This window comes from Rhodococcus sp. IEGM 27 (assembly GCF_033142305.1).
Lineage (GTDB): Bacteria > Actinomycetota > Actinomycetes > Mycobacteriales > Mycobacteriaceae > Rhodococcus_F > Rhodococcus_F oxybenzonivorans.
The window spans coordinates 287,764-344,324 of record NZ_JAWLSG010000003.1 but is presented as its reverse complement, the minus strand read 5'-3'; the positions used below and the strand labels follow the sequence as shown (position 1 = coordinate 344,324).

Genomic DNA, 56,561 nt, shown 5'->3' with positions numbered 1-56,561 from the left:
ACACCGTCCCGACCACGGGTAAGGGTCGGTTCCGCGCGCTGCTCGGGTGAACGCACGGAACCTCGATCGCCCGACCGCCGGCAATCGAATCGACCGTGCACCCCGATTGCCCCATCCTCGCCGCAGTCAAAACAACGTCTGCCGAGAGCGGGACACCACGCCCCGAGGCCGGCTTGACACGCCGTTTCGGCCCCGACCTGCGCGAAACCGTAGGCAAAGACCCGCCGTTCGCGTACTACAGGACGAAAAGTGTCCTCACCTGCGATTTTCGGGTCGATGCTGCGTAAATGTTTTTTTGCGCAGCGTCGATACCCGGCCGCTCGTGCGCCGTGTACCCCTCCCGGCTCAGTACATCCGATCCGACATGCCTGGATCTCCGGCGCCTACCCCGGCAACGCCCGGGGCGACCTCCTTGCCGAGCGGGCGAACAACACGACAGCGGTTCCACGCGCATCAAATCGATTGAGCCGGAGACGGACGCGGCGACTCGATGAACACGATGCACAGCCGGGTGAAAGCTTCGTCGTAACATCAGTGTTACTGAGCGAGAACAATATCCGTTTCGATCCGTTCGCGGACATACCGATACGACGTGTCCTCTCGGAATCAGATCCAGCCGATGTGGACCGAGTCGAAGTGGAACCCGAACAGGTCGCTGTACCTGTCGAACCCCTTGTTCTCGGGGTAGTTAGACATCCGGGTGCGGGATGCGGCCCTGTTGCGTCCACCGGCGCAGCGTGCGATCCGATGGTCGGGTGCGGCCGGCATCGATCGCCGCCTGCCGCAAACCCTCGTTGCCCAGTTCCTTTGCGCAGCTGTCTGACGGAGACCTAGTTGGTCAGCCCGCCCAGTCCCCCGCTCTTGACCCTGCTTCGACTTCTCGACACCGCTGGTCGCGCCGTGGGCGACCGAGACTTTGAGGCCGTCGAGGCCGGCCGCCTGCTGCGCCGGTTTCTTCGTGCGCGGCCTCGGCCGATGCAGAGCCATCAGAAAACCCCCCGCCCCTACGTGGTCGGCTTCGTGGTCGGCGTCGTGTTCGTGGTCGTTGTCGGTGAAGGCGGCCTTGATCGCGAGGTTCACGTGCACGTCCTCCGCCGACGTGAAGTCGGACAGGAGCGTGTCGGTGGTTATCCGATCGTGGACCTTCTCGACATGACGCGTTACCTGGTACCGACTCCGCCGCCGGCACCACCGGTTCCGTCACCTTGGTCTCCGGGTCCGCCGGCACACAGGTGCGGATGGTGACCCCGTAGTGGCGGCCGACCTCGACGATCTCGGTGTTGCGGAACGTGATTCGGGCCATGTGGAAGGTGGTGACGGTCTTCTCGTTGTCGGTCAGCGCAGATGCCGGGACCCCGCCGATCCGGCGCAAGGTGGTGTCCAGGCACGCGACGATCGTTGGTAACGTCTTGTCCCAGAACGGGATCACCACCCGATACCGCGACCACGCCAGCCAGGCGCGCCAGAGCGAGGTGCGCCGGCCCCGGATCGTCGGGCCCTCGACCCAGTCCCATTGCAACCACAGCCCGGGCTCGGTACTGCGCCTTGGCCTATTTGTCGGTCCGCACCTCCCCTACGATTGTCGATGATCAGCATGCCTTCGCCCTGTGGAACATCGCGGGCCTTGATCACGGTGGGGTCGAGGCGCAGCTGCACCGCGGAGGTTTCCTGCTCGACGGTCACCTGGGTTCGATGGTGGCTTGGTCGTTGGCTCCGGAGATGGTGAGCCGACGGGTCTGCGGCTTGCCGGCCTCCGACGATGGAACGGTGAGCGTGACGGCCACGCTGACGGTTTCGCCGGGCGGAACCTCGATGATCGCGGCGGAGGATTCGAATCCGACCGCTTCGATCAGTCGGTCAGGCGGCCCAGCACGGACGAGAGGATCGTGTGCGCGTCGGCGATGACCGCCTCGATGGGCTGAGGTTTCTCCGACAACACCCACTGCTGCGCGATCATCAGCACGGCACCGACGAGCCCGGTGGCGAGGGTGTGCAGATGCGGATCCGGCGCCCGATCGATCGCCGGATTGATGACGAAGAGAACGGCGTCGACGAACTCGAGGGTGACCCGGCGATAGGCGCGGTCCACTTCCGGCCCGACACCCAGAACCTCCTGGAACGCGATCCGCGAAATTCGGGGATCCTCGGCGACGGACTCGAAGAATGCGGTGAGGGCGCCTCGCACTCGGGTGTCGAGGTCGGCGGCGTCACGGCCGGCGCCGGCGAGCACATCCTCCCGCAACCGATCCGTCACCGTGCCATACGCCGCGAGCAACAGCGCCTCGCTGTCGGTGAAGGATTCATAGAAGTAGCGTTTGGTGAGCCCGGCGACCGCACAGATCTTCCCGACCGTCGCCGAGCGGTATCCGGTAGTGCCGAACACCTCGACCGCAGCGTCGATCAAGCGCAGGCGGCGCTCTTCCTGACGTTGCTGGGGTCCCGCACCGCGGTAGGTGCGACCCGGTTCCTCGAGCCTGGGCGAACTCACGACCCAATATTGACACTGACCGGTTCCAGATACAAACTGACACCGGACGGTGCCAGATAACTACGCCAGGAGATCGCCATGCCCACGCTCAGGAACAAGGTCGCGCTCATCACGGGCGCCGCACGGGGCATCGGGGCAGACACCGCCCGTGCGCTCGCCGCAAAGGGCGCCAAGCTCGTCTTGATCGACCTGGATGCTGCGCCCCTGCAGGCTCTGGTCACCGAACTCGGCGACGACGTTGCCCTCGCCGCCGTCGCCGACGTGTGCGACCTGCCCGCGATGCAGAGAGCCGTCGACGCCGGGGTCGCGAAGTTCGGTGGCATCGACCTGGTGCTCGCGAACGCAGGAATCGCCAGCTACGGCTCGGTGTCGCAGGTAGACCCGGCCACCTTCAAGCGCGTTCTCGACATCAACATTCTCGGCGCCTTCCACACGGTCCGGGCCGCGCTTCCGTCCGTCATCGAACGCAAGGGCTACATACTCGTCGTCTCCTCGCTCGCCGCATTCACCGCCGCACCCGGCCTTGCCGCGTACTGCGCCAGCAAGGCTGGGGTCGAGCATTTCGCCAGCGCCCTCCACCTCGAGCTCGCTCACCTCGGTGTCGCGGTCGGATCGGCGCACATGTCGTGGATCGACACTCCACTCGTGCAGGACGCGAAGGCGGATCTGTCGGCTTTCAATCAGCTCCTCGCCGTTCTGCCCGGCCCCCTCGGGAAGACGACGTCGGTGCAGGCGTGCGTCGACGCCTTCGTGCATGCACTGTCTCGCCGCAAGCGCCGCGTGTACGTACCCCGCTGGGTCGGGCCGGTGGGCTGGTTCAAAGCGGTGGTCACCTCCAGGATCGGCGATCGCGCGGTTATGCCCCACATCCCGCGGATTCTTCCGTTGATGGACGAAGAGGTGGCCGCCCTCGGCCGGTCCACCTCCGCGCGCAACGTTGCGCTCGACGACGTGGCGGTCGACCCGTCATGACGTCCACCGATACCGCCGCCGGCCGATCCGACACCGAGCGCGCAGTCGAGCATCTCGATGTGATCGTGATCGGCGCCGGCCTCTCCGGGATCGGTGCCGCGTACCACCTGCAGGACAAGTTCCCTGGCCGCACGTACGCGATCCTCGAGGGCCGCGACGCGATCGGCGGCACCTGGGACCTGTTCCGCTACCCCGGAATTCGTTCCGACTCCGACATGTACACCCTCGGCTACCGGTTCCGGCCCTGGGAGAACGACAAGTCGATCGCCGACGGCTCCTCCATCCTCGAGTACGTACGCACAACGGCCGCCGAGGCCGGCATCGATCGCCACATCCGGTTCGGACATCGGGTTGTCCGAGCCGAATGGTCGAGCGCATCTTCGACGTGGACGGTCGAGGCCGAACGCACGGACTCCGGCGAGAAGATAACGCTGACAGCGGATTTTCTCTTCTCCTGCAGCGGCTATTACCGGTACGACGAGGGCTACACCCCGGATTTCCCGGGGCTGGAACGATTCGACGGCCAGGTGGTGCATCCCCAGCAATGGCCCGAGGACCTCGACTACGCCGACAAGCGTGTCGTCGTCATCGGTAGCGGCGCGACCGCGGTGACTCTCGCGCCGTCGATGGCGGCCGAGGCCGAGCACGTCACCATGCTGCAGCGCTCGCCCACGTACATCCTCTCCATGCCGGCCGAGGATGCGCTGGCCAACCGCTTCCGCAAGCACCTTCCCGCGCGCGTCGCCTACGCCCTGACGCGGCTGAAGAACGCGTCGGTCGCGGTCGCGATCTACCAACTGTGCCAGCGTTATCCGGAGTTCATGAAGGGCCGCATCCGGCAACTGCAGACGAAGTGGCTTCCTCACGGTTACGACATCGACACCCACTTCACGCCGCGATACAACCCGTGGGATCAGCGTCTGTGCCTCGTCCCCAACGGAGACCTGTTCCGCGCCATTCGTCACGGTGAGGTGTCGATCGTCACCGATCACATCGACACCTTCACGAAGAACGGCATCGCCCTGAAGTCGGGCGAGGAACTGAAGGCCGACATCGTGGTGACCGCCACCGGGTTGAATCTGCTTGCCTTCGGCGGAATGACGCTCGCCGTCGACGGCCGCGACATCGATCTCGCGGACACGATGGCCTACAAGGGCATGATGCTCAGCGGCGTACCCAACTTCGCGTTCGTCATCGGGTACACCAACGCATCGTGGACCCTGAAGGCGGACCTCGTCTGTGAGTACGTGTGTCGTCTTCTCGAGCACATGGACGAGAAGGGGTACACGTACTGCGTGCCCGAACGTGACGCATCGGTCGACGAAGAACCGTTCCTCGACTTCGCCGCGGGGTACGTACTCCGCTCGGTGGAGTCGTTCCCGAAGCAGGGCTCGAAAGCCCCGTGGCGGCTGCGCATGAACTACTTCCGCGACCTCGTCACCTTTCGCCACGGCAAGATCGTCGACGACGCGATGACCTTCCGGGGATCACGACCGCCCCGTTCGCTCACGACAGGACACTGAAGTCGCATAAGCAGTCACGGGGCGGGAAGAATGTCCGCCGGTAGCGTCCATTCGGGTGGGATGGCCGTGGCCAGCTGACTGACGACGGGATTGTCGGTGGTGTCGAGACGCTCGATCAGCTCGCGCACCGGCACCTGGTCCGGCGCAGGCGTCTGTTCGGGACCGAACGCGCCCTGGACGTCCGATGTGTGCTGCTCCTTGCTCCCGTAGGTGTTGGCGGCCACCGAGAAGTCGGGACCGAACGAGGCCGATGCGACAATGTCCGGTCCGTAGTCGGACCAGCCCCATTTGGTGCCTACGACGGAGGGAAGCGTGCTCGTTCCCCAGTCCTGGGTCGTTCCGTCCGCCGCGACGGGGGCGGCGGTGGCCATCCAGCCGAGAATGGGACTCGACGGGTCGGTGGCCTTCTTCGCCTCCAGGAAGGTGACGGTGTCGGCCGTGCTGGTGCTCGAGTTGCCCCAGAAGGCGGCGCCTCGCGTTGCAGTGAGACCGTACTCGCGGGCCACGGCGTCGATGGAGTGCGGATATTTGGCGTACGCCTGGGAGGCGGCGCCGTCGTCGCTGTCCCGAATCATGCGCTGACCGAGCTCACGGTCCTCGGCAGAACCGTCTCCGTGTCGGAGCATGTAGTCGGCCACATACAGTTTGACGGTCGACAGGCCGGGTCGGGCCTCCGCGGAGTTGGCGGTACCCACCCGCATTCCGCTGGGTGAGTGTGCGAAGGACAGCGAGGTACGGTCGGGGACGGTGTCGACCCCATCCGGTGAGGGAGCGGCGTTCACCGAACCGGCTTGGGTGGCCACTCCACCGCCGAGGAGGAATGCCACGGCTGCACAACGCGCGCAGAGCTTCTTCGCGCATGCGGGGGTGAAATGGGGAAGATTCATAGTTGCGGGTACCCGCAGGGGGGACCGTGACACATCACCGCACAGAAACCTACGACGTGCATGGCGTCATGCCCCACTTTCTCCTCGGGACACATCACGTAACTCCACGCGGTGCGGTCCGCTGGCAGGACAGCCGATCTTGCCGAAGTCTCCGACCGTGCGGGCCGCGAACAACTCGACGCGCTTATGAGTGCGATACCTACCGTGGACTGAACGTGTCAGGTCACCGGCCGGATCCTGGTTTGGCGAGTAGACGATGCGCTGCCGCCTTGACCGCGTCCGGAGTCACCGTGTTCACCGCCGCCATCGCCTTGGACATGATCGACCCGGCCACTACTTTGCGCTCACCCTTCATCATGGCCTCGTAGCCCTGCTTGGCGACCTCGGCAGGATCACCCTTGGGACCTTGACCGAGCTTGGTGTCGTCGAGCTCGGCGCGGCTGAAGAAGTGGGTGTCCGTGGGCCCGGGCATCAGTGACGTAATGGTGACCGGGCTGTCTTTCAGTTCCCCTTGCAGCCCCTCCGCGAACGACTGCACAAACGACTTGGAGGCGTTGTAGACGGCTTGATATGGACCGGGCATCGTGGAGGCCACGGACGAGGTGATCAGTATCCGCCCCTCACCGCGGGAGACCATGTCGTCGAGCACGAGTTTGGTCAAATGCGCGGTCGACCTCACATTGAGGTCGATGATGGCGAACGTGTCGGCGAGGTCGGTGTCGACGAACGCACCGCCATGTCCCACACCCGCATTGAGTGCAGCGGCAGCGAGCGGGCGGCCGTCTGTGGTGATCGCCTCCCACACCGTCGCCACGCCCTGTTCGGTGCGCAGATCGGTGCGCACGGGAATCACACCGGCACCCGTCGACCTCAGTTCGGTGACGGCGGAGTCCAGGGCATCGGAGTCCGCCACGACGACGAGATCGTAACCGTCCTTGACGAACAATCTGGTCAGTTCGAGCCCGATTCCCCGCGACGCTCCGGTGACGAGAGCCAGTGGGCGTGCCATGGTCATAGTTCTCACCCCTCCGTGGTGTGGTTTCTCCGTCTACGGAGCCGCAGAATTGCCGAGGTCAGCATGCCGAGAATGAAGCCGAGAACTGCGGCGAGTAGTAAGGACAGCCCCAGAGCGAGGTCCAGATCCCAGCCGAAGTAGCTGATACGCGTGGTGTCACCGTTCTGCACGACGAACACGATCAGCGCAGCAAGGAGGACGAGCGCGAGAATGGTCGTAAGTACCGCGGGTACGGAAGTGCGGCGCTTGACGGTGGTGGTCTGCCCAGCCGTTCCCGTGGGAACGTACGGTTGCTCGGTCACGAAAGAACCCCTCTTCACTGGGAGAAACAGTCGGCGATCACGGTGCCGATTACCCAGGTGCCGGCATCTCACACCGGCATATTTCCCTCACACCGGCAGATCAGGGGTGCAGTCGGAGTTGTGCGGGGAACACGGGTCACCGACGATGGAACAAGACTCATCTGACGCAGGTTTCCGCACACCTCACCGAGGAGAAGGCACCATGGTCGATTCCGGACGAGCACTCGACACCGTACGCAGCGCATTCGTGGGCCCGTTCCGCATTGCCGCGTCCGTCCGCCATGCACGGGTGTTCCACCCCAAGGGGCTGGTCATCGGCGGCACAGTCGAATTCAACTCGTCCTGGTGGCCGGGACGTACCCGAATCTCGTTGCCGGTGACCGCGCGGATGTCCGGCGGAATCGGTACTCCGTCCATGATCCCCGACGTACTGGGTCTCGCTCTGCGGATCGACCTGGACGAGGGCCCCACGCCGTGGGATCTACTGTTGGCGAGCTCGGGCACCTCGTCGCTGACCCGCATGCTGCCGCTTCCTGCAACGGGATGGAACACCGCCCGGTACAGCAGTCTCATGCCGCTCTCCTCGACGGGCGGACCGCCCACCTGGGTGCTGGCCGAGCCCGTGGGTGAGCACCCACCGACGACGTCGATCAACGCACTCGCCGATGCCCTCGCGATCGCGCCGCTCGTGTTCTCCTTACAACTGGCTACTTTCACCAATTCACCCACGCCCTCAGGGCGTGTCGTACTGAGCGACGTGCGTGACCTCGCGGATGACGAACAGCCGTCTTTCGATCCGGTAGTGAACTGCCCACCCTCGATCGCGCTGCGGCCCGAGTGGCTTGCCGCAGCGCGAATCGGGGCGTATCGGGGCAGTCGCCGAGGTCGGGGAGCTACCGACGAATAGCGGTCACGGTTTGTCCGGGTCGAGCGCTTCCTTCACCTTGCCGACGAGACCCTTTTCCGTGCCCAGTGCGCTCGAGGCCGGTTAACCCAGATTCCCGCCGTACGTCGCATAGAGTTTCGGATCCGGCGCGGGCGCACCGCCCTTGCCGCCCAGCGGCTGCGGGTCCGCGAGGAACCGATTCTCGTCGTCGGTCCATCGACTCGACGCTGCCACCGCAGGTTCCTGCGTCTGGCCATTTCTCTCGCGTTCCCCGACGTCTGCGGGCGAGAACAGGAGGAGGACGCGGGAGCAGTTTTGTGCTCCACTAATCGCTGCGTCGCATCGCGCCCTCCACCTCGCGACGAGCGGGACGCTCGTTGCGTCAGATCGAACGAGCGTCCCCTTCGACTCGGCGGGGACGTATCGGCCCCACAAGCCGAAGCTCCAGGAGGCACTCGACCCTCGGGCGCTGCGCCGGGCTGAGCCCTCCGGTGGTGACCCGACCAATTCGCCGCCGGTTGCCGGGGCGGCAGGCGGTTCTCCCGTGGATCCGTCCCACTCACCGTCCGACAACACTCCGCTGCGCCACGGTGTCGCGGAGCAGACCCCAGCCCGCGGAAAGCCCTGAACCGCACCATATCCTGACACCACCGCCGTCCGGGTGCGCACCGCACCCGGGGCGACGGCCCATCGTGGGCATCCCGTCAATCTCGCGGTGGCGGCGTCACTTCCACTCCGCCGGAGTCGTGTTCGGGCCCGGCTGCAGGGTTGTCGGCGGGTACGCGGCTACGGAACGCCGCCGCCTCGCTTCGTTTGCCGCCGTCGGTGCCCTTCTCCCCGCGGTACGGTCCTGGCTTAGGACGCGGCTTCCCGCCCGGAAATGCCAACCGCAGGATCGTCCGGTGCACCATTCCCCACTGCTGCATCAACGGTCCCGAGTTGTACGGCAATTGGTACCGTTCGCAGATGTCCTTCACCTTCGGTGCGACCTCGGAATAGCGGGTGCTCGGCATATCCGGGTAGAGGTGGTGTTCGACCTGATACCCGAGGTTGCCGCTGATGATGTGGAACAGCGGGCTGCCGTCGATGTTCGCGGCGCCCACCAGTTGACGCACATACCAGCCGCCCCGGGTTTCGTCCTCCACCTCCTTCTCACTGAAGGTGTACGTCTGATCTGGGAAGTGGCCGCAGAAGATGATGCCGTGCGCCCACACGTTGCGGATGATGTTGGCGGTGAAGTCGGCCAGCGCGGTGGCGAGAAACGTCCGCTCCAACCCGGGCAACATGCGGTCGAATACGTCCGCGACCGACGACCACCGGCCGCGAGCCCGCTTGCCGCGCAGCAGTCGGCCCGCTTTCGACGTTGCCGGCTGACCGAGTCGTCCGCGGGCGGCGAGTTGTGCGAGCCCGAAGGCGCCTGCACTGATCAAGGGCCAGCCGACATAGTCCTTCACGACCTGGGCGCGAGCCTTTCCGCCAATCCCTTTGAGGTCCTGCCACACGTCCTTCAACGGCTTCTCACCGGAGCGGACCGCCTCGAGGTCCATGTCGTGGAGCGCGACACCCCATTCGAAAAATGCCATCAGCACGACGTTGTAGAACGGCTGGGCAAGATAGACGGGGTGCCATCGCTGCTTCGGGTCGATCCGCATGATCTCGTATCCGAGATCTTTGTCCTTCCCCCGGATATTGGTATAGGTGTGGTGGATGTAATTGTGCGAGTGCTTCCACGCCTTCGCGGTCGACGCCGTGTCCCAGTCCCACGTGGACGAGTGAATATAGGGATCGTTCATCCAGTCCCACTGGCCGTGCATCACGTTGTGGCCGATTTCCATGTTCTCGAGGATCTTCGCCATCCCCAGACAGGCGGTTCCGGCCAGCCAAGCAGGTTTGCTGACCGAACCGAGCAACAGAACTCGGCCGGCGACCGCCAGCTGACGTTGCGCGGCGATGACGGACTTGATGTATCTGCGGTCGCGTTCACCGAGATCGGCGTAGATCTCGTCGTGGATGGCGTCGAACTCGCGTCCGAGCGCCTCGATGGTGTCGTCACTCAGATGTGCGAGCGGGCTCTCGATGTCGATACTCACCAGCAGGTCCTTCCCCTATTTCACAGCTCGATTTCGATGTCACCTTCTGCGGTGTGAACGCAGGTGCGGACCGCCTGTCCGACGGCGTCGTCGACGACGTCCCCGGTTCGCAGGTCACGAAGCCTGCCCGATTTCAATGTCCCGACGCACGTGTGACAGATCCCGATGCGGCACCCGAACGGGAGCGTCAAGCCGGCGTTCTCCCCGGCAACGAGGATCGGTGTTCCCCCGTCGACCTCGGTTTTCACGTCGCTGTCCGAGAAGTGGACTTCGCCTCCTTCACCGCCGGAATCGTCGCCACCGATCACGGGCTGGAAGCGTTCCATGTGCAGGCGCTGCGGATCGCCGTGGTCGTTCCAATGCTCCACCAGCTGATCGAGCATCTCGCCCGGACCGGACGCGAACACCTCGCGTTCACGCCAGTCGGGACACGGTTCGGCGAGCGCGTCCGGTGTCAGCCGGCCCTCCTTCCCGGTGAGGCGGAGCACCAGCCGGAACCCGTCGTGGCGACGGTCGAGATCGCGGAGCGTCGAATCGAACATGACCTGCTCCTCGCTGCGGGCCGAGTGCGCGACGACCACGTCGTCGACCGCATTCTTGTGGTCGAGGCTGCGGAGCATGCTGATGATCGGTGTAATACCGCTGCCGGCGCTGATGAACAGCAACTTGTCGGGCAAGGGGTCCGGGAGGGTGAAGGTGCCTTCCACCTCACCGAGACGCACGATGTCCCCGGGGCGGATGTCGCGGACGAGGTACGGCGACACCGTGCCGCTTTCCACCAGCTTCGGCGTGACGCTGATCAGCCCGTCATCCGGGTCGGGGTCCGAGGTGAGCGAGTACGCGCGCCAGTAGTAGACGCCGTCGAGGACGACGCCGAGGCGCACATACTGTCCGGCCTCGTGCCCGAACCATTCGTATTGGGGGCGGATCACGACCGTGGCGGAGTCGGCACTGGCGGGCTCGACCCGCTCCACCCGTCCCCGCAATTCACGGGTGGTCCACAGCGGATTGATGAGCTCCAGATAGTCGTCCGGGCGGAGAGGGCTGAAGAGATGCCGCACCGCGCGCAGCATGAATCTGCGCACTACGGGAACTTTGGGACGAGCACCGCGTTCCGCCATGACGACCACCGTAACTATTCGGCACTGCTCGGGTCAGCGTTCCGGGCGCGATCGGGTGAGAAAATCCGTCGGACCGAATACTCCTGATGTGATTAACGCTGTTGTTCTTCGGGTACCGCGTCGGGTTCAGCACTGTTCCCGTCGCTCTCGCGAAGCGCTCGTCCCTGCTCGATGTACTTCTGGTACTTCTCGGCATTCTTGTCGGACACGCGGGTGTCGCGCGGCGGAAGCTGCAGTTCGTCTTCCGCCGGCAGTCCGGCTTGCAGTTCCCGGCCTCGCTCGAGTTCGGAATCGAGCTCGGCTCCGAACAGCAACGCCAAGTTGGTGATCCACAACCACAGCAGAAACACGATGACCCCGGCGAGAGAACCGTACGTTTTGTTGTAACTGCCGAAATTCGAGACGTAGAGACCGAAGAGGACCGACGCCACGATCCACGTCACAATCGCAAGAAATGCGCCCGCACTGATCCAGCGGAATTTCGGCTGCTTCACGTTGGGTGTCACGTAGTACAGGATCGCGACCGCGACGACGACCACTCCCAGCACGAACGGCCACCGGGCAATGTTCCACACGGTTAGGGCAGTGTCGCCGAATCCGATGGCGTCACCGACCGAACGGGCAACCGGCCCACTCAGCGCCAGCATGACGGCCGCCACCGCCACGAGCAGGAGTCCGATCAGTGTGACCAGCAGCATCAACGGACGCAACTTCCACACCGGACGCCCTTCGTCGACCTCATACATGCGGTTCATGGCGCGGCCGAACGCGCCGATGTAACCCGACGCCGACCATACGGCGCCCAGGAGACCGAAGATCAATGCCATACCGGCAGTGGGTGTTTGGACGAGCTGGGCAATGGGGTCCCGCAAGGTGTCCACTGCGGACGAGGGTCCGAGGTCGTCGACGATCTGCAACACCGAATCTGTTGTGCGCTGTCCCTGTCCGAAAACGCCGAGAAGCGACACCAGCGCGAGCAGGGCAGGGAACAGTGACAGGACGGCGTAGTACGTCAACGCGGCCGCTAGATCGGTGCACTGATCGCGGCCGAACTCGTGCGCTGTCTTCCGCAGAACGTACCCCCACGACGGTTTCGTCAGCTCCGTGGGCGAGTCCGGTTTGCGGGGATCGTCGGGATCCGGTTCGGCTTGCTTTTCATCGACCATCGTCTTCTCCTACCCGGGAACCTTCTCTCGGAAACGGCGGCGGAACTGGGTTTCGCGGCCTACGGGCGCGCTTCGTGCCTGGGCTGTCCGTGCGTTCGACGGGACTCCTTCATCTCGGACTCGAACACGTGCCGGCGTCCGCCGCACAGCTGGCCGCGCACGGTGGCCTCACAGTCCCGGAAGGTGGACCAGTAGTGGTCGTCGAAGTCTTCGACTATCTGGAACGTCCATCTCCCGTGCAGGACGTTGCGGCCCACCAGCTCCTTTTCCACCTGCTCGGCGATGTCGTCACGTCCTGCCTCACGCAGCTTCTGGACCGCCTCGTCCAACATCAGGTCGGCGTGACCGATCAGCTGATGGAAGTCGTACAAACGTCCGCGGGCACGTTCCACCGTCTCGAGGGCCTCGGACAATTTGCCGGCCGCGGCGACCTCTTCGTCCGTCGCCTGCTCTGGCCTCGCATGGTCGGGGGGATCCGGGATCTGCTGGTCTGTCATGGACTGCGTGTACCCGATCCGCCAGGCTCGTACCCCCGACAGGGCGGGAATCGGCCCTTTCCGACTGTTTCCGTCCGCAGGATCCGGGTAACGCGGAACAGACGAAGGGAGGACCCGTGCATTACATCGACAAGGCGAGAGAACAGCTGACCGACTTGGTCGGGAAGCTGGTCGACTCCACCGCCGGCAGCGGAAACAGTCAGACGTTGACGATCAGCAGGCCCCGCTCGGAGGTGGAACAGTTCTGGCGTGACCCCGGGAAATTGTCCGAGGTGCTCGGCGATGTCGCCGAGGTCCGGTCGACCGAACCCGGTAGCTACGAGTGGACACTGAATCCCGGCGCCGACGAGCCCACCACCTGGAATACCACGCTGGTGGAAGAAGACGGCAGTCTGCGGTTCGTCGGCGAGACGGGTGAGGACTCCACGGCCCAGAGCTCCACGGCCGATCCACCAGAGGTCGAGCTCACGTTTCGCGACGCACCGCACGATCTCGGCACCGAGGTGACGATCCGGGCGAAGACGCCGGTGCCCGACATCCTTACCGGCGCGGCGACATTCAAGGCTCTCTACCGTGCCCGCGCGCTCTTGCAGACCGGCGAACTGCCCACTCTCAGGCACAATCCGAGCGCGCGTCACGCCGCTCGTTGAACGAGGAGAACCCATGCGTGCACTGTGTTGGAACGGCGTCAACGACCTGAGAGTCGAGACCGTCGACGACCCCGAACTCGTCAATCCACATGATGTCATCGTGCAGGTACGGCTGACCACTACCTGCGGTTCCGACCTTCATTTCATCGACGGATACCTGCCGGGCATGCGGGAAGGTGACGTGTTCGGTCACGAGTTCATGGGTGAAGTGGTGGACGTGGGTCCCGAAGTGACCGACACCAGGGTGGGTGACCGCGTGGTCGTTCCGTCGTTCATCGGATGCAACTCGTGCTGGTACTGCGACCACGACTTGTACTCGGTCTGCGACACGACGAATCCGAATGCCGAACTGCAGCAAGCGGTCTTCGGCTACCCCACGGGCGGCATCTACGGGTATACCCACCCGTTCGGCGGATATCAGGGCTCCCACGCACAGTACATCCGCGTGCCGTTCGGCGACGTCAACTGCTTCACCATCCCCGACGGCATCACCGACGAGCAAGCCCTGTTCCTCTCCGACGCCGTCCCCACCGGCCTCATGGGCGCGGATTTCTGCGACATCTCGCCCGGCGACACGATCGCAGTGTGGGGCAGCGGGGGCGTCGGGCTGATGGCCGCACACACTGCCCGTCTCCTCGGCGCGGAACGGGTCCTCGTCATCGATCGTTATCCTGAGCGACTTGCGTTGGCACGTCGGGAGTTCGGTGCGGAAACCATCGACTACACGTCCGTCGACAGCGTGCAGGAGGCGCTACGCGAAACCACCGGCGGGCGGGGCCCGGACGCGTGCATCGACGCTGTCGGCATGGAAGGGCACGGCACCGGGCTGCAGCAACTCTACGACCGCGCCAAACAACTGCTGAGGCTCGAATCCGACCGGGCCACCCCGTTGCGCGAAGCGATCCTCGCCTGCCGTAAAGGCGGCATCGTGTCTGTCCTGGGCATCTACGGACTGACGGACAAGTTCCCGATGGGTGTGGTGACCAACAAGAGTCTGACGATCCGGACGGCACAGCAACACGGTCAGCGGTACATGTCGCGGATGTTCGATTACATCCAGCAGGGCGATCTCGATCCCTCATATCTGATCACCCACGACATGTCCCTCGAGGAGGCAGTGCGCGGATACCAGGTGTTCAAGAGCAAGCAGGAAGGGTGTGTTCGGGCCGTCTTCCGGCCGTGACAGCCAATGTTTCGGTGACTACTCGATCGGGCACGCAACAACTATGAGTATCGAAGATGGTCCTGGTGACACCCTCAACCCAGCCGAAAGCCTCGACCCCGACGACGTGCGGAACAACGACGGCGACGACGTCGTCGACCCGCCGGAGCACTGGAGTGAGGCCGACAAGTTCGGCATGACACCACGCGAAGAGCGTGAAGGCGAGACGCTCGACGAGAAATTGTCCGAGGAAGAGCCCGACGTCGAGGTCGAGGTGCCGCCGGACATTCCCGTGGCCGCCGCACCGGACGACTCCCTGACCGAGGAGGACGTCGACCGAGTCCTCGACGACGACGTCGAGATTTCGGGCGAGGGCAGAAAGTCCGCGGAGGTCGTCGACGGCGTGATCGTCGAAGATTCACGGGTCGACAAAGGTCAGGTCGACGGCACTCCCGAGGACGGCGACTCGCTCTTTCCCATCGTGGATTGACAACGCACTCGGCACAGCGAACAAGGGGAAAGTGGATGAACGTGGCACAGGCGCCGGAACGCGAACGGAGTGCGACAACAGGCGAGCGCGAACAGAGTTCGACCGGGCGCGAACGCTCCCTGAACGGCTACGCGGCGACGATGGCGGCGTACACCTTCGTCGTCGCCGTGGTCACGGTGCTCGGCGCTCTCACCAACCGGCAGCTCCCGCGGGCCATGACCGTGCGAGAACTCGTCATCACTGCGTTTGCGGCGCACAAACTTTCCCGCACGGTGACCAAGGACGCCGTCACCACGCCGCTCCGCGCACCGTTCACCGAGCGGGCCGGGGACGGGGGGCCCGGCGAGGTGATGGAGAAGCCGCAGGCCTCCGACGGTGTCAAGCACAGCATCGGCGAACTGCTGACCTGCCCGTTCTGCTTCGATGTCTGGGTGATCACCGGTTTCACCATCGGGCACGTCTTCGCACCCCGGGCGACACGCATGGTGGCCGATGCGATGGCGGCTCTGGCCGGCGCGGACTTCCTGCAACTCGCGTACGCCACCGCCCAACAGGTAGCCGAAGGCTAGTTCGCGGCCCGGCCGGCGGACTCGGCCGTGAAGTTGTCGACGATGTCCGACGCGATTTCCCGCAGTTTCACGTTGCGGTGCTGCGAATACGTGACCAGCTTCTCGAAGGCCGTGTCCGCGTCGCACTGGAACGCCGCCATCGTCAGGCCTACCGCTTGACTCAGCGTGGTGCGGGTGTCCAGTGCGGTGCGCAGCTGATCGGTCTCGCGTTCACCGTCCGCGATGAGTGTCTCCCGGAACCAGGACAATTCCAGGTGGACACGGATTCGCGCCACCAGTTCGGCCGGTTGAAAGGGTTTGACGATGTAGTCGTCGGCGCCCTGACTCAAACCGTCGACTGCCGACTCGGTGCCCGCGCGAGCAGTGAGGAGAACGACGGGCAGCCGCGCCGTCGACTCGTCCGCACGGAGTTCCTTCAGGAAGGTGATTCCGTCACGACCGGGCATCATCACATCGCTGAGAACCAGATGCGGTCGCCGATCCGCCAGACGACGCCAAGCGGTATCCGCGTCCGGCACGGCGTCGACGTCCCAGCCTTGCCCCGCGAGCAGTCGGGTCAGGTAGGCCCGGAGATCGCTGTGGTCTTCGAGCAGCAGAATGCGGTACCGCGGCGCATCGTCGTCCGCTGCCACAGGCACCGGGGAGGGCGGGACCGGCTCCCGCTGCACTATCTCGCTGAAGTATGCAGTGGCGTCCACTCGTGCCGGGTTGGTGGGAACAGCCGCCGGCGCCGCCACGCGCGGCACGCGAACCGTGAAGGTGCTTCCCCGTCCCAGCGTGCTGTCGAGGACGACGGATCCGCCGAGCGCCTCGGCGAGATCCGCGACGAGGGAAAGACCGATGCCCACACCGCCGCCACTGTTGGGCGCTGCCCCCTCGACCCGATGGAAACGTTCGAACACCCGGTCCTGCTCGTCGGCCGGAATTCCGACGCCGGTATCGGCCACGCGCAAGATCAGATGGTTGTCTTCCTGCCGAAGTGACACGTCGGCAGAGCCGCTGTCGGTGTTGTATTTGAGGGCGTTCGACACCAGGTTGAGGACGACCTTCACCCACATTTCCTGGTCGACGTCGACCAGTCCCACACCTTCGTCGATGTCGGTTCGGAGGAGAAGCCCCGCGTCCTCGGCTGCGGAGGCAAACATGCTCACACAGTCGGCGGTCAACCTGCCGATGTCGGTCGATTCCGGTTTCTGCTCGAGTGTGCCGCCGGCGGCGGTGGAGAGGTCCAGCAAGCCGTCGACAAGTCGCTGAAGCCGCTGCGCCGCCCGATAGGCGACGGCGATCGCATCGCGCCGTTCCTCGATCGACACCACACCGTTCTCTTCGCCCAATGTTTGCAGCGGCCCGAGGAGCAACGTCAGCGGTGTACGGAACTCGTGGCTGATGTTCTGGAAGAATCGCGTTTTCGCGGTGTCGAGTTCAGCGAGGGCTGCGGCGCGGTCTCGTTCGAACTCGAAGGCCAGAGCGTCCGACGTCAACGTCGACACCTTCGCGGCCACCAATTCGAAGAAGCTGCGATAGGCGTCGTCGAATGCGCGGCACGCGCTGATGCCGAGAACCAACAGACCCACCGGCTCGGAGTCTCCGGTCACCACCAGCGGATACACCCGCGCGTCGGCCGGGTGAATGCCCTCGCCCGCAGCGATGCGCCGCGGTGCGAGCTCCGTGCCCCGGTCCGTTCCCACGGCACCGACCAGGACCAGATCGTGCGGCGCTCCGTTTCCAGCTGCTCCAGCGATGTCCTCCCGCAGATACATCACTGCCACCGGCACATCGTCGCTGCTGTCGGCCAGGACCTCCATGACCGCCTGGCACGAATCCGCGATCGGGTCGTCTCCCTCGGCGGTCGAGACCATGCCCAGTCGACGGAGCGTCTCCAATCGGCGTTCTCCGAGCACACGAGTCGTCACATCCGTCGTCGCGACGAAGACACCCGCCACGTTCCCGCCTTCGTCGTGCACCGGGCTGTAGGAGAACGTCCAATACGTCTCCTCCAGGTAGCCGTGACGTCGCAGGAACAACTGCTGGTTCTCCATGTACGTCGCTTCACCGCCCGCGAGTGCCTGCTCGGCGAGCGGTCCCAGCTCGTCCCACACCTCCGCCCAGCACTGCGCACCCGGCTCGCCGACCGCGGCCGGATACTTCTCACCCAGTACCGGCGTGTAGGCGTCGTTGAAGATTTGCACCAGGTCGGGGCCCCACCACAGCAGCATCGGCACTGCCGACGGCAATACCGTGCGGACCGCAGCCCTCAGCTCCACGGACCAGGTCTCGACCGGTCCCAGCGGCGTGGCTGCCCAGTCGTGGCGGCGAAGCCGTTCCCGCGTCTCACCGGGCCCTGCGAACAACCGTTCCGCAGACCAGGAAGCTTCACCCGAGGCAGTCACAATCCATGGACCTTTCGTCCACCGCCGGTTTCCCGGACCCATCCATTCCGTCCCAGAATCATGGCCCAAGTTCGACTCATCTCGCCATGCAGGTGGTCGCTACGGATTAACGGGAACGTGCTACCCGGGTGAATGCGGTGATCAACGGCGAGTCGAGGCGCACCGTCACCGGTTGTCGATCACCATCATCAGTGCCGTCGCACGAGCCCGATTCTCGATCGCGTCGACAGCGAAACCCAGGTGCCGGGACAGCTTGGTCAGCCGGTGCGCAACGCTGCTGTGATGCAGATGCATGCTCTCCGCCGCGGCCCGCAGCGTTCCCGACCGTAGATACACCCGCAGTGTCGCCAGCAACTCCGACCCCTGTTCGGAGTCGCGCAGTCCGGAAGCGTGAACAAGATCGGGAATCGCGGCGTGTGCGAGGCTCTGCCCCACCACCAGCAGGTTGAGGGCGCCGAGGTCGTCCGCGTTTCCGATCGGTTCGGGTCCCGAGGCCTGACTACGGGCGAATTTCGCTGTACCGACGAGCGTGTTCGCGTCCGACGCCGGGGCCGCCAGTGAGAGACCCACCTGCACGGATCGGGAACGGGCCACGTCGGCGAATTCCGTTGTCGGCACGAATGACTCCGCAACCAGCATCAGCGAGTCGCCGTCCACCTCGATCTCCGTGGAGCGGCCGGGTGCGAGCTTACCGGGCAGCGGTAGGCGCGCGCCGCCACCGGCCGTGTACACGAGCACACGGACGGGAGTCGACGGTTCCATCCGCAGCGCAGCGCACGAGGTGAGCACCGCCAGCTCGTCCATCGGAAAGAGAAGATTGCGTGTGTGCTCGGCGTCGGTGAGCACACGGCGCGGTTGCAGGATGATCGCCGCGGTCAAAGCCATCCGGTCGACGAGCATGTCGTCGAGCGGGAGACTCGCACCCGACCTCTCTATCCAGACAGACCCGACCACCACATCGTCGACCACGACGTCCTTCGATGCACTGGGCGCCAGCCGGGGCTGCGGAGACCACCGCCCGCGAGGATCACAGCGGCGTGGCTCGGAACTACCGGACCACCCCGAGATGTCGATGCCGACGACGCAATCGGCCAGCGCGGCACTCGCCCGGAGCATCGAAGCGGTGTCCGCGCCGTGGCGGACCAGCGCGTCGAAATAGTCGATCACTCGTACCAGGCCCGCCGAGTCCGCATCGAGCTCGGCGAGCCGGTACATCAGTCCCTGCATCCAGCAACGCTACGAGGCTGGTGACACCACACGCAAGCCTCTCCGCAGCGCGTCGAGCGCCTCCGCCATCGCGCGTTTGCTGACCTCTGCCGTCGCCAGCAATCCGGACCCGTGGAAGGTGCCGGGGAACGAATGCAGCTCCACGCTGATACCGGCCCTGAGCAGGCCGAGGGCGTAGTCGATCCCCTCGTCACGCAGCGGGTCCAATTCCATGGTGCAGAGATAGGTCGGGGGCAAGCCACGAAGATCGGTTGCGCGGGCCGGTGCCGCGTAGATCGACACATTCGGATCTTCCGGTCCCGTGTAGGACGTCCCGAGGTAGTACTGCCACGACAGGATCGCATTGGGGCGGTGCCACAACGGAGTGTCCACGAAGGTCGTCATCGAGGCGGTGGTCAGCCGGTCGTCGAGCTCGGGAATGTCGAGGAGCTGGAATGCGACCGGGACGACGGCCTCGTCGCGCGCCCTCAGGACGGTTCCGGCGGCGAGCCCACCGCCCGCGCTCTGACCACCGACCGCGATGCGGGAGGCATCGATTCCCCAGTCGTCCGCGTGGGCGTGGAGGTGAGTCAAGGCCGCGTAGCAGTCGTCGAGCGGACCCGGAAAGGGCGTTTCCGGAGCTAACCGGTATTCGACGCTTGCGACGGCGCACCCGAGTTCCCGCACCACCTCGACGCAGAAGGGGTCGCTGGAGGCCGCTGTTCCGATGGCGAACCCGCCCCCGTGGATCCATAGAAGAACCGGCAGCGGTCCCTCCGCGTTCTCCGGCGTGAAGAACCGGACACCGACGTCCGGATCGTCGCCGAGGCCTGGGACCGACAACTCCTGAACACGGACTCCGTCGAACGATAGATCAGCCAACAGGGAGCCGACCAGGGAGTCGAATGTTGCCCGTGCGGAGGGCAGGTCGGAGAAATCGAGATTCGGGAGCATGGTGACCGCGGCCGCGAGTTCGGGGTCGAGCGTGGGAAATGATGTCATGCACCCAGCATGAATCCGAATGTGGCCCAGGTCACCCAACAGCTGGAGGAAGTTGGCGAGGGAGCGCCCGACGGGTGTCGGACGCCTCGGAACCCGACCGACTACCCGGCGATCTCGGCGTGCATCTCCCACACGATGACCTCGGCACCGGTTTCGGTAGTCAGTTGCTGACCTCCACCGCCGCTGACCCGAACGGCGTCGCCTTCGTCGAGCACCCCGACGCCCTCCAGCGATGCTTCACCGCGCGCCACGAACACATGGAGGAACGGCGCATCGGGCAGGGCGATCGGCGCCTGACCGGGTTGCATGCGCGCAACGTGCATTGCGGCGTACTTGTTCTTGATCCGTATCGCCGAGTGGTCGGCGTACGCGGGCATGCCCGACGCGACCGGCACCAGTCCCCCGGCCAGCAATTCGTGGTCGATCTCGAGTTGTTCGTAACCGGGCGTGATACCGGCTTCGTCGGGAACGACCCACATCTGGATGAAGTGCACCGGGTCGCTGTGCTGGTCGGCATGGGCACCGGTGACACCGTCCAGACGCCAGGAGTCGTTCTTCTCGGAGTGCAAGATGCCGGTGCCCGCGCTCATCCGCTGAGCCAGGCCTGGGTAGATGACCCCGGAATGCCCCATCGAATCCTGATGTACCAGCGAACCCTGCAGCACCCAGGTGACGATCTCCATGTCCTGGTGTGGGTGGGTGTCGAAGCCCATCCCGGGAACGACGATGTCGTCGTTGTTGACCATCAGCACCCCGTGGTGGGTATTGGCGGGGTCGTAGTGGCGGCTGAACGAGAACGAATGCTTGGAATCGAGCCAGCCGGCCTGGGTCTTGAAGCGGTCGTCGGCCCGGCGGACGTCCAATGGGGGACGAGTTACGGAAGTGGTCATACGGAGCACCTTTCGAGATGTCGGAATGGTGGTTGTGGCGCTCTCGATCAGAGAACGTGTGACCCGTACATTTCCCCGAGTGGGTCGGCGATGAGTTCGAGGCGGGCCCCGTCAGGGTCGCGGAAGTACAGCGACACCTCGCTGTGCTCGATCAGCTCGACGCCGGCGTCCGTCAGCTTGCGGCGCAGGTGTTCCCACCGTTCGGGTTCGACGCTGATCGCGACATGATGCAGGCCGCCGAGAACCTCCTGATAGGGGCCGATGTCGAGTCCGGGGAAGTCGAAGAACGCCAGCAGGTTGCCGTTTCCGATGTCGAAGAAGAAGTGCGACGACCCGGAGTAGTCCCGATTCTCGATCAGCTCCGTGAGCGGAAACTCCAGCACATCCTGATAAAACCGCACCGTGCGCTCGACGTCCCCGCTGATCAATGCGGTGTGATGGAGACCGCGGGCCGACGACGCGGGTCGCGACGCGGCCGGCTTCAGGTGCTCGGCACGGATTCGGTCGCGCTGCACCGCGAACCCCTCGGAACTCTTCTGCTCGGGCGTGGTGTTCATAGCCGTGATTCCTTTCGCGAGGTGGCGAGGAGGACGCCGGTCAGCTTTCGGGCCAATCGGGGTGATTGCGTCTTCAACTAGTTTGAAGAATACCTCAAGTAGTTGCGCTGTCAACTACTTGAGGTATTGTTGATATGTGAAGACAACTCGGTGGCTCAGCGCGCAGGAACAACACACGTGGCGTGCCTATCTCGACGCCACTCGCCTGCTGCTGCAAGCGCTCGATCGGCAACTCAACCGTGATGCGGGCATCTCGTTCACCGATTTCGAACTGCTCGTCGTCCTCTCGGAGGCCCCCGAGCGGCGACTGCGGATGAGCGAACTGGCAGAGGCCGTCACCACGACTCGCAGCGGGGTGACGCGGGCAATCAGCAGGCTCGTCGATGCCGGCTGGGTACGCCGCGTGGAGTGCAAGCACGACAAACGCGGAATGATGGCCGAGTTGACGGATGCCGGCGCCGACAAGCTCGCCGCCGCAAGCCCTGGACATGTGGCCGAGGTTCGCCGGAACATGTTCGACCTGCTCAGCCCGCGGGACGTCGCGATCCTCGGCCACGACTACAGCGAGATGCGCGCCCATATGCTCGAGAACACCTGAACGGCAATTCCACCCACCCGAAATTCGGCCCACCCGATTCCGCCCACTCGCAGTGTCACCGAGCAAGAAGGACGATCAATGACGCACTCCGACAACACCTCTCCCGCACTCGACACCACGGTCACGCACGTGCCCGATCGGCACCGCTACGAGCTCGGCGTCTCGGGACAACGGGTGGGGTTCACCGCATACCGCGACCACGACGGTCGCCGCGTCTTCTTCCACACGGAAATCGACGACGCATTCTCCGGCCACGGCCTCAGCTCCATCCTGATCCGCCATGCACTCGACGATGTGCGCCGCTCGGGATTGCGTATCGTCGCGGTCTGCCCACTGGTGGCCGCCTATCTGAAGAAGCACGACGACTTCGAGGACATCACCGACCCGGTGACGTCCGAGATCCTCGAGTTCATTCGCTCGTCGACCCGGTAGTTTTTCATTTTAGTTGACATCGCAACGACATCCCCCTATCGTTGTAGTTGCAAGTTCAATTACTTCAGATTCTTCACCACCCCGGTAGACCACTCTCGAGGAGTTCACCATGACCACCGCCATCACCACGCTGCCCGGCCTCACCGCAGGAACCTGGGCCATCGACCCCGTCCACTCCACCGTCGGCTTCTCCGTCCGCCACCTGATGGTCAGCAAGGTCCGCGGCACGTTCAACGACTTCACCGGCGCCATCACCGTCGCCGAGGACGGCACCGCCTCCGTCACCGCCGAGATCCAGGTCGGCTCGATCGACACCAAGAACGCCGACCGCGACGCCCACATCAAGTCGGCCGACTTCTTCGACGCCGAGCAGTTCCCCACCGCCACCTTCACCTCCACCGGCATCCGCGCCAAGGGCGACGACTACGTGGTCGACGGCAACTTCACCCTCCGCGGCGTCACCCGCCCCGTCGAGCTCGCGCTCGAATTCAACGGCGTCAACCCCGGCATGGGCAACGGCCCGGTCGCCGGCTTCGAAGCCACCACCGTCCTCAACCGCAAAGACTTCGGCATCAGCATCGACATGCCTCTCGAAGGCGGCGGAGCCGTCGTCGGCGACAAGATCACCATCAGCCTCGAGATCGAAGCCGGCCTCCAGGCCTGACACCACCCGTCTCGCCCACAGCGGGAGCGCGCTGAATGTCAGCAGTAGCCCAGAGTTTCTGGGCTACTGCGACATTCGTACGTCGAGCCGAAGACCCGGAAAAGGTCATACGGTGTCAACCACGTCAACCGAATGAGTCGATGGCAGCGATGAGTTGGTCGGTGAAGCTGCCACCACCGTGGCCGGCATCGTCGACGACGACGAGTCGACTGCTCTTCCAGAGGCGAGAGAGCTCCCACGCCGTGTCCAGCGGACCGGATACGTCGTGTCGGCCGTGGACGAGTACCGCGGGGATGCCCGTCAACCGGTCCATTCCGTCGCGTAGCTGATCGTCTGCGAGGAAATGATCTCGACCCCAATAGTGGGTGACCAAGCGTGCGAACACCATACGGAACGCAGGGTCGTGGTATCTGGGGTTCGGTGCCCACCCCGGCGCCAGGGAAACGTGGGTGTCCTCCCACTCACACCACCGCAGTGCGGCGTTCTCGCGAACGGCTGGGTCGGGATGAGCGAGCAGGCGTGCGTATGCGGCCGCAAGGTTGCCTCCGCGTTCGCCGTCCGGCACGGGTTCGACGAACCGTTCCCACTCGCGCGGGAACACCCTCCGCATGTCGCGGGTGATCCACTCGACCTCTTCGCGGGTGCCCGTGGTGATTGCACCCAACGCCATGCCGATCACACGATCGGGATGACACTGCGCGTAGGCCAACCCGAGCGTGACCCCCACGACGCACCCGCCACGACCCATCTGTCGATTCGGAGGTATTCCCGCAGTCGTTCGATGTCTTCGATCAGGTGCGCCGTCGTGTTCGTCGAGAGGTCGACGCCCGGATCATCCGCCAGTGGCCGGCTACGGCCGCATCCCCGTTGGTCGAACAGCACCGCCCGAAAAGCATTGGGGTCGAAGAGCCGGCGCATTCCGAGTGTGCAACCAGAGCCGGGGCCGCCGTGCAGATAGACCGCCGGAGTGCCGGCAGGCTCGCCGACCGTCTCCCAGTACAGGACCTGACCGTCGGAGACCTCCAGGAACCCGGAGTCGTAGGGTTCGACAGCTGGATACAGCGCCACCATGGACCAAGTGTGACAGTGCAGCGTGCGGTTGCCGACTACCCGGTTGCCGGGACCTCCGGTGCTCGGCGACGTGGGCGGCGGAGGCGAAGCCTGCTGTAGGCGACGACTGCGAGGACGACACCGATGACCACCAGCATGCCGATGCTGAACAACCACCACGACGGGACGTGTTGCCAGAGCGGGTCGTCTTCCGTGCCAGGCGAGTTCGTGCGCAGATCCGCCGTCGAGGCGGCGGCGGCGAAGCCCCAGCGGGACGGGAACAGCCACGACAACTGGTCGAGCACGGCGCGGCCGGTGATGGTGATCATGCCGCCGCACATCACCAGCTGCACCATGATCGCGATGACGAGCATGGGCATCACCTGCTCGTTCGAGCGCGCCACCGACGACAACGCCATACCGAGCACCACGCAGGCGCAGGTAGTGACGGCGATGTCCACGATCAGTTCGAGGGCGCCCGAGGGGATGACCGTCCCCGGACCCGGCAGCCCTTTGCCGACGAAGACCACCGTCACCATCACCACCGACTGCACGACCCCCGCGGCGCAGAACACCACGATCTTCGCCGTCAGGTATGCGGATGGGAGCAGTCCGGCGGCGCGTTCCCGGTGGTAGATCAAGCGCTCACCGACGAGGTCGCGGATGGTCAGCGAGCAACCCATGAAAGTCGCGCCGAGAATCAGAACGACCAGGATTTGGTTCAACTCGCTCGACTCGGGTGGCGCCGGACCGAATCCGGTGTCGCCGGGCACGAGCACGGACAACCCGCCGAGGACGAAGGGCAGGAAGGACAGGAAGATCAGGTATCCCCTGTCGGCGCGGATCAGCCGAATCTGCCTTCGCGACACGGTGCTCCACTGCCTCCACCTCGAGGTGTGCGCGGGGCTCCCCAACGGTCCGGGCGGCGGCGGTGGACCCACCTCGACCGAGGTGCGGCGGGCGCGGTACTCGGCGAACACCTTGTCGGGCTCGGCCGCGACCCGGGCGAAGACATCGGCCCAGTCGGAGCTGCCCAGCATCGAACCGATCTCGTCCGGTGGACCCACGTAGGCGGTCTTCCCGCCCGGTGCGAGGAGGAGAACCTGGTCGCACATCTCGAGGTACGAGAGCGAATGCGTGACGATTACGACGACGCGGCCCGAGTCGGCGAGGCGGCGCAACGTGCCCATGATCTGCCGGTCCAGCGCCGGGTCGAGGCCCGAGGTCGGTTCGTCGAGGATGAGGAGGGACGGCCCGGTGAGCAACTCCAGCGCGACGGATGCGCGTTTACGCTGACCGCCCGACAGGTGATCGACCCGCGTGTCCGCGTGCTCGGTGAGTTGCAGCTCGGCCAGTACCGACGCGATCACGTCCTCGCGGTCCGCCCGCGTCGTGTCCGGTGGCAGCCGCAGCTCGGCGGCGTAACCCAGCGCCTGCCGAATCGTCAATTGCCGGTGCACGACGTCGTCCTGCGGGACCAACCCGATGCGGGACCGCAGGACTTGGTAGTTGGCGTGGACGCTTCGGCCCTCGAAGTCGACCACGCCTTCGGTCGGGGTCAGTGAGCCGGAGAGAATGGTGGCCATCGTGGTCTTGCCCGCACCCGACGGGCCGATCACCGCGGTGAGCGTGCCCCGCCCTGCAATGAGATCCACTTCTTCGAGCAGTCGACGCCCGCCCTCGATGGTGAGTCCCACGCCGTGCACGTGCAGTCCGCTCACGGCCGGTGCCGTCGTTCGCCGAGGAACGAGCCGATCGCCCTCCACGCTGAAATCGGTGTTGCCGATCGTGACGACGTCACCGTCGTTCAGCCGGGCGCGGGTTACCCGGGCACCACCGACGAACGTTCCGTTGACGCTCCCGAGGTCCTCGATCTCCAGTCCGGATTTCCGGGTATGGAGGACGGCGTGCCTGCGTGAGGCGAGTACGTCGCGGACGACCAGGTCACTGTCCGGCGCTCGACCCACCGTGACGGATCCGGCGGGTACCAATTGATCCTGAGGACGGGTCGGGACCGCGTCGTCACGCGGGGCCCCGACTTCGACCGTCGACTCGTTCCATCGCGGGCCGACCGCCTGCTGCGTCGCCTCCGGATCCTCGACGAAGATGCGCACCACGGGTCCGTCGGACGCGTTGCCGAGGCGGACGGTGACGGGATCGGAGACGCGGAGCCTATCCCTGCGCTTACCGTCGACGAAGAACCCGTTCTTGCTGCCCGCGTCGACGAGTTGCCAGCCGTCGTCCCAGCTCAGGCGCGCATGCTCCCGTGACACCGCCGGATCGATCACCGTAACTTCCATCTGCGGGTCACGGCCGATGCGAACGGTTTTCCCCGCGTCGTAGCTCACGCGGGCGTGCTCGGTCTCGACCACCACCCGCGGGCTCCCGGTGTCCGCCGCGTCGTCCATAGCCAAGGCCTCCGTCAGCGTCGTCCGGCGTCCGGATGTCGACTCGTCCATCGTCTCACGCAGCCGCGGTCGCTCGCGGACGAAGCGCTCACCAGAGCCGACCGGTCCGACGGTCTAGATCCGCGTGATAGTCGCGAGCCACGCCGGTGCGCCGTCGTCGTGGTGGAATCTTGTCAGTATCCGGTCCGGCTCGATGGTGTCGATATTCCATCCGGTCCCGGAGTCGAAGGCCGCTGTCAGCTCTTCGCGACTGACGGGGTGCGGGCCGGTTTCCGGACCATCATCGCTGAAGCACAACACATACAGGGTTCCCTGATGCTCGGTCACCGACGCCAGACTCGCCACGTATCCGGGCCGCTCACTGTCGTCGAAGGTGTGGAACAGTCCGCAGTCGAGCACCGTCTCGAACATGCGCCCCACACGTCCCAGTTCGAACGCGTCCACCGCAGCGAAGTCGACCGCGAGTCTGCGTTCGTCGGCTTTTTCTCGGGCGAGCGCCAGGGCCGTCTCGGCCACGTCCACCCCCAGAACCGACAATCCGAGTGATGCGAGGTGCAGTGCGTTCTCGCCGCTCCCGCAGCCCACATCGAGCACCGCTCCGGTGAATCCGCCAACGGATGCGATACGCACTATCGCCGGCTGCGCCCGGCCGATATCCCACGGCGCAGGGCCGTCGCGGTACGACGCATCCCAGGGCAGCCCCGTCAGCCGTTCGTGACTGGTGGGGCGCCGGCCTGTGAAGGGATCGTCACCTGTCATTGTTTCTACTTCTCACCTCGTCAGCTGCGGTCGGCGCGTCTGTCGTCGAACGTGACCTGAATGTCTTCGTGGGCGACGGCCCGCTGCGCCTGCGCCTGGTCGCTGAAGGTGCGCTTGTCCCCTTCGATGAGATCAACCTTGTCGGTGAACGGTGCGAGCAGGGCGCGCGGATGCAGATTGTCCACCCTCACCACATTGATCTCGACGCACAGCACAACCGTGACCCCGGCGAGGAACAGAAAGGCCAACAGTCCCAGAACGATGGCGAACACACCGTTCGTGACCGAGGCGGTGCGTACCACGCTGCTGACATAGAAGGCACCGAACGTTTGCAGCATCTGCCACAGCACGGCCGCGGCCACCGCCCCGGGAATTACATCTGCGTTGGACAACGGCCGTGCAGTGGTGAGCCGGAAGGCGAGGATGAAAATCCCGGAATTCAAGATCAGCGTGGCGACGATCAGAAGCACGCTGAGGGGTCCGTCGAGATGTGCTGCGGCACCGATGCCGGAGATCGCGGCGGTGCCGAGGACAGCCAGACCGATCGTGCCGAGGAGCAGCAAACCCTGACCGCGGGCGCGGATCGGGTCGGGCCGTTGATGGCGCGGCACCGACCATGCGGTGTTCATCGCGTTCTGGCACGCCAACGCGACGCCGAGACCTCCGTACAGGGCACCGACCACACCGATCACCAGACCGGCCCACCCACCACCGATCCGGTCCTGGGTCGCGAGATCGGTCCCGATCGCCGGGAACTGGCGCAGCGCCGAGTCGATGATGTCCTGCTGCAAGCCCGGATTGCCGGCGAGAACGAAACCGAGAACCGTGGACAGCAGGAGCAACAACGGGAAAAGGGAGATGAAGCCGTAGTACGCGATCAATGCGGCGAGATAGACGCCCTGATCGTCGAGGAACTTGTACAGCACGGCGATCGGGAATCCCAGCGCCGGGTGACGACGCTGAAGGGCGTCCAACCGCCTCGCAATGCTCATGTTCCTCATTTTGCCCTGGCAGGCAGCGGAAGGCGCAGGTAAGAAGCATGCTGCCCTCGGACACCAGCCAGCTCCAGGGATTCCGCCGATCCTCGCCGAGCGGCACGGTCACCGTATTCCCGGATGGTTGGCGCGGACGTTCACCTCGGCGAGCGCGACCGTTCGCTCGATCCGACGCTGCCGGGTGTCCGGCCTCTTCGCCTTCGCGATCCACTCCAGGATCAGCCGCCGCGACGACGGCGGAAATGCTTCGAAGTTGTTGCGTGCGGCATCATTTCGATCGAGCAACGTGCGCAGGTCCTCCGGAATACTCTCATCGTCGGGCAGCACCTGCCACGTTCCCTTGGCCATGGCCAGGTCGATCATCGCCTGACCCTGCTCGGTCATCAGACCGAGCTCGATCATCCTCGCCGCACGCTCACGATTCACCCGGCTCCAGGAACTCCGCTCCGTGCGCGGAGTGAATCGCAGCCGCGAACTGTGCGCATCGTGTTTGCGGTGCACACCGTCGATCCAGCCGAAGCACAGCGCCTGCTCGATCGCCTCCGCGTAGCGCACGCTCGCGGTGCCACTGTCCTTGTGGTGAAGGACGAGCCACACTTCTCTCTCGGACTGACAGTTCTGTGCGAGCCAGTCCCGCCATTCGGTGGACGTACTCGCGGACACGGTGCTCACCTCAGGATCCCGTCCGGGATCCGAGGACGTCGAGGTAGTGCTGGTTGTACATCACGCCGAGAACGTTGCCGAACGGGTCGACGACGGAAGCGGTGACGAATCCGGGTCCGTGCTCGACCGGCTTGGCATGCACGACGGCGCCCAGGGACAGCAACCGTTCGAAGGCGGCCTCGACGTCGTCCACCGCCCAGTAGGTGATTCCCGCCCCTGCCTCACCTGTCTGGCTCTCCGCCGCGAATCGACGGTCGATGATGCCCAACTCGTGCTGATAGTCGCCGATCCGGAATTCGATGTAGGCCGGCGCTCCCTGCACCTCGCGCACGAAGTACGGCTCGATGCCCAGCAGTCCGGTGTACCAGTCCCGGGCAGCCGAGAGGTCGTCCGCGAAGAAGTTGACGGTGGTGAGTCCTCGCAACATGTGTGGTTCCTTCCATCGGTGAGTGACAAGAACCATCTTGCGTCCCAAAGTGCTCACCAAGTGAGCACTTTCTGGAGGAGACTTCACCTATGCGCGCAGACCGCCTCGTGGCCACCCTCCTACTCATGCAGTCGCGTGGCCGCCTGACCGCCGCCGAGCTCGCCGAGGAACTCGAAGTGTCCGTCGCCACTGCCCGTCGCGACCTCGAGGCCTTGTCGGTGGCGGGCATCCCGGTCTATCCCCAACCCGGCCGCGGAGGTGGTTGGTCACTCGTCGGTGGCGCGCGCACCGATCTGAGCGGCCTCTCGGCAACCGAGGCGCAGGCCCTGTTTCTGCTGGTGGGTCCGGCCGCGGCTGTCTCGGACGAGGCGAAAGCCGCGATGCGCAAACTCGTGCGCGCCCTTCCGCAGACCTTCCGGACCGACGCTGAGGCGGCTGCCAGCGCCACGATGATCGACCCCGCCCGGTGGGGTGAGCGGGACCGCCGCCGACCCGAGATGGTCAACCTTCTGCAGGATGCCGTGATCCGCCGACGCAAGGTACGACTGACGTACAGCAACAGCACCAGGCAGCAATCCGAGCGGCTCGTCGACCCGTGGGGGCTGGTCGACAAAGATGACACGTGGTACCTGCTCGCCGGAACCGACAAGGGGCAGCGCACCTTCCGCGTCGACCGCATCCTCGCCAGCGAGCCCACCGACCACCCGGCCGAGCGGCCGGACGACTTTGCCCTCGCCACGGCGTGGGAGCAGATCGTCGGGCAGATGGAGGAGAAGCGGTCACGCACCTGGGCCACCGTCCTCATCGAAGCGCGGTTCGTGCCCATACTGCGCGACCACTTCGGCCGCCACTGCCACACCGACGCCGAGCTCGACGACGGCCGCGTCCGCGTTCGTCTCGCCGCGCCGACCCCGTTGGACATCGCTCGCAACCTCGCCGGGTGGGGTGCCATGGTCGAGGTTCTGGACCCATCGTCGGTGCAATCCGAACTCGCACGGATCGGCGGTGAACTCGTCGGCCGCTATGGTCCGGGTTGATCATTCCCCGGTGACCGGGTCAGAGCCGACGTCAGTGCCTTCGCGGCGCACGGCGGCGAGTTACATCGGCGACGACGCCGGCGAGTGCCTCGTCGATCACACCGCCGCTACGGGCGATCATCGTCGTCCAGGATGTCTGCACGGCGCAGCCGCCACCATCGGTGATCTCGTTACGAAACACCAGGACATCCTGTCCGTGGGACTCCCGGAACGACTCGAGAGTCGACTCGCAGTAAAGCTGGTCTCCCACCCGAACAGGTCTGTGTACCACGATGCGCTGGTCGGTGTGCAGAACCTGACTCAGGTCGTAGACCGTCACGAATTCGGTGAAAAGATGCTGTTGGACAATGGAACCCAGAATCGACGTGAACGTGATCGGCGCGATCAACGTTCGATAGCCGAGTTCCGCGGCACCCTCCTCGAGGTGGTGCGCCGGGTGATCGTCGTGCACTGCATCGGCGAACTCGCGGATCTTCTCACGCCCCACCTCGTAGTAACCGGGCATTCGATAGGTGTGCCCGACCAGTGCCTCGACCTGGTCGCTCACAGTCAATTCGGCCGTCATAAGGCGAGGCTGAACTGCATGACGTCGATGTAGCCGTCGCGGAAGTAATTGGCGCAACCGCTCAGGTATTTCATGTAGGTGTCATAGATCTGCTCCGAGGCGGCCGTGATCGCCTCCTCGCGGTGCTCTGCCAGGGCAGTGGCCCACGAATCGAGCGTCCGCGCGTAATGCTGCTGCAGCGGCTGTATCCGGTCCACACGAAATCCGGCCTTCTCCGCGCCTGCCACCACCCACTCCGGTTCCGGCAGTTGACCCCCCGGGAAGATTTCGTGCTGAATGAACTGTCCGAAGAGTAGAACCTCGCGATTGATGGGCAAGCCCAGCTCTCGGATACGGTGGCGGTTGATCTGAGTGATGGTGTGCAGCAACATCCGACCGTCTTCGGGCAGTATCTTCCGGCATCGCTGGAAGAAGGTGTCGTAGCGTTCACGTCGGAAGTGTTCGAAAGCACCGATACTGACGATCCGGTCTACCGGCTCGTCGAAATCTTCCCACCCCTCGAGGCGCACCTCCGCCGTGAGATCACCGAGGGGCAGCCGCGAGAATTCCTCGTTCACGTGCTCGAACTGGTTACGGCTCAACGTCAACCCGATGACGTTCACCTGATACCGGCCGATCGCCCGAAGCATGGTGGACCCCCAGCCACACCCCACGTCCAGCAGCGTCATACCCGGTCGCAGATCGCACTTACCCAACGCGAGGTCGACTTTGGCGATCTGTGCCTCTTCGAGACTCATCTCGTCACGTTCGAAATACGCACAGCTGTAGGTACGAGTGGGATCGAGGAACAGGGCGAAGAACTCGTCGGAGAGGTCGTAGTGGGCTTGCACATCGGCGTAGAACGGGGTCAACTTGTCCACCGTGCGACCCACCTCTCGTGATCAGTGCATGCACCAACGTCGAGCTGGCTGCTTAGCTCACGAACCTTTCACAGGAGCGATGACGTCGACCCCTCGGAGACGACGCCACCGTCCGGCTGATCTCAAGATACCCACTGCGTGCTCGGGCCGCGACCCAAACTCCGTGAAAATGTCGTTGGGCACTCCGCTCCCACGCCGCTGACTCAATGCGCGGTCAGCGATTCCTCCGTGGTCGCGGTGGGTCATGCCCTTGTTTGCCGACATACCGGCCTCGACCAGCAGCTCGGGGGTCGAGCTGGTGTAGCCCGTCGAGTTGAGGCTCACCGCCAGGCCGCGTCACCGCGTCGAGGCGTACTCACTTGCAATTACGTTGCTACTGGCTAAAATTCCGCCGATGCCGATGCCGGTCAGTGCGCGAGGAGAACCAGGCCCGACGTCGACGCATGCAGGGGCATGCGACCGGCGATGCCCCGGATGCCACCTCCCACCGCCGCACCCCGATCCGCACGTCTGCGAGCCATCTCCGACACCGTCAGCAGGGAATCATCCGAGTGGAACGATTCCACGATCCGCACCGCCCGGGACAGAACCGACTCACCGGTGTGCACACGCGCCATGTCACCAGTGTGCACCGAGAAGAATCCCGCGGAGGAAACTGCACCACGCACGGCAGAGCGGCGAGATAGGTTTAGTCTGCACAACCCACACGGATCGAGGGGGCCGCCGTCATGCGCAATCACCGTTCCCACTGTCTGGCCGCACTTCTGACTCTGGTGCTGTGCACCGCGTTTCTCACCGCCTGCGGCTCCACCTCCGCACCGTCCGCGCCCACCACCGGGCAACCGCCGGCAGGGCCGCAGATCACCGTGGTCCCGGCCGACGGGGTGGCCGCGGTGAAGCCGCTCGATCCGGTGTCGGTCGACACCACGGGTGGCACTCTGGAGTCGGTCACGATGACCAACGACGAGGGCCGGGTCATCGACGGCATCTTCACCCCGGACCGCGTGTCGTGGAAGCCGGGCGTACCCCTCGGCTACGGCAAGACCTACACCCTGGTGATTACCGCGGTCAGCGATGACGGTGCCCGTAGCGATCGAACGAGCACATTTACTACCGTGCGGCCCGGCAATCAGACCAAACCCTCGTTCCTGACGACCGGTGGCAACCTCCTCACCGACGGCGGCACCTTCGGCGTCGGCATCGTGATCGTCACTCATTTCGACGAGCCGATCACCGACCGCGCAGCCGCCGAACGGGCGCTGAGCGTCGAAACGACGCCACCGGTGTCGGGCTCCTGGTATTGGGCCGACGATCAGAATGTGCACTGGCGCCCGCAGAACTATTACGAACCCGGCACGAAAGTCACCGTCCGCGCGAATGTCTACGGGAAACCTCTCGGCGAGGGTCTGTTCGGTCAGGAGGACGCGACCACCTCTTTCACCATCGGAGACGCCCACATTTCCGTGGCCGACGACACCACCAAGCAGATCACCGTCACCGACAACGGCGAGGTGGTCCGCACCATGCCGACGTCGATGGGCATGGGCGGAAGCGAAGTCGTCGGCGGCCAGACCCTGACGTTCTGGACCCAGCCGGGCATCTACACCGTGATCGACAAGGCCAACCCGGTGGTGATGGATTCCTCGACCTATGGGCTGCCGGTGAACTCCCGCCTCGGCTACAAGGAGTCGATCAACTTCGCAACCCGCATCAGCACCGACGGCATCTACCTCCACGAACTCGCGGACACCATCTGGGCTCAGGGCAACACCAACGTCTCGCACGGATGCCTGAACCTCAGCCCCGAGAACGCCCGCTGGTTCTACGACTTCTCCCGCCCCGGCGACATCGTCGAGGTGCGCAATACCGGCGGCGCTCCCCTCGAGCAATGGCAGAACGGTGACTGGAGCGTGCCCTGGGATCAGTGGCTGGCGGGCAGCGCGCTGCGCTGACGCCTCGACGTGGCAGTTCGTGCAGCGCCGCCGGCCGCTGGCGCCTCCGTGGCCGTTTTCGGGCTTCCCGGAGTCGTGGCGCCTGCCGTGCCGGGCTCCGCCGGCGCCTCCGTTTTGCCTTGGTCGGGCTTCAGTTGGTGCAGTAACAGGGCCGTACCACCGGCCGCCGCAACGAAAGGCCACTCCACCACGCCGGTCAGCGCGACCGCCCCCATCGTCATGACGGCTGCTGGAGTGGAATGGCTGCCGCGACGAGCGCCCTCGACTGCCCCCTCCCCGGCCCCTTTGACAGTGCCGACGACGCTACCGATCGCGGCACCACCGATCGCACCGAGAGTGGCCGTTGCGGCGTCACCGGCTCCGGCGACCACCCGAACGGTGTTGTGAACGATGTTCATGACATTCACCAAGTTTCGCGACAATCCTCATGTCGCTGATCGATCCGAATGGGACTTCCCCTGAGTACCCCACTCCTGTTTCGGTGAACACGCTGACCGGCAGAAAGATGGCTCACTTCCGGGTGTCGGGAGGTGATGACTTCGCGGGGAGAGCGCCGCGGCGGATGTCGCCAGGCGCGGGAAGCGGTGCCGGGTCGCGGATGCGTTGGGCGGAGTCCAGCAACCAGGGGATGCTGGTGACCATCACACCGGGCGTGTACAGCAGTCGGCCCTTGAGGCGTAGTGCGCTCTGATTGTGCAGAAGGTTTTCCCACCAGTGCCCGACGACGTATTCGGGAATGTAAATGGTGATCACCTTCCGAGGATTGTCGCGACGTATCGTCTTGATGTAGTTGATGATCGGGCGGGTGACTTCGCGGTAGGGGGAAGCCAGCACCTTGAGCGGCACCGGAAGGTCGTGCTTAGACCATTCCTTCTGTAGGCGGGGCGTGTCGTCGCTCTGCACGGTTACGGCCTCGATGATCGAGGGCCGAGTTGCGCGGGCGTAGGCGAGGGCGCGAGCAGCGGGTTTGTGTAGTTGCGAGATCAAGACAATGGCATGCACCTGGGACGGCAGATCGAAACTGTCCTCCTCGAGGACGAGCGCGGCCGACACACGATCGTAGTGCCGGCGGATGCCCTTCATCAGAGCGAAAAGGATCGGCATCGCGATGACAACCAGGTAAGCGCCCTGGGTGAACTTCGTGACGGTGACGATGATCAGCACCAGCCCTGTGAGCACACAGCCAATTCCGTTGACGGCACGTCGCAGGTGGATCCTGTGCCGCTCGGTGCGGTCCGGTGTGGTGCGCAGGAGGCGGTTCCAATGCCGGACCATCCCGGCCTGACTGAGGGTGAAGGAAGTGAACACCCCGAGGATGTACAGCTGGATCAGGTGGGTAACCGAGGCGTCGAAGATGACGATCAGGGTGCCGGCCGCGAGTGCCAGCAGAATGATGCCGTTGCTGAACGCGAGCCGGTCGCCGCGGGTATTGAGCTGGCGGGGCAGGTAGCGGTCGCGGGCCAGTATCGAGGCAAGCAGCGGAAACCCGTTGTAGGCGGTGTTCGCAGCCAGGATGAGGATGAGCACGGTGGCTGCCTGAATATAGAAGAACCCCACATTGGTGCTTCCGCCGAATACCGCGGCGGCGATCTGAGCAATTACTGTCCGCTGCGGATCGGTCGCACAATCTCCGGCGAACCCGGTGAGGTCGCAGGTGTTCTCCGCGATTCGGACCTTGCTGATGATGGCGAGTGCGGTGACCCCGGAGAACATCACGATCGCGGTGGCTCCCATTGCGACGAGAGTTTTCGCGGCGTTGGCGCTCTTGGGTTTGCGGAACGCAGGCACACCGTTGGAGATCGCCTCCACCCCGGTCAACGCCGTACAGCCGGAGGAGAAGGCGCGCAGGGCGAAGAAGATCAGCGCGAGGCCGGTGAGTCCCGAGTGTTCGGCAGTGATCGTGTAGGCGGCGCTCTCCGCGACGGGCGGATTTCCGAACGCCGCCCGGATCAGCCCGGTGACGATGAGCACGACGACGCCGGCGATGAAACCGTAGGTTGGTACAGCGAACGCTTTGCCCGACTCGCGGACCCCGCGCAGATTGATCGCGGTCAGCAGGACCACGAAGCCCGCCGCCAACGCCACTCGATGCTCGTTCAGCGACGGCGCGGCGGAGATGAGGTTGTCGACCCCCGCTGCCACCGACACCGCCACGGTCATCACATAGTCGACGAGCAGGGCGCTGGCCACGGTAAGGCCGGCGGACGGTCCCAGATTGCGGTTCGCGACCTCGTAGGATCCGCCGCCGCTGGGGTAGGCGAAGACCACCTGCCGGTAGGAGAGCACAACCACCGCGAGGAGCACCACCACCGCGGCCCCCAGGTACGGCGTGAGGTAGAGGTACGCAAGCCCGCCGAGCGACAGGATCAGCAGAATTTCCTGGGTCGCATACGCCACGGACGACAGTGGGTCGGAAGCGAAGATCGGCAGCGCCAACCGCTTGGACAGCGACTGCTCGCCGAGGCGTTCGCTGCGCAACGCACGGCCGAGGACCAGCCGCCGAGCCGCGTGTACAGCTTTGGACACTGCCGAAGCCTACGTCCTCGGCACACGGTTTCGGCGGCGGAGACGCGAGATGGGGCAAAGAAAACGGGGAACCGGCGGCTTCGTGCGTTGTCGCTGCTCTTCTAGCCGAGTGGCTCGATCCGGAAGACGGCACACTTGGGCGCGGCGGCTTCGAACGCTTCCGGCGACGCATTCTCGACCGTTCCGGCCTTCAAGAACATCGAGACGCCATGAGGCATTTTGGCCGGGAACTCCCGCAGGATCGGTCCCCGCTCGGACACCGGCAGGGCCACGAGCCGCACCTGCTCGCAGTGACGGCCGCGGGTCAACGTTCCGCGGCCCGCCGCCTCCGCATTTCTTGCCCAATCCGATCGGGCATATCCGGCGACCACGTATCTCGAGCCGTCTACCTCGTACGGTGACACCGGCGTCGACCGCGGCTTACCGCTCTTTCGGCCGGGAACGGTGAGCGTCGGCATCGGCATGGCGATACCCAGGTGATGCAGCCCGATGATCGCCTTGTTGACCCAGGGCAGGTACCACGGGGGCTTCACGGTGTCGGGCGAGTGTTCCATGTCGTTCGGCCTCCACTGATGGTGTACCGCGTGGGCAGAAAAGAAAACTGGACGGTTTGGTACTCGCAAGTAGTGCAAGATCAATCGTAACCTGCACGGCGCAATGCAATTCCGGCGAGGTCGTGTGCTCCACAGCGATCAATAGCGAAGGAAGTTTTCATGGGCATGCGCGACACAATCAACGGTGCACTCGAAGTAACGCGCCTCGCCTTCGACGCAGCCGCTGCCGTCGCATCCGTTGTCGTTGCCATTCCCATCGCGTTCGCCATCGGCGAGGCCACCACCATGGCGCGGGCCGTCCGAGGTGACATCACCCCTGCTGCAGCCGATCGGTCGGCCGACGGCAGTACACGTCTGCACAGCGCATCGGACATCGCCCCCGCTCCACTCGTCCTCCGAGGCGACGCCTACCGCGAGAACCGACCGGCACGCGCCCTCTCCGTTCGGCGAGACAGCTGACTCGTCGCCACTCCTTCGCGCGCTACGGCGTGCAACCCTTGAGTGCCCGCAATCGACAGTGCTTGCCTTCTCTGTGAGGACGATCACTATCGAGAGGAACTCAGGGATGAGCATCGAGGGCAAAGTCGCTCTGATCACAGGAGCAGGGCAGGGGATCGGGCGGGCGATCGCGTTGCGTTTAGCAGCGGACGGCGCCGACATCGCACTCGTCGATGTCAACGGCGACCGTCTGCACGCGGTGGCCGACGAGATTCGCGCCGTGGGGTCGAAGGCAATGTCCGTAGTTGCCGATGTGACCGACCGAAGCCAAGTCCAGTCCGCTGTCGATCAGGCCGAGCACGAATTGGACGGCTTCGACATCATCGTCAACAATGCGGGAATCGCGCAGGTCAATCCCCTCGCAGACGTGCAGCCCGAGGAAGTGTCGCGAATCCTGGCGGTCAACGTCGAGGGCGTGTTGTGGGGTATTCAGGTCGCGGCAGCCAAGTTTCGGGCGCGGGGGCACGGCGGCAAGATCATCAACGCATCGTCGATCGCCGGTCATGAGGGCTTCGCGATGCTCGGCGTCTACTCGGCGACGAAGTTCGCGGTCCGCGGGCTGACGCAGGCGGCGGCCAAGGAGTATGCGGCCGACGGCATCACCGTCAACGCGTACTGTCCCGGTGTCGTCGGTACCGACATGTGGGTCACCATCGACGAGCGGTTCGCGGCCCTCACCGGCGCTCCGAAGGGTGCGACGTTCGAGAAGTTCGTCGGCGGTATCGCTCTGGGCCGTGCCCAGACTCCTGAGGACGTCGCGGCCTACGTCTCCTATCTGGCGGGGCCTGATTCCGACTACATGACCGGGCAGGCGGGCCTGATCGACGGCGGGCTGGTGTACCGGTAGACCACCACCCCTGTGAGTACTTATTAACCTGCGGCGGTTGATAAGTACTCACAGGGGGTTGCGGGCTGCCACCACTGCCGGCGACACCGAATGCGGCAGCAGCCGGGTACGGTCGTCGGGTAGGCGCACGTCCAGCGTTGCGGCCTCGTCGAACCGATAGGGCTGTCCCAGAACGATTCCGGGAAAGTGGCGGCGCAGACGCGACATCTCGGCTCGCACCGTCATCGCACGGCCGCTGTCGCCGAACAGGTCGTCGGCCAACTGCGCGGCCGTGCGGCCGTCGCGACTCCGGGTGAGGAGAAAGAGGATCTCCGCGTGTCGTGGTGTCGGCTCGTGCGCCCAGGAGCCGAAGGCGCTGTGCACGTGCACGGTCGGGTGTTGCGGGCGTGTGAGGTCGAGCCTCACGAGAGTCCGCGGAGTTGCCTCGCGATCCGAGCCCCCGACCGGGCGCACCAACCACCCACCGGGAAGCGGTTCGACGTCGCACGAGCCGAGGTCGGGCATCCACGCACGACCCGGGGTCATGTCGTCGGGCAACAGCAGTCGCGGACGGAACGGCGACGACTCGGTCGCGGCCGTCCATCCGTCGCTGTCGACTGCCAAGGCGGGACCGGACATACGTGACAGCATCGGCGCCGCGACAGCCCGCAGCCGGTCGAGGTGCTCCCGGTGTATCTCCCGCAGATGCGATTCGGCGAGGCGCGCGACCGCGTCGACCAGCGCGAGTGTGGCCGGGTGCACGGTGCCCACGGGACCGCTGACGTCGACGACACCGAGGACACGGCCCGTCCGGGGATCGCGAATCGGGGCTCCGGCGCAGGTCCAGGCGTGATGACTGCGCACGTAATGCTCGGCCGAGAAGATCTGTACGGGTCTGCGTGAGGCGAGCGCAGTGCCGATCCCATTGGTGCCGACGCTTTCCTCTGCCCAGGTTGCGCCCTCGACGAAACCGAGCCGATCGGCCCGACCGAGTGCCGACGATGATCCTCTGCGCCACAACACAACCCCGTGCTGATCGGTGACGACGAGAATATTGTCGCCGCCGTCGACCACCGCGTCCAACCCGTGAACGAGGTGGTCGAGCACCTCGACGAGACCGGACTCGCGGCGGCGCGTGTCCAGTCTCGACGGCGTGATCCGCGGGGTAGGCGGCGCCGACTCGGGGTCGATGCCCAGCCCCCTCAGCCGACGCCACGAATCGTCCACAACCTCCCGGGGCCGTGCAGGGGATTTGTCTCCGGACATCGTGGCCTCGTACACGGCCGCGAGAATCCGCGCATACCCCGCCGGATCTTCTCCCGCACCGACCGCTGGTTCGGCGGCCCGGCGTCGAGAAGCGCCGGGTCGTGTGGAGGTCACCGCGACGGGTCCACGAGCACCTTCATCTTGGTGCCGGCGTGTAGGGCTTCGAACCCGTCTTCGACCACGCTGTCGAGGGCGATGGCGCTGACCCATCCCGTGGTGTCGTACTTGCCTTCCGCCATCAGGGCGATGACCGCCTCGTAGTCGGCCGACGTGTAGCACAGCGACCCCTGGATACGCGACTCGTTCATCACCAGATTCAACAGTGGTGTCTCGAGGGGCTTTTCGTAGATTGCGACACTGACCATGGGCTTACGGGCGCCCACGCAGGCAAGTGCGGTTTCGACGGACGGCTGCACACCCGCAGCGTCGTAGGCGGCGTCGGCTCCGCGGCCCTCGGTGGCGTCGCGGACATAATCGGGAACGTCCACTGCGGTGGGATCGAGGGTCTTTGCGCCCAGCGCCTCTATCGCGGCGCGGCGGGTCGGTGACGGTTCGACGACGAGGACGTCGTCGAGCCCCTTGCCGCGCAACGCGAACCACAGGCCGATTCCGATGGGTCCGGCGCCGAAAACCATCGCGGTGTCACCCGGACGGACGTCGCCCAGGGTCGCTGCGTGATAGGCGACGGACATCGGTTCGACGAGGGCGCCGAGCTCGAGCGACACATTGTCCGGCAGCGGGTGGACCATGTCGGCCGGCACCACCGTGTACTCGGCCATGCCGCCGTCCGACATCAGACCGTGGAATCCGATCTGCTGGCAGATGTTGTAGTTCCCGGCCGCACACGGGGCGCAGTGCCCGCAGCGGTAGATCGGTTCGATCGCGACCCGGTCGCCCACCGACGTGCCGGTGACGCCCTTGCCGATCTCCGTCACCGTGCCCGAGAACTCATGACCGAGGACCAGCGGCATCTGCTGGCCGGTCAAGGCGTGCGGCTCGGTGGGGATGAAGATCGGCCCGGCGTAGTACTCGTGCAGGTCGGTTCCGCAGATGCCGTTGAAGCCGACCTTCACCTTTACCTGCCCCGGCCCGGCCTGGGGTTCGGGCACATCGGCGATCTCCACCTTGTTCGGGCCGTAGTACACAGCTGCGCGCATCGTTCACTCCCGTCGCTCCGGCACCCTGCCGGTATGCACTGAGTTGTATGTGACCTGGCCCACAAGCCGGAAGGGTTGCAGCGCGTTGCAGCGGCTACTGCCCGCAACCCTGCCGCGTCCTGTGTGATCCAGCTCATAGTTGTCGCGACCTTGCACGCATTTCCCGACGAAGGAGCACGACATGACGGCAACCCTGAGCCCGTCCTCGACAAGCGCGCCACCGAAAAGATCACCGTCGTGGGCGGTGTTCGGCCTGGCCAACCTTGCCGTTGTCACGGCCGTAGCACTCGCTACCTGGTATCTGCTCGCAGATCCGCAGATCAGTCCGTGGAACTTCTACCCGCTTCCGTTCAATGCGGCACTGTTCTGGGCGATCCTGTTCGTTGTCTTCATCGGCTTCAACTGCGAGTTCGCAGGCTTCGACCGACTGAGCCAACCGACGCGAGGGATCGCAATCCTCGGCACGACGGCAGTGTTCGCGGTGGCGGTCACGTGGGTCCTCGCGAACGGACTCGGCCGGTTGTTCCCCGACTTCGCCGCGGACCGCGCCGACGGACTGGGGTACTTCGCCGGGGCCCTGTTCGTGCTCTTCGGCTTCGGGACGTGGGTGATGGCCGTCCTGAATTGGAAACACTGGCCGTGGACCGCACTGGGACTGCGGCAATCACTGGTCGGCCTGTGTGAGATCGCCTTCATCGCCGTCCCGACGCTGGCGCTGTATCTGGTTCTCGGATTGCCCTCCGTCTCGCTGTCGGCGACGGACCCACTGATGTCCGTCGACACAGTCCTCGGATGGTTTTATTCGATCGTCGTCTCCGTGATCCTGACGGGGCAGACGCTGGACAACTGGCCGTGGCGCATCTTCGGCGGTGAGCGCAATCCGCGAGCGGTGGTCCTCGCCTCGACGGTCGGCAACGTCGTCCTCGGAACTGCGATCTACTTCGTGATGGTTCCGCTGGTCGAGATTCTCGTCGGCAGCGTGGCCACCACCGAACTGGGCGATGCCATCCATCAGTTCCCGGCCCAGCTCGGAGTGTGCTGGGCATTCTGGATGATTTTCTGGGCCAACGCATTCGGCAACCGGCCCACCCGTTTCGGTGACGGCAGAAATCTGCTGCTGCGGGCGGCGCTCACCTTCGGACTCGCCGTTGTCACCTTCCTCGTCTACTACCGGTTCGCCGCCGAGCACATTCTCCACGAGCCCGTGGTCGCCGGTGACCTGCGTGGCAACGCACTCGGGTTCCTCGACTGGCTCGTGCTGTGGACCCTGCTGTACGTCGTCGGGTTCCAGTCCTTCGGTCTGCGGCGGTGGGCGCCCTCCGTGGCCGGGTCGTGATTGCAACACGCTGCAACGCTGTTGTCCCCGCCCCGAACAGAGTGTGCTGTGAGTCACAACAGAGAAAAGGAGAGGTCCATGACACAGACTGTCCAGCCGCCCGCGGTCCAGACATTCTCGACGCCTCAGGAACGGGTCGACCTGTGGTTGGCTGATTTCGAAGCGGCTCTCGCTGCGCGGGACATCGAACGCGCTGCGGGCATGTTCGCGGTCGACAGCTTCTGGCGGGATCTGGTGGCATTCACCTGGAACCTCAAGACGGTCGAGGGACGCGACGGCGTCGCCGCAATGCTGCAGGCACGACTCGACGACACCGAGCCGACGAACTTCCGCACCAGCGAGACCCCGGTAGAAGCCGACGGTGTCACCTCCGCATGGATCACGTTCGAGACCGCCACGAGCCGCGGAAAGGGCCATCTGCGGCTCAAGGGCGACGAGGCGTGGACGTTGCTCACCACCATGCAGGAGCTGAAGGGACACGAGGAGCCTCGCGGCACGAAGCGTGTGAAGGGCGCGGTCCACGGCGCCGGCGGAGACACCCTGAGCTGGGCCGAAAGGCGAGAGCTCGAGGAGAAGGAACTCGGCTACACGCAGCAGCCCTACGTACTGATCATCGGCGGCGGCCAGGGCGGCATCGCGCTCGGTGCCCGCATGCGTCAGCTCGGTGTACCTGCCATCGTCGTGGACAAAAACGAGCGCCCCGGCGACCAGTGGCGTAACCGGTACAAGTCGCTGTGCCTGCACGACCCCGTCTGGTACGACCATCTGCCCTACATGCCGTTCCCCGACAACTGGCCGGTGTTCGCCCCCAAGGACAAGATCGGCGACTGGCTCGAGATGTACACGAAGGTGATGGAGATTCCGTACTGGGCGTCCACCACCTGCACCTCCGCCAGTTTCGACGAGGAGACCAAGGAATGGACCGTCGTCCTCGACCGTGCCGGTGAGGAGGTCGTGCTCCACCCGAAACAGCTGGTGCTGGCCACCGGCATGTCGGGCAAACCCAGCGTCCCGACGTTCCCGGGCCAAGACATCTTCCAGGGCGAGCAGCACCACTCGAGTCAGCACCCGGGTCCGGACGCCTACGCAGGTAAGCGCGTCGTCGTCGTGGGCTCCAACAACTCGGCCCACGACATCTGCAAGGCGCTCTACGAGAACGGCGCCGATGTCACGATGCTGCAGCGTTCGTCCACGCACATCGTGAAGTCGGAATCTCTCATGGATCTCGGCCTCGGCGACCTCTACTCGGAGCGTGCCCTCGCTGCGGGCATGACCACGGAGAAGGCTGACCTGACGTTCGCGTCCTTGCCGTACAAGATCATGCACGAGTTCCAGATCCCGATCTATCAGAAGATCGCCGAACGAGACAAGGAGTTCTACGACCGGCTCGAAAAGGCGGGATTCAAGCTCGATTTCGGTGACGACGGCTCCGGCCTGTTCATGAAGTACCTGCGCCGCGGGTCCGGCTACTACATCGACGTCGGCGCCTCCGAACTCGTCGCCGACGGCAGCATTCACCTCGTCTCCGGACAGGTCGATCGACTCACCGAAACCGCAGTGGTCCTGCGCGACGGAACGGAACTACCGGCCGACCTGGTCGTCTACGCCACCGGCTACGGTTCCATGAACGGGTGGGCCGCGGACCTCATGGGTCAGGAAGTGGCCGACAAGGTCGGCAAGTGCTGGGGCCTCGGCTCCGACACCACCAAGGACCCCGGCCCCTGGGAGGGCGAGCAGCGCAACATGTGGAAGCCTACGCAGCAGGAAGCGCTGTGGTTCCACGGCGGCAATCTGCATCAGTCGCGGCATTACTCCCTGTATCTCGCCCTCCAGATCAAGGCACGGTACGAGAAGATCCCGACGCCGGTCTACGGCTTGCAGGAAGTGCACCACCTCAGTTGATCCGCCCGCTGTCTGATCCCCCCGTGTCGGGCGCCCCGCATCACACCGGTGCGGGGCGCCCGTTTGCCCGTTCCCGACCGCCAACGGAGAGTTGCCCTGCCGATGTTCCACGCCCTCGTCGCTTGTTTCCTCTTCCTCACCGGACGATGGCTGTCCGCACCGATCAGAAACCCGATCACCGCACTGGCACAGGCGCGGACGGTCATGCGGTGGGTTGCTCTCACCTCGTCCAGTCCCGATCACCTGGATGGCCCCAACCTGCGGGGCTATCGGGATAACGGTTGAACTAAAGCCGGCCGGCTATGCGGTGGCCGTGCTCGACCTGAACGCTGCAGCAGCCAAGACCGTCGTCGAGGAAATCGTCGTCAGACTCCCACACGGTCGCGGATTGCTGTTACCAGCCCGCGGCGCACGCCTGTGACCGGGTCGATCCGCGGCGTGGGATCGGTGAACTTGCGTTCCGAAGCGGTCTCGGGCGCGTCGTCGGCGGTCGCTCGCAGAAACTGGTTCGGCAGCGCCAGCTTCGCGATGGTGCGCCAGGACTTCAGGTACTGCACGGGCAGCGATCCGCTCGTGTAGGGCAGGTCGTACTTTTCGCACAGCGCACGAACCCGCACGGAGATCTCGTGCAGCCGGTTGCTCGGCAGATCTGGGAACAGGTGGTGCTCAATCTGGTAGCAGAGGTTGCCGCTCATGAATGCCATGACCGGCCCCGCCTCGAAATTCGCGCTGCCGAGCATCTGCCGCAGGTACCACTGTCCCCGCGTTTCGTCTTCCAGATCGGCGGTGGTGAACTTCTCCGCGCCGTCGGGGAAATGCCCGCAGAAGATGACCATGTTGGTCCAGACGTTGCGGATCATGTTCGCCGTCAGGTTCGCGGTGAACGTGAGCGGGAACGCCGGACCGGTCAGTACTGGATAGACAACATAGTCCTTGGCGATCTGCTTGCCGACCTTGGCGAGCACCTCGCGACCTCTGCGCACCAACTCGACCCGATCGATGCCGCCCTGGGTTACCTTGCCCAGCTCCAAATGCTGCAACGCCACGCCGTACTCGAAGAACAGCTGCAACAGTAGGTTGTAGACCGGATTGCCGACGCTCCACGGCTGCCAGCGCTGATCGCGGGTGACGCGGAGTAGGCCGTAGCCCACGTCGTCGTCCATCCCGAGCACATTGGTGTACTTGTGATGGATGTAGTTGTGGGTCTGCTTCCAGTGCGCCGACACGCCGGCGATGTCCCACTCCCACGACGACGAGTGGATCTCCGGATCGTTCATCCAATCCCACTGACCGTGCATCACGTTGTGGCCGAGCTCCATGTTCTCGACGATCTTGGCGGTGCCCAGCAGCGCCGTGCCGGCAAGCCAGGCCGGAGGAAACCAACTCGCGAACAACACTGCGCGACCACCTGTTTCGAGGGAACGCTGTAGTCGGATCGTGCTGTGAATGTACCGGGCGTCCCGCTCGCCACGCGACGCTTCGATATCACACCGGATTGCGTCGAACTCGCCGCAAAGCGCTTCGACATCCGCGTCGGTCAGGTGGGCATAGTCCGTAACATCGGAAATCGCCATGCGTCGACGCTAGCGTAGGTTACGCAACCGTAGGTTACGTGCAGATAAGATGTGCGTTAGCCGGGGCGGTACTCGCGAACAAATTTGGGGGGATGCTCACCAGAACGAACCCGAGCCTACGGATCGCCACCGACAGGCGATCGCGCAGCCGCGAGTCAGCCGGACTCTTGGGAGGAGTGAACCACCGGTCGGCCTGTGGTTGCGCACCGGAGCAGGGCTGGATCCGCACCGCCTCCCCGCACGAGCGACAGAAGAAACGTGCGATGACTATGTGGATCCGCCGCGTCGGTAGATGCTGCAGGTTGGCAGGTCGGGGGTGCCGGCACGAAGGTTCGTCCGTTGGATTCAGCTCACCGCAGGGAGGCTGGGCTGTCGGGATGGGGCAGTGTGGCGGTCAGTCCCGTGATCAGGATGTCGAGGCCGCGTTCGAGTTCGGCGGCGCCGTCATACGACGCCAGCACGGGTGCGAGACCACGCAGCAGCGGGAACTCGCCGATCGGTAGCCGGTGCAGTCCCAGGCGCAGCAGATCGTCGTGCTCGTCGGGGCGTTCGACGATTTCCTGGAGTTCGTTGAGGACGTGACCGTGGAGGAAGCCGAACAATGCCCGGTAGACGTGCAGGGCATCAGTCCCGGTGAAGCCGGCCCGGGTGAGCAAGCTCAGGATGTTCTCGAGGGGGCGCAGAGTTCCCAGGGGCCGCAGCCCCAGGGGCGTCGACAGGGGCCGGGTGACCAGCAGCGGGACCACGTGGGGATGATCGAGCGCCAACCGGCGGAAGCCCCGGGCGACCTCCCGGAGTTGGGTTGCCCAGTCGCCGTCGTCGGTGTCGACCTCGAGTTGGTCGAGGACGCTCTCGGCGACGGCGTCGAGGAGCGCGGCCTTGTTCGGAGCGTGACGGTAGAGGGTCATCGGGTCGCGGCCCAGGGCTTTGCCGAGGCGTCGCATGGACAGTGCGTCGATTCCGTCGCGGTCGATGATCGCGAGTGCTGCCGTCAGGATTCGCCGGCGGGTGATCGGACCGCCGTCCGGGACAGAACCGTTACCGGAGCGGATCGGGCGATCAGCGGGGGCCTTGGCCATCACAAACACTTCCCTTCGCTGCTTCCACTGTAGGCCTTTACCGTAGGTCTCGACAGTAGACCTACGGCGTTGACACACCGCGGAATACGGCGTTGACTGGGTACTACAACGTAGGCCCGGGAGGCCGCCATGATCATCATCTTCGGACTCGTCATTCTGCTCGCCGCGGTGGTCATCGGACTCGCGGGCGTGTTGACCAACAGCGGCGACGGGCACGCCCTGACCGATGATTTCGCCGTCTTCGGTTATCACGTCACCGGCTCCACCGGCACGCTGTTCCTGTACGGCATCGTCGTCGGCGCGGTCGGCCTCCTCGGGCTGAGCGTGCTACTGGCCGGTGCCCGGCGGACTTCCCGCCGCGGCCGCCTTGCCCGACACGACCTGAAGGATTCTCGCCAGCAGACAGCGGACGCGTACCAGGACCGGGACCGCCTCGCCGGGCAGCGCGACATGGTCGCCGCGGACCCGGACACAGTCGACAGAACCGCGAACGGGTCAACCCCCGGTGACCAGCGAGACGGGCGACGCGACTGGCGGCACCCGTTCGGCCACCGAACAACCGGGGCCGCCACCACCCACGACGTCGCTCGCTGAGGAAATCCACCGACATCGGGCCCGTAGCCACGCCGTCCGATCACCACAGAGAGAAGAAGTACCGCCATGAGCATCGGGAAGAAGCTTCGGCACAAGACGGAAACCGCCGAGGGCGCCACCAAGAAGACGGTCGGCAAGGCCCTTGGAAACGAACGCATGGAAGCCGAGGGCAGTGCAGACCAGGCCAAGGGCAACATCAAGCAAACCGGAGACAAGCTCAAGCAAGCGGGACAGAAGATCAAGCACACCTTCAAACACTGACCCGCTCGCACCGTTCGATACCCAATCCCCAGTCTCTGTCCCGAAATCAGGTCGCCCTCATGATCATTCTCGGAATCATCATCGCGCTCATCGTCATCGGCGTGGTCATGGTGATCATGGGGTCGATGGGCCACGCGGTGGCAGGGCACCGCCACTACTACTGACCCGGCCCTGAGGCCCGCACCGGACGGGGCAGCACCCAGGTTCCGGAGGGACTCGTCCGGCACCTGGAGCACACCATGGCCATCTCCGACATCAAGGAATACGCACACCTCACCGACGCGGACGTCGAGGCACTCAGCGACGAACTCACCAGCATTCGCCGGGAGGTCACCGAGTCCCTCGGGGAGGCCGACGCCACCTACATCCGCCGCACCATCGGCCTCCAGCGGCTACTCGATGCCGCTGCACGACTGGTGATCTACGGCAGCAGGAAACCGGCGGGCTGGGCCCTCGGGACGACAGCGCTCGCGGTGGCCAAAAGCGTGGAAAACATGGAGATCGGCCACAACGTCTCCCACGGCCAATGGGACTGGATGAACGACCCCGAAATCCATTCCAGCAACTGGGAATGGGACATGGCCGGCCTGTCATCGCAGTGGCGGTATTCCCACAACTACCGCCACCACGTGTTCAGCAACGTCGTCGGAATGGACGAGGACCTCGGCTACGGCGTTCTCCGGATCACCCGCGACCAGCCGTGGAAGCCGGAACATCTACTGCAACCGCTGCGAAACCTGCTTCTGGCGGCGATGTTCGAATGGGGGATCGCCCTCCACGACCTGTACTCCGAACAGTCCCGGGCCCGCACTGCCGCCGAGAAGTCCGCCCACACCCGAGCACTGATCGGAAAGATCGCCCGCCAGACGGGCAAGGACTACCTGCTCTTTCCCGCCCTCAGCGGACGCCGCTGGCGGCGAACGCTGACGGCGAACCTGACCGCGAATCTGCTGCGGAACGTGTGGTCGTACGTGGTGATCTTCTGCGGGCACTTCCCGGACGGCGCCGAGAAGTTCACCCTCACCGAACTCGAGAACGAGACACAGCCGGAGTGGTATCTGCGGCAGATGCTCGGCGCCGCCAACTTCCGGGCCGGCCCGGTGATGGCGTTCCTCAGCGGCAACCTGTGCTATCAGATCGAGCATCACCTGTTCCCCGACCTCCCCAGTAACCGCTACGCGGAGATCTCCATGAAGGTGCACGCATTGTGTGAGAAATACGACCTGCCGTACACCACCGGCTCCCTCGCCCGGCAGTATCTGCTGACGCTGCGCACCATCCACAAACTCGCACTCCCCGACCGGTTTCTGCGCGCGACCGCCGACGATGCCCCCGAGACGGCCTCCGAACTGAGATTCCGCACCGTGAGTGAGCCGGTCGCGGCAACTCGGGCTACCCGCATCGGGCTACGCACAGCCCTACGAACCCTGCACACGAACCGGCGCACCCGCCGGCGGAGGATTCCACCACCATCAACATCGGACGATCACCATGCCTGACACCACCCCTTCCCCGGCATCCGCCACCAACTCCTCGCGGGCGTCGTACGACAACTCGTCCTCCACCGCAGGCCGACTGGCGCAGAACAGCTTTTTCGAATGGTTCGCTCGGGGCGGGTTCGTCGTGAGCGGGATCGTGCACCTGATCATCGGCTACATCGCCATCCGGCTCGCCCTCGGCGGGGCAGCCGGCACCGCCGACCAATCCGGTGCCATGACGGAACTGGCCGCCAAACCGGGCGGCATCGCCGCACTATGGGTGGGTGTGGTCGCATTCGTCATCATGGGACTGTGGCGGCTCGCCGAAGCGGCACTCGGCAGTTCGTCCCGACCCGGCGCCGACAGCAAGAAATCGGAAATCATCGATCGTGTGAAGGCGTTCGCCTTGGCGATCGTCTACTTCTCGTTCGCCTTCTCGGCGTTCGGATTCGCCCGCGGCAGCGGAAAGTCGAGCAGCGGGCAGAGTGCGGGGATCACCGCCCGCCTGATGCACACCACCGCCGGCACGATCGCCCTCATCGCGGGGGCGCTGGTCATCATCGCCGTCGGCGGATACCACGTCTACAAGGGGATCAGTCGCAACTTCCTCGACGACCTCGAAGGAACAACCAGCCCACTCGTGCGGCGACTGGGCATGGTCGGCTACATCGCGAAGGGTCTGGCCATCGCCGCCATCGGGTTGCTGGTGATCCTCGCCGTCAATCAATCCGAGCCCGATAAGGCCTCAGGACTCGACGGCGCCTTCAAAACCGTCGGCGCCCAACCCTACGGAGTAGCCCTCCTCATCGCGGCCGGTGCCGGCATCATCGCCTACGGCCTCTACAGCTTCGCCATGGCCCGCTACGCCAAGATGTAGTCGGGCGCAGCCCGAGCAGTTCGGACAGCCAATCGTCGCGATGGTCTGCCGCAACTGATATGTAGCGGAGTCTGTCAAGAGGGCAGAGTGAGGCGCCTCCGGGGAGCGACCCTGGAGGCGCCTCTGCACTTCATCGACAAGTCCCAGTGGTGAGCGTGTCGATATGCGACGCGCGGTCAGACTGATATACGTGGGTTGTACACCGCAGGAAGATTTTCGGCTGGATCGCAGCCGCGTGTTTCGGTGAGAAGGCAGCCATCGCGTGACTCTTCGAGAGACCGACCAAAGTCACTCGATGAAGGACCACGCGATCGACGAGTTTCTCCATCCGGCGGGTCGAGACTCCGAGCAGGTAGCAGGTGGCAACCACCGAGGTCAGCGCCTTCTCGGCGCGCTTGCGGCGCTGGCAGCAGCCAGTCCGGGAATTATGAGCCGGACCGCAACTTCGGGATGGCGACGTCGAGGGTGCCGGCGCGGGTGTCGAAGCCCCGATGGCGGTAGCCGTTTCGAGGATTGGTGCGGTGTTTCGGCCGACGGGTCAGGCGGCGTGGCCGGGGCGCGTCGCGGTCTCGATGAGCGCTTGGAACCTGCTCAGTCATCTGGCGCGTCACCGGGTCGGCGCCGAGCGAGTCACGCAGTGCATCGGCGACAAGGGTCCGTGCTCGCTCGTTGAAGTCCGCGGCTCGCACGAGTACGCGGGTGACTGCGAGTGAATCGGGCTGGTTGGGGGCCTTCAGCACTGCGAAGTCGACCGCAAGTAGCCGGTCGTGGATTCGGGCCCGTGTTCGAGCCATGCCATCGTCGAAGAGGTCGAGCGCCAGAGAAGGCCGATTGCGCCTCCGCATTGGTGGGGGCTGGGGTTCGGTGAAGAGGCCGACCGCCGCACTGGATAAGTCGGCCCGACGCAGCAACTTTTAACTGTCGAGCAAACACGACAGTTTCCGATAGTGCCGGCAACGAAAGACAATTCAGCAATAGGGAGGGGTGGTCCATTGCATGGACCGGAACATGATGTGAGTCCTGCTACACCTGCACCATTGCATCGAGTCGCGACCACCCGGCCGTTGCGTCCTGGGAGTCGAGTCGACCATGTCAATCATCCTCGCCTGAAGGAGTACATAATGATGCCGTCCGCGTCCTACCCCGAGATCCCTGTACCCGGTCCGGCAGGCTTCGAGTGAGTACTGCATATAGGTCGCCGAGTAGACCCAAACCATTTAGTCAAGGACTTGATCGAACCCCGCAGCCCACCTTGCCTTTGTCGGCAGGTCGCAGAAAATCGCGTTCCCAGACAAGGTTCACGAACCTCTGGGGTAGTGATGTCAGAAGGTCTTCGAAAGCCGTACTTCTCGATCGCTATTCGCCGATCGAACCGCTTCAATATTCTAAACGGAAGGCATTGCACCCATGAGCCGGGAACCATCAAGCCAGCAACAAATACCCGCCACTGAACTTAACATTCGTGAGGTTGTCGACTCGCGACCAATGAGTCGGTTCCATTATGCGCTACTTGCGCTAGGGGGCAGCGTAATGTTCCTCGATGGGTTCGATACCCAGGCGATCAGCTTCGCAGCGCCCGCCATTGCAAAGGAGTGGGGACTCCCAGCGGCATCCCTGGGACCAATCCTCTCAGCTGCAATCGCGGGCTTAATGGCGGGGTACCTCGCACTCGCGCCGTTAGCCAACCGCATTGGACACCGGCGGATCGTCCTGGTGTGTACGACTATTTTCGGTGTTCTCACACTGTTGTGCGCGTTCGCCGATACCGCCCTCCAGTTGATCGCACTTCGCTTTCTCACGGGGGCCGGACTGGGAGCTGCAATTCCGAGTATTGTTGCCCTGGTCAGCGAATTCGCGCCCACACGGCGCAGGTCTTCCTTCGTCATGTTCATATATTGCTGGCTAGCACTCGGTTTTGTTGCGGCAGGAATCGTTTCAGGAATTGTCATTCCTATGTGGGGATGGCGATCAATGTTCATTATAGGAGGTTCCCTGCCGCTTCTGCTCCTGGTGCCCCTGATTCGCTACTTCCCCGAGTCTCCGACCTACTTGTGTCGGTCAGGAGCGCGTCAGCGGGCGGTGGAAACACTTCGGCGACTGGCGCCAGGTCTGTCGAGCAACGTGGTTCTCCTCGCGGAGACTCTCCAACCGACCGGACTCGAAAAGTCCAGTCCATTTACTCTCGTTCGCGGACAATGGTTGGTCCCCACGGTGCTGCTATGGATCGCATTCATGACCAACCTGGCCGCGTTCTATGCAATTCAGAGTTGGCTCCCAACAATCATTTCAGCTCAAGGGCACTCTCCGAGCCTGGCTATTGCCGCAACCGTGTTGACCACCATCGGCGGAGTTGCGGCGGCAACCGTCATTGGACCCGCCATGGACCGTATCAACGCCTTTCGAGTCCTTGGATCCGTCTACGTGGGTGGTGCAGTCTTTGTGGCGATACTCGGATCGGTTCTGATGGGAACTTCCGCCGGGTTGCTCTTGATGGCGGCGTTCCTCACGGGTACCTGTGTCGCAGGTGGACAAATGAGTGTAATCGCGTTGGCAACGGTCGTGTACCCAACAGCGATGCGGCCAACTGGTGTGGGCTGGGCGCTGGGCATCGGTCGAATTGGTGGAATCGCAGGCCCATTGCTCGTCGGTGCAGCTCTTGGAGCGCAGATGTCGTCTTCTTCTATCTTCGTGATGATGGCACTGGTCTTGGTCGGAGCCAGCGCTAGTGTTTTCGCTTTAGAACGGCGCTTACGAACAGCTGCTGTGGAGCGGCGGATGTCACCGTCTCCCACTGGCTAGTACTGGCACGGAAAGATCTGCTATCACGGAATTGTTGTCGAGCATGTTGCACAACTCAACATCGCGGGAGTAGGCAACGCCGCCGAGACGATGCCCCGGCACCGTCTCGGCGGCGTTTGAGCTTGGGGAGGAATCGAGACTGGTGCACCCACATTGTCCCTCCCTCGTGGCCCAGCTTCGCGGTGGTAGGTAATCGTGTCCAGAAGCATTGCGAGACCGACTCGCTCGATATGTGCATGCCTACGGTCCCGGGTAGCAGTGCATTCGATGCAGAGTGGGTCCTGCCTGGGACTGGGAACATGCATCCCACCGTCCTGGTGTCGGCGGACATATGAAAAGCTGGCCATAGGCGGTCACGAAAGTGCCCGGAAAGGGCCACACCCGGCGACAGACATGGGTTTGAGCCCGCTGGCGGACACGACACGGCACACTCGGATGTGTCCGTTGTACGACGCGATCGATCTTCGTCCCGTTCACATCCCCGGATCGGGGCCCTCCCTCTAGTTCGCTCGAAAGTGCTACCACGCCGAAACGTCCTCGAGGAGAGGCCGTCATGAAGTCCGCCAACGAAGCCTTGGTTATTCGGGTGATCGTCAAGAGACCGCGTACCTGTCGAGGCGGTCGAGGAGGCCGTCGAAGATCTTCTTTCGTCCGACCCGCCCCCCTTGGTGGCGGCGTCGCCGCGCTGGCAGGGTGCTCGCATCACACCGTCGCCCGTCGCGTCACCGAACGCCACCCGCCGATGCTCCGACCCGCCGCGGGAGAAGAGACCGATGCTGGTCGACGAGTATCAATCACCGAACCCAGCTCTGCTTGCAGTACGACTTCGGCGACGGCGCGTCGTCGACGACACCAAGACCGTGTGCTGCGCGCGGGGCTGGTCTGGTACCGGTACCGGGTGGATGATTCCGTTGCGCGACCACACCGCCCCATCCGTCTACGTTGGCCTGGACCGGACCGTTGAGGCTAACCACTGTGGAGTGGACATTCCGACAATTGATCGTGAAGGCCAGGATGGGATGCCGTGGTGGGACGTCAATCGCTGTATTCGGAGGAGTTCCGGAGGGATGCTGTCGCGTTATACCGAACAGCCGAAGGGAAACGCAACTACGCGGTGGTCGCCGCGGATCTTGGGATCGGCGCGGAGGCATGGCAAACCCTGGTCCAAGGATACCGCCGCAAGGCACGCTCGGAGGACCACGGTACCGGCGGCGTTAAGACCGAAACGGACGAGTTCGCGCGCCTGCGCGCAAAGATTTCTCGGCTACGCGGTGCGGAGGAGAAAGGGCAGCTCGAACGCGAGATCCTGCGCCGGGCAGCCGCGATCTCGCAACGGAGATGAGTGAATATCCGCCGCTGGGGCTTCATATCCGCTCATCGTGCCGTGTTCGGCGTTCGGCGGCTGTGCTGGGTGCTCGGGACCTCCACACCGGCTACTACAAGCAACTGACCAGCGAGTCAGCCCGAGTCCAGCGCCAGGCCGAGGAGGCCGCGAAAGTCGATTCCAAGAAATCAAGTGGAGTGGCTGTGCGGACGGACCTGGACGTCGAAGTCGCAGGCACGGCTGAAGCTGTTCGAGTGGCTCGTGATTCTATCGTCGTCGCCGTTACTACGCCCGCCCATACCTCGTCCCAATGGAGTTCGAACAACGACTGGTCGCGTCGTCTACGCTGTCTGTCGCCGCCTGAAATCGGGTATCCACCCCGAGGGGCAACCTCAGGCTGAAGTTACTCCCCTTGGAGTGGACACCCCTTCCTCGAGCTCACGTATGCGATATGGTCCGCACCACAGGCCGCGCTCTCAAGACACCTGGAGTTGTCCATTGATGCGTCGTGGTAGCGGGCAGGTCGGATTGTCCGTAAGTTCGTCGGGCAGTGTGTGAGCGGGAGCGTTCTGCCAGGTCAAGGGCCTCAGGAAGCGTCGGATTGCCGTGGCGCCCACCGACGTATGAAGGCTATTGGTAGCCGGCCAGGGACCGCCGTGATGCTGCGCCCAGCTCACCGCCACTCCCGTGGGGTAGCCATTGAAAACGAGTCTGCCGGCGCGCTCACTGACTGCACCGATCAACTCGGGTCGCTTCTCGTCCGCACCCAGGTGCAGAGTGACGGTCAGCGACGAGGGCAAGCGGTCAAGCACCTCGGCCAATTCTGCAGGGGTCGAGTATCGGGCGATGACAGCGGCGGGGCCGAAGTACTCCGCAAAGGCGGCATCGGGAAGGGACTTGGCCGCCACGGAGACCAACAGCGGGGACACGTTGTACCCAGGTCCACTCGCCCGCTCGTCCATGGGCACGGATACCACGCCGGGCGTCTGACGGAGTTCAGCCGTGTCGGTCAAGTACGACGAATGGATCCGGTGGTTGAGTAGCGGCACAATCTGCGCTTTATTCATCACGGTAGCAGCAGATTTGACGATCGTATCTCCGTCTTCGCCTGCCGGTACGACCACGAGGCCAGGCTTCGTGCACAGCTGCCCAGCGGAACCGGACACGGCGTCCGCAAGACCCGTGCCGATCTCCGCTGCTCGCTCGCGCGCGGCGGCAGGGGTGATAATCAACGCGTTGAGACTCGAGAGTTCGCCGTAGAAGGGAATCGGCTCGGGACGGCTGTTGATGATGTCGAGCAACGCTTTCCCACCCGACAACGATCCGGTGAATCCGACAGCTGTGATGCTCGGATGAGCCACAAGCCTCTCACCGGCCTCACGTCCGAATACCAAGCCAAGAGCTCCGATCGGTGCTCTCACCGATCTCAACGCAGTCTGCAGAACATCGTGAATGAATTTGGACGTTCCAGGATGTGAGCCGTGCGCTTTGACGACTACGGGACTTCCAGCTGCCAAGGCGGAGACTGTGTCCCCACCTGGGACCGAGAACGCTAGTGGGAAGTTGCTGGCACCGAAGACAGCGACGGGTCCGATCGGCACTAGCATTCGCCGCAGATCGGGGCGCGGTCCCATGGGAGTGGGCCCGGCCAGGTCGATCGTCGCCTCCAGGTATCCACCATCCTCGAGGACCTCGGCAAAAAATTGCAGTTGGTATGTTGTGCGGCTCAGCTCTCCACCGAGCCTGGCGGCGCCGAGCGCAGTTTCGGAGTCGGCGACGGAGATGATCCTCTCGCGCGAGGTCTCGAGAGCATCGGCGAGTGCTCTCAACAGCTCGGCACGACCGGCCCGTCCGAGTGCCACAAGGGCAGGCGCAGCCTCGGCAGCGAGAGCTACTGCGGCGTCGACTTCAGCAAACGTACTTTCGGCGGCGTATGCAGGCAGTGGGGTACCGGTGCGAGGGTCTACTCCAGTGACCGGCCGACTTTCATTGCTCTTCACTAAATTCTCCATGTCATCGGTGAGGCAGTGCAGCGATGGTGTCGGTATCAACGCCAACCGGTCCTAAATGTGAGGCACCGCCGGGATTGCCGAGCACGACGGCCCTCCCGGACAGCGGTTTTGTGAAGAACTCGGCGTTATCGGCGATGTTCCAGGAAGCATCGGTGCCTACAAGGGCTCGTTCGGAGAACGCTGCCGCAGTCGGGCACACCTGTTCGCAAGCACCGCATTCGATGC

At 64.6% G+C, this 56,561-nt stretch carries 52 protein-coding genes and 7 pseudogenes (2 of these 59 only partly in view); 24 read left to right on the top strand and 35 right to left on the bottom strand.

Translation table 11 applies throughout. The annotated features are described in order from the left end of the window. Positions 1 to 22, top strand: partial view of a PAS and ANTAR domain-containing protein gene (locus R4P95_RS12530; RefSeq protein ID WP_317744626.1) — the 3' end only. 653 nt of this gene lie to the left of the window's left edge; the window shows 22 of its 675 coding nt (coding positions 654–675); the start codon falls outside the window, past its left edge; it ends in the stop codon at positions 20 to 22. A 669-nt stretch (positions 23 to 691) separates the two neighbouring features. Here the strand turns inward: R4P95_RS12530 and R4P95_RS12525 are convergent. From R4P95_RS12525 to R4P95_RS12515, 3 genes and pseudogenes are all read right to left on the bottom strand, one after another. Then, a pseudogene (locus tag R4P95_RS12525) lies at positions 692 to 987 on the bottom strand (hypothetical protein); the annotation flags it as partial. 216 nt (positions 988 to 1,203) lie between these two features. Beyond that, positions 1,204 to 1,537 (bottom strand): annotated as a pseudogene (locus R4P95_RS12520) (DDE-type integrase/transposase/recombinase); the annotation flags it as partial. 312 nt (positions 1,538 to 1,849) lie between these two features. Further along, positions 1,850 to 2,488, bottom strand: a complete 639-nt coding sequence (locus R4P95_RS12515) for a TetR/AcrR family transcriptional regulator (RefSeq protein ID WP_213575813.1) — start codon at positions 2,486 to 2,488, stop codon at positions 1,850 to 1,852. A 78-nt stretch (positions 2,489 to 2,566) separates the two neighbouring features. On the opposite strand from R4P95_RS12515, the gene R4P95_RS12510 reads away from it, so the two are divergent. Together R4P95_RS12510 and R4P95_RS12505 are read left to right on the top strand one after the other, a co-directional pair. Continuing rightward, positions 2,567 to 3,460: an SDR family oxidoreductase gene (locus R4P95_RS12510; protein WP_213575812.1), complete on the top strand. Its 894-nt coding sequence runs from the start codon at positions 2,567 to 2,569 to the stop codon at positions 3,458 to 3,460. Next, on the top strand, positions 3,457 to 4,983 hold the full coding sequence (locus tag R4P95_RS12505; protein ID WP_317744345.1) for an NAD(P)/FAD-dependent oxidoreductase: 1,527 nt from the start codon (positions 3,457 to 3,459) through the stop codon (positions 4,981 to 4,983). The genes R4P95_RS12510 and R4P95_RS12505 overlap by 4 nt, the downstream gene beginning before the upstream one ends. Before the next feature lie 14 nt (positions 4,984 to 4,997). Here R4P95_RS12505 and R4P95_RS12500 read toward each other — a convergent pair whose 3' ends face one another. The 3 genes from R4P95_RS12500 to R4P95_RS12490 form a co-directional block, all read right to left on the bottom strand. Then, entirely contained in the window at positions 4,998 to 5,870 is an 873-nt protein-coding gene (locus R4P95_RS12500) for a hypothetical protein (RefSeq protein ID WP_317744346.1), read from the bottom strand. 223 nt (positions 5,871 to 6,093) lie between these two features. Further along, positions 6,094 to 6,885: an SDR family NAD(P)-dependent oxidoreductase gene (locus R4P95_RS12495; protein WP_317744347.1), complete on the bottom strand. Its 792-nt coding sequence runs from the start codon at positions 6,883 to 6,885 to the stop codon at positions 6,094 to 6,096. Between the two features lie 5 nt (positions 6,886 to 6,890). Then, a complete protein-coding gene (locus R4P95_RS12490; protein WP_317744348.1) occupies positions 6,891 to 7,187 on the bottom strand; it encodes a lipopolysaccharide assembly protein LapA domain-containing protein in 297 nt (98 codons plus the stop codon). A 202-nt stretch (positions 7,188 to 7,389) separates the two neighbouring features. Between R4P95_RS12490 and R4P95_RS12485 the strand changes: the two genes are divergently transcribed. Continuing rightward, positions 7,390 to 8,094 carry a hypothetical protein gene (locus R4P95_RS12485; protein WP_317744349.1) on the top strand — a complete coding sequence of 235 codons (705 nt, stop codon included), beginning with the start codon at positions 7,390 to 7,392 and terminating at the stop codon, positions 8,092 to 8,094. A 3-nt stretch (positions 8,095 to 8,097) separates the two neighbouring features. Here R4P95_RS12485 and R4P95_RS33565 read toward each other — a convergent pair. The 5 genes and pseudogenes from R4P95_RS33565 to R4P95_RS12460 form a co-directional block, all read right to left on the bottom strand. Beyond that, a pseudogene (locus tag R4P95_RS33565) lies at positions 8,098 to 8,268 on the bottom strand (catalase); the annotation flags it as partial. 509 nt (positions 8,269 to 8,777) lie between these two features. Beyond that, positions 8,778 to 10,163, bottom strand: a complete 1,386-nt coding sequence (locus R4P95_RS12475) for an acyl-CoA desaturase (protein ID WP_317744352.1) — start codon at positions 10,161 to 10,163, stop codon at positions 8,778 to 8,780. A gap of 20 nt (positions 10,164 to 10,183) precedes the next feature. Next, positions 10,184 to 11,284 (bottom strand): ferredoxin reductase, encoded by a 1,101-nt coding sequence (locus R4P95_RS12470; RefSeq protein ID WP_317744353.1) that lies wholly within the window; start codon positions 11,282 to 11,284, stop codon positions 10,184 to 10,186. A 92-nt stretch (positions 11,285 to 11,376) separates the two neighbouring features. Further along, a complete protein-coding gene (locus R4P95_RS12465; RefSeq protein ID WP_317744354.1) occupies positions 11,377 to 12,450 on the bottom strand; it encodes a YihY/virulence factor BrkB family protein in 1,074 nt (357 codons plus the stop codon). A 59-nt stretch (positions 12,451 to 12,509) separates the two neighbouring features. Further along, a complete protein-coding gene (locus R4P95_RS12460) occupies positions 12,510 to 12,947 on the bottom strand; it encodes a hypothetical protein (protein WP_317744355.1) in 438 nt (145 codons plus the stop codon). Positions 12,948 to 13,063: 116 nt separating this feature from the next. On the opposite strand from R4P95_RS12460, the gene R4P95_RS12455 reads away from it, so the two are divergent. Genes R4P95_RS12455 through R4P95_RS12440 form a run of 4 tightly spaced genes read left to right on the top strand, consistent with a single transcriptional unit; the run spans position 13,064 to position 15,818 of the window. Continuing rightward, positions 13,064 to 13,597, top strand: coding sequence for a hypothetical protein (locus R4P95_RS12455; RefSeq protein ID WP_317744356.1), 534 nt, complete (start codon positions 13,064 to 13,066; stop codon positions 13,595 to 13,597). A gap of 13 nt (positions 13,598 to 13,610) precedes the next feature. Beyond that, on the top strand, positions 13,611 to 14,780 hold the full coding sequence (locus R4P95_RS12450; protein WP_317744357.1) for a zinc-dependent alcohol dehydrogenase: 1,170 nt from the start codon (positions 13,611 to 13,613) through the stop codon (positions 14,778 to 14,780). A 43-nt stretch (positions 14,781 to 14,823) separates the two neighbouring features. Continuing rightward, positions 14,824 to 15,249 carry a hypothetical protein gene (locus R4P95_RS12445; RefSeq protein ID WP_159923143.1) on the top strand — a complete coding sequence of 142 codons (426 nt, stop codon included), beginning with the start codon at positions 14,824 to 14,826 and terminating at the stop codon, positions 15,247 to 15,249. Between the two features lie 35 nt (positions 15,250 to 15,284). Beyond that, positions 15,285 to 15,818 (top strand): DUF1360 domain-containing protein, encoded by a 534-nt coding sequence (locus R4P95_RS12440; protein ID WP_213575801.1) that lies wholly within the window; start codon positions 15,285 to 15,287, stop codon positions 15,816 to 15,818. On the opposite strand, the gene R4P95_RS12435 is transcribed toward R4P95_RS12440, so the two are convergent. The 5 genes from R4P95_RS12435 to R4P95_RS12415 form a co-directional block, all read right to left on the bottom strand. Next, the gene (locus R4P95_RS12435; protein ID WP_411567407.1) at positions 15,815 to 18,250 is read right to left on the bottom strand and encodes an ATP-binding protein; all 2,436 of its coding nucleotides are present in this window, start codon (positions 18,248 to 18,250) and stop codon (positions 15,815 to 15,817) included. The two genes, R4P95_RS12440 and R4P95_RS12435, sit on opposite strands and share 4 nt — an antisense overlap. Positions 18,251 to 18,373: 123 nt before the next feature. Further along, positions 18,374 to 19,435, bottom strand: coding sequence for a helix-turn-helix domain-containing protein (locus R4P95_RS12430; protein WP_317744359.1), 1,062 nt, complete (start codon positions 19,433 to 19,435; stop codon positions 18,374 to 18,376). 9 nt (positions 19,436 to 19,444) lie between these two features. Continuing rightward, complete coding sequence (locus R4P95_RS12425) at positions 19,445 to 20,416, bottom strand: alpha/beta hydrolase (RefSeq protein ID WP_213575799.1); 972 nt, start codon at positions 20,414 to 20,416, stop codon at positions 19,445 to 19,447. A gap of 101 nt (positions 20,417 to 20,517) precedes the next feature. Continuing rightward, complete coding sequence (locus R4P95_RS12420; RefSeq protein ID WP_317744360.1) at positions 20,518 to 21,306, bottom strand: pirin family protein; 789 nt, start codon at positions 21,304 to 21,306, stop codon at positions 20,518 to 20,520. Positions 21,307 to 21,353: 47 nt separating this feature from the next. Continuing rightward, complete coding sequence (locus R4P95_RS12415; protein WP_213575797.1) at positions 21,354 to 21,863, bottom strand: VOC family protein; 510 nt, start codon at positions 21,861 to 21,863, stop codon at positions 21,354 to 21,356. Between the two features lie 136 nt (positions 21,864 to 21,999). Here R4P95_RS12415 and R4P95_RS12410 point away from each other — a divergent pair, with 136 nt between their 5' ends. From R4P95_RS12410 to R4P95_RS12400, 3 genes are all read left to right on the top strand, one after another. Beyond that, a complete protein-coding gene (locus tag R4P95_RS12410; protein WP_213575796.1) occupies positions 22,000 to 22,461 on the top strand; it encodes a MarR family winged helix-turn-helix transcriptional regulator in 462 nt (153 codons plus the stop codon). Positions 22,462 to 22,539: 78 nt separating this feature from the next. Next, positions 22,540 to 22,893, top strand: a complete 354-nt coding sequence (locus tag R4P95_RS12405) for a GNAT family N-acetyltransferase (protein WP_213575795.1) — start codon at positions 22,540 to 22,542, stop codon at positions 22,891 to 22,893. 109 nt (positions 22,894 to 23,002) lie between these two features. Then, on the top strand, positions 23,003 to 23,557 hold the full coding sequence (locus tag R4P95_RS12400; RefSeq protein ID WP_213575794.1) for a YceI family protein: 555 nt from the start codon (positions 23,003 to 23,005) through the stop codon (positions 23,555 to 23,557). Positions 23,558 to 23,681: 124 nt separating this feature from the next. Here the strand turns inward: R4P95_RS12400 and pip are convergent. The 6 genes and pseudogenes from pip to R4P95_RS12370 all read right to left on the bottom strand — a co-directional run bounded on the left by pip (position 23,682) and on the right by R4P95_RS12370 (position 29,859). Further along, a pseudogene (gene pip / locus R4P95_RS12395) lies at positions 23,682 to 24,628 on the bottom strand (prolyl aminopeptidase). A 35-nt stretch (positions 24,629 to 24,663) separates the two neighbouring features. Next, the gene (locus R4P95_RS12390) at positions 24,664 to 27,015 is read right to left on the bottom strand and encodes an FHA domain-containing protein (RefSeq protein ID WP_317744627.1); all 2,352 of its coding nucleotides are present in this window, start codon (positions 27,013 to 27,015) and stop codon (positions 24,664 to 24,666) included. A 114-nt stretch (positions 27,016 to 27,129) separates the two neighbouring features. Beyond that, positions 27,130 to 27,774, bottom strand: a complete 645-nt coding sequence (locus R4P95_RS12385; protein WP_213575792.1) for a class I SAM-dependent methyltransferase — start codon at positions 27,772 to 27,774, stop codon at positions 27,130 to 27,132. A 20-nt stretch (positions 27,775 to 27,794) separates the two neighbouring features. Further along, the gene (locus R4P95_RS12380; protein ID WP_317744361.1) at positions 27,795 to 28,766 is read right to left on the bottom strand and encodes a YihY/virulence factor BrkB family protein; all 972 of its coding nucleotides are present in this window, start codon (positions 28,764 to 28,766) and stop codon (positions 27,795 to 27,797) included. A 108-nt stretch (positions 28,767 to 28,874) separates the two neighbouring features. Then, positions 28,875 to 29,432 (bottom strand): YdeI/OmpD-associated family protein, encoded by a 558-nt coding sequence (locus R4P95_RS12375; RefSeq protein ID WP_249354268.1) that lies wholly within the window; start codon positions 29,430 to 29,432, stop codon positions 28,875 to 28,877. 10 nt (positions 29,433 to 29,442) lie between these two features. Further along, positions 29,443 to 29,859, bottom strand: coding sequence for a VOC family protein (locus R4P95_RS12370; RefSeq protein ID WP_317744362.1), 417 nt, complete (start codon positions 29,857 to 29,859; stop codon positions 29,443 to 29,445). Between the two features lie 89 nt (positions 29,860 to 29,948). Here R4P95_RS12370 and R4P95_RS12365 point away from each other — a divergent pair, with 89 nt between their 5' ends. Beyond that, a complete protein-coding gene (locus tag R4P95_RS12365) occupies positions 29,949 to 30,896 on the top strand; it encodes a YafY family protein (RefSeq protein WP_317744363.1) in 948 nt (315 codons plus the stop codon). A 31-nt stretch (positions 30,897 to 30,927) separates the two neighbouring features. On the opposite strand, the gene hadA is transcribed toward R4P95_RS12365, so the two are convergent. From hadA to R4P95_RS12350, 3 genes and pseudogenes are all read right to left on the bottom strand, one after another. Further along, the gene (gene hadA, locus R4P95_RS12360) at positions 30,928 to 31,461 is read right to left on the bottom strand and encodes a (3R)-hydroxyacyl-ACP dehydratase subunit HadA (RefSeq protein WP_317744364.1); all 534 of its coding nucleotides are present in this window, start codon (positions 31,459 to 31,461) and stop codon (positions 30,928 to 30,930) included. Further along, positions 31,458 to 32,321, bottom strand: a complete 864-nt coding sequence (locus R4P95_RS12355) for a cyclopropane mycolic acid synthase family methyltransferase (RefSeq protein WP_317744366.1) — start codon at positions 32,319 to 32,321, stop codon at positions 31,458 to 31,460. Before R4P95_RS12355 ends, hadA begins: the two co-directional genes overlap by 4 nt. A gap of 460 nt (positions 32,322 to 32,781) precedes the next feature. Then, a pseudogene (locus tag R4P95_RS12350) lies at positions 32,782 to 32,938 on the bottom strand (IclR family transcriptional regulator); the annotation flags it as partial. 111 nt (positions 32,939 to 33,049) lie between these two features. Between R4P95_RS12350 and R4P95_RS12345 the strand changes: the two are divergent. Beyond that, the gene (locus R4P95_RS12345) at positions 33,050 to 34,273 is read left to right on the top strand and encodes an Ig-like domain-containing protein (RefSeq protein WP_317744367.1); all 1,224 of its coding nucleotides are present in this window, start codon (positions 33,050 to 33,052) and stop codon (positions 34,271 to 34,273) included. On the opposite strand, the gene R4P95_RS12340 is transcribed toward R4P95_RS12345, so the two are convergent. The 3 genes from R4P95_RS12340 to R4P95_RS12330 all read right to left on the bottom strand — a co-directional run bounded on the left by R4P95_RS12340 (position 34,243) and on the right by R4P95_RS12330 (position 37,353). After that, positions 34,243 to 34,671 (bottom strand): hypothetical protein, encoded by a 429-nt coding sequence (locus R4P95_RS12340; RefSeq protein WP_249354264.1) that lies wholly within the window; start codon positions 34,669 to 34,671, stop codon positions 34,243 to 34,245. The genes R4P95_RS12345 and R4P95_RS12340 overlap by 31 nt on opposite strands. A gap of 112 nt (positions 34,672 to 34,783) precedes the next feature. After that, the gene (locus tag R4P95_RS12335; RefSeq protein WP_317744368.1) at positions 34,784 to 36,799 is read right to left on the bottom strand and encodes an APC family permease; all 2,016 of its coding nucleotides are present in this window, start codon (positions 36,797 to 36,799) and stop codon (positions 34,784 to 34,786) included. Between the two features lie 101 nt (positions 36,800 to 36,900). Continuing rightward, positions 36,901 to 37,353 (bottom strand): nitroreductase family deazaflavin-dependent oxidoreductase, encoded by a 453-nt coding sequence (locus R4P95_RS12330; protein ID WP_317744369.1) that lies wholly within the window; start codon positions 37,351 to 37,353, stop codon positions 36,901 to 36,903. Between the two features lie 159 nt (positions 37,354 to 37,512). On the opposite strand from R4P95_RS12330, the gene R4P95_RS12325 reads away from it, so the two are divergent. After that, positions 37,513 to 37,812 (top strand): hypothetical protein, encoded by a 300-nt coding sequence (locus R4P95_RS12325; protein ID WP_213578384.1) that lies wholly within the window; start codon positions 37,513 to 37,515, stop codon positions 37,810 to 37,812. A gap of 106 nt (positions 37,813 to 37,918) precedes the next feature. Then, positions 37,919 to 38,698 (top strand): acetoin reductase, encoded by a 780-nt coding sequence (locus R4P95_RS12320; RefSeq protein WP_317744370.1) that lies wholly within the window; start codon positions 37,919 to 37,921, stop codon positions 38,696 to 38,698. Positions 38,699 to 38,746: 48 nt separating this feature from the next. Here R4P95_RS12320 and R4P95_RS12315 read toward each other — a convergent pair whose 3' ends face one another. Both R4P95_RS12315 and R4P95_RS12310 read right to left on the bottom strand, forming a co-directional pair. Beyond that, entirely contained in the window at positions 38,747 to 40,057 is a 1,311-nt protein-coding gene (locus R4P95_RS12315; protein WP_317744371.1) for a GAF domain-containing protein, read from the bottom strand. Next, a complete protein-coding gene (locus R4P95_RS12310; RefSeq protein ID WP_317744372.1) occupies positions 40,054 to 41,100 on the bottom strand; it encodes a 2,3-butanediol dehydrogenase in 1,047 nt (348 codons plus the stop codon). The genes R4P95_RS12315 and R4P95_RS12310 overlap by 4 nt, the downstream gene beginning before the upstream one ends. Positions 41,101 to 41,281: 181 nt before the next feature. Between R4P95_RS12310 and R4P95_RS12305 the strand changes: the two genes are divergently transcribed. Continuing rightward, a complete protein-coding gene (locus tag R4P95_RS12305) occupies positions 41,282 to 42,436 on the top strand; it encodes a hypothetical protein (protein ID WP_317744373.1) in 1,155 nt (384 codons plus the stop codon). A 78-nt stretch (positions 42,437 to 42,514) separates the two neighbouring features. Then, complete coding sequence (locus R4P95_RS12300) at positions 42,515 to 44,338, top strand: NAD(P)/FAD-dependent oxidoreductase (protein ID WP_317744374.1); 1,824 nt, start codon at positions 42,515 to 42,517, stop codon at positions 44,336 to 44,338. A gap of 365 nt (positions 44,339 to 44,703) precedes the next feature. On the opposite strand, the gene R4P95_RS12295 is transcribed toward R4P95_RS12300, so the two are convergent. Then, complete coding sequence (locus R4P95_RS12295; RefSeq protein ID WP_317753826.1) at positions 44,704 to 45,912, bottom strand: fatty acid desaturase; 1,209 nt, start codon at positions 45,910 to 45,912, stop codon at positions 44,704 to 44,706. A 350-nt stretch (positions 45,913 to 46,262) separates the two neighbouring features. Beyond that, the gene (locus R4P95_RS12290) at positions 46,263 to 46,991 is read right to left on the bottom strand and encodes a TetR/AcrR family transcriptional regulator C-terminal domain-containing protein (RefSeq protein WP_213575761.1); all 729 of its coding nucleotides are present in this window, start codon (positions 46,989 to 46,991) and stop codon (positions 46,263 to 46,265) included. A gap of 129 nt (positions 46,992 to 47,120) precedes the next feature. Here R4P95_RS12290 and R4P95_RS12285 point away from each other — a divergent pair, with 129 nt between their 5' ends. From R4P95_RS12285 to R4P95_RS12265, 5 genes are all read left to right on the top strand, one after another. Next, entirely contained in the window at positions 47,121 to 47,585 is a 465-nt protein-coding gene (locus tag R4P95_RS12285) for a hypothetical protein (protein ID WP_213575760.1), read from the top strand. Between the two features lie 66 nt (positions 47,586 to 47,651). Beyond that, positions 47,652 to 47,846, top strand: a complete 195-nt coding sequence (locus tag R4P95_RS12280) for a CsbD family protein (RefSeq protein ID WP_317744376.1) — start codon at positions 47,652 to 47,654, stop codon at positions 47,844 to 47,846. A 59-nt stretch (positions 47,847 to 47,905) separates the two neighbouring features. Then, positions 47,906 to 48,010: a DUF6131 family protein gene (locus R4P95_RS12275; protein WP_317744377.1), complete on the top strand. Its 105-nt coding sequence runs from the start codon at positions 47,906 to 47,908 to the stop codon at positions 48,008 to 48,010. Between the two features lie 75 nt (positions 48,011 to 48,085). Further along, on the top strand, positions 48,086 to 49,345 hold the full coding sequence (locus tag R4P95_RS12270; protein WP_317744379.1) for a fatty acid desaturase: 1,260 nt from the start codon (positions 48,086 to 48,088) through the stop codon (positions 49,343 to 49,345). Then, positions 49,338 to 50,201 carry a DUF1206 domain-containing protein gene (locus R4P95_RS12265; protein WP_317744380.1) on the top strand — a complete coding sequence of 288 codons (864 nt, stop codon included), beginning with the start codon at positions 49,338 to 49,340 and terminating at the stop codon, positions 50,199 to 50,201. Before R4P95_RS12270 ends, R4P95_RS12265 begins: the two co-directional genes overlap by 8 nt. Before the next feature lie 312 nt (positions 50,202 to 50,513). Here the strand turns inward: R4P95_RS12265 and R4P95_RS33560 are convergent. After that, a pseudogene (locus tag R4P95_RS33560) lies at positions 50,514 to 50,722 on the bottom strand (transposase); the annotation flags it as partial. An 886-nt stretch (positions 50,723 to 51,608) separates the two neighbouring features. Here R4P95_RS33560 and R4P95_RS12255 point away from each other — a divergent pair. Beyond that, complete coding sequence (locus R4P95_RS12255; RefSeq protein WP_317756782.1) at positions 51,609 to 53,000, top strand: MFS transporter; 1,392 nt, start codon at positions 51,609 to 51,611, stop codon at positions 52,998 to 53,000. 1,027 nt (positions 53,001 to 54,027) lie between these two features. Then, positions 54,028 to 54,500, top strand: a pseudogene (locus tag R4P95_RS12250) (transposase); the annotation flags it as partial. A 300-nt stretch (positions 54,501 to 54,800) separates the two neighbouring features. On the opposite strand, the gene R4P95_RS12245 reads toward R4P95_RS12250, so the two are convergent. Further along, entirely contained in the window at positions 54,801 to 56,324 is a 1,524-nt protein-coding gene (locus tag R4P95_RS12245) for an aldehyde dehydrogenase (NADP(+)) (RefSeq protein WP_317744382.1), read from the bottom strand. Positions 56,325 to 56,337: 13 nt separating this feature from the next. After that, positions 56,338 to 56,561, bottom strand: partial view of a ferredoxin gene (fdxA, locus tag R4P95_RS12240; RefSeq protein ID WP_317744384.1) — the 3' portion only. The gene runs 118 nt beyond the window's last position; 224 of the gene's 342 nt are visible here — the last part of the coding sequence; its start codon lies off the right edge, out of view — the gene reads right to left on this strand; the stop codon is at positions 56,338 to 56,340.

Bases quoted from the DNA above. Each gene is read 5' to 3' on its own strand.
- R4P95_RS12300 (WP_317744374.1), top strand. From the start codon at position 42,515: ATGACACAGACTGTCCAGCCGCCCGCGGTCCAGACATTCTCGACGCCT.
- R4P95_RS12390 (WP_317744627.1), bottom strand. From the start codon at position 27,015: ATGGACGACGCGGCGGACACCGGGAGCCCGCGGGTGGTGGTCGAGACC.
- R4P95_RS12420 (WP_317744360.1), bottom strand. From the start codon at position 21,306: ATGACCACTTCCGTAACTCGTCCCCCATTGGACGTCCGCCGGGCCGAC.
- R4P95_RS12400 (WP_213575794.1), top strand. From the start codon at position 23,003: ATGACCACCGCCATCACCACGCTGCCCGGCCTCACCGCAGGAACCTGG.
- R4P95_RS12470 (WP_317744353.1), bottom strand. From the start codon at position 11,284: ATGGCGGAACGCGGTGCTCGTCCCAAAGTTCCCGTAGTGCGCAGATTC.
- R4P95_RS12495 (WP_317744347.1), bottom strand. From the start codon at position 6,885: ATGACCATGGCACGCCCACTGGCTCTCGTCACCGGAGCGTCGCGGGGA.
- R4P95_RS12460 (WP_317744355.1), bottom strand. From the start codon at position 12,947: ATGACAGACCAGCAGATCCCGGATCCCCCCGACCATGCGAGGCCAGAG.
- R4P95_RS12385 (WP_213575792.1), bottom strand. From the start codon at position 27,774: ATGACAGGTGACGATCCCTTCACAGGCCGGCGCCCCACCAGTCACGAA.
- R4P95_RS12270 (WP_317744379.1), top strand. From the start codon at position 48,086: ATGGCCATCTCCGACATCAAGGAATACGCACACCTCACCGACGCGGAC.
- R4P95_RS12285 (WP_213575760.1), top strand. From the start codon at position 47,121: ATGATCATCATCTTCGGACTCGTCATTCTGCTCGCCGCGGTGGTCATC.
- R4P95_RS12265 (WP_317744380.1), top strand. From the start codon at position 49,338: ATGCCTGACACCACCCCTTCCCCGGCATCCGCCACCAACTCCTCGCGG.
- R4P95_RS12305 (WP_317744373.1), top strand. From the start codon at position 41,282: ATGACGGCAACCCTGAGCCCGTCCTCGACAAGCGCGCCACCGAAAAGA.
- R4P95_RS12365 (WP_317744363.1), top strand. From the start codon at position 29,949: ATGCGCGCAGACCGCCTCGTGGCCACCCTCCTACTCATGCAGTCGCGT.
- R4P95_RS12290 (WP_213575761.1), bottom strand. From the start codon at position 46,991: ATGGCCAAGGCCCCCGCTGATCGCCCGATCCGCTCCGGTAACGGTTCT.
- R4P95_RS12445 (WP_159923143.1), top strand. From the start codon at position 14,824: ATGAGTATCGAAGATGGTCCTGGTGACACCCTCAACCCAGCCGAAAGC.
- R4P95_RS12505 (WP_317744345.1), top strand. From the start codon at position 3,457: ATGACGTCCACCGATACCGCCGCCGGCCGATCCGACACCGAGCGCGCA.
- R4P95_RS12380 (WP_317744361.1), bottom strand. From the start codon at position 28,766: ATGAGCATTGCGAGGCGGTTGGACGCCCTTCAGCGTCGTCACCCGGCG.
- R4P95_RS12435 (WP_411567407.1), bottom strand. From the start codon at position 18,250: ATGGGTCCGGGAAACCGGCGGTGGACGAAAGGTCCATGGATTGTGACT.
- R4P95_RS12325 (WP_213578384.1), top strand. From the start codon at position 37,513: ATGGGCATGCGCGACACAATCAACGGTGCACTCGAAGTAACGCGCCTC.
- R4P95_RS12440 (WP_213575801.1), top strand. From the start codon at position 15,285: ATGAACGTGGCACAGGCGCCGGAACGCGAACGGAGTGCGACAACAGGC.
- R4P95_RS12275 (WP_317744377.1), top strand. From the start codon at position 47,906: ATGATCATTCTCGGAATCATCATCGCGCTCATCGTCATCGGCGTGGTC.
- R4P95_RS12450 (WP_317744357.1), top strand. From the start codon at position 13,611: ATGCGTGCACTGTGTTGGAACGGCGTCAACGACCTGAGAGTCGAGACC.
- R4P95_RS12465 (WP_317744354.1), bottom strand. From the start codon at position 12,450: ATGGTCGATGAAAAGCAAGCCGAACCGGATCCCGACGATCCCCGCAAA.
- R4P95_RS12295 (WP_317753826.1), bottom strand. From the start codon at position 45,912: ATGGCGATTTCCGATGTTACGGACTATGCCCACCTGACCGACGCGGAT.
- R4P95_RS12405 (WP_213575795.1), top strand. From the start codon at position 22,540: ATGACGCACTCCGACAACACCTCTCCCGCACTCGACACCACGGTCACG.
- R4P95_RS12415 (WP_213575797.1), bottom strand. From the start codon at position 21,863: ATGAACACCACGCCCGAGCAGAAGAGTTCCGAGGGGTTCGCGGTGCAG.
- R4P95_RS12330 (WP_317744369.1), bottom strand. From the start codon at position 37,353: ATGGAACACTCGCCCGACACCGTGAAGCCCCCGTGGTACCTGCCCTGG.
- R4P95_RS12310 (WP_317744372.1), bottom strand. From the start codon at position 41,100: ATGCGCGCAGCTGTGTACTACGGCCCGAACAAGGTGGAGATCGCCGAT.
- R4P95_RS12280 (WP_317744376.1), top strand. From the start codon at position 47,652: ATGAGCATCGGGAAGAAGCTTCGGCACAAGACGGAAACCGCCGAGGGC.
- R4P95_RS12485 (WP_317744349.1), top strand. From the start codon at position 7,390: ATGGTCGATTCCGGACGAGCACTCGACACCGTACGCAGCGCATTCGTG.
- R4P95_RS12500 (WP_317744346.1), bottom strand. From the start codon at position 5,870: ATGAATCTTCCCCATTTCACCCCCGCATGCGCGAAGAAGCTCTGCGCG.
- R4P95_RS12255 (WP_317756782.1), top strand. From the start codon at position 51,609: ATGAGCCGGGAACCATCAAGCCAGCAACAAATACCCGCCACTGAACTT.
- R4P95_RS12345 (WP_317744367.1), top strand. From the start codon at position 33,050: ATGCGCAATCACCGTTCCCACTGTCTGGCCGCACTTCTGACTCTGGTG.
- R4P95_RS12430 (WP_317744359.1), bottom strand. From the start codon at position 19,435: ATGCAGGGACTGATGTACCGGCTCGCCGAGCTCGATGCGGACTCGGCG.
- hadA (WP_317744364.1), bottom strand. From the start codon at position 31,461: ATGACGGCCGAATTGACTGTGAGCGACCAGGTCGAGGCACTGGTCGGG.
- R4P95_RS12510 (WP_213575812.1), top strand. From the start codon at position 2,567: ATGCCCACGCTCAGGAACAAGGTCGCGCTCATCACGGGCGCCGCACGG.
- R4P95_RS12425 (WP_213575799.1), bottom strand. From the start codon at position 20,416: ATGACATCATTTCCCACGCTCGACCCCGAACTCGCGGCCGCGGTCACC.
- R4P95_RS12320 (WP_317744370.1), top strand. From the start codon at position 37,919: ATGAGCATCGAGGGCAAAGTCGCTCTGATCACAGGAGCAGGGCAGGGG.
- R4P95_RS12370 (WP_317744362.1), bottom strand. From the start codon at position 29,859: ATGTTGCGAGGACTCACCACCGTCAACTTCTTCGCGGACGACCTCTCG.
- R4P95_RS12340 (WP_249354264.1), bottom strand. From the start codon at position 34,671: ATGAACATCGTTCACAACACCGTTCGGGTGGTCGCCGGAGCCGGTGAC.